Annotated in this window: 61 protein-coding genes and 2 riboswitches (1 of these 63 running past the window's edge); of the genes, 59 read left to right on the forward strand and 2 right to left on the reverse strand. The window is 41.0% G+C overall.

Annotation, left to right across the window (positions count from 1 at the left end; all coding sequences use genetic code 11):
- Positions 1 to 137: 137 nt before the first annotated feature.
- The 4 genes from GJS40_RS00820 (at position 138) to trpB (ending at position 5,260) form a co-directional block, all read left to right on the forward strand.
- The gene (locus GJS40_RS00820) at positions 138 to 1,628 is read left to right on the forward strand and encodes a flagellin N-terminal helical domain-containing protein (protein ID WP_270895378.1); all 1,491 of its coding nucleotides are present in this window, start codon (positions 138 to 140) and stop codon (positions 1,626 to 1,628) included.
- A gap of 56 nt (positions 1,629 to 1,684) precedes the next feature.
- Positions 1,685 to 2,128, forward strand: a complete 444-nt coding sequence (locus GJS40_RS00825; protein WP_270895380.1) for a YaaR family protein — start codon at positions 1,685 to 1,687, stop codon at positions 2,126 to 2,128.
- A gap of 318 nt (positions 2,129 to 2,446) precedes the next feature.
- A complete protein-coding gene (gene cimA, locus GJS40_RS00830; RefSeq protein ID WP_270895382.1) occupies positions 2,447 to 4,066 on the forward strand; it encodes a citramalate synthase in 1,620 nt (539 codons plus the stop codon).
- Positions 4,067 to 4,087: 21 nt separating this feature from the next.
- A complete protein-coding gene (trpB, locus tag GJS40_RS00835) occupies positions 4,088 to 5,260 on the forward strand; it encodes a tryptophan synthase subunit beta (RefSeq protein WP_270895384.1) in 1,173 nt (390 codons plus the stop codon).
- A 51-nt stretch (positions 5,261 to 5,311) separates the two neighbouring features.
- Here the strand turns inward: trpB and uppP are convergent, their stop codons facing one another.
- Positions 5,312 to 6,145, reverse strand: a complete 834-nt coding sequence (gene uppP / locus GJS40_RS00840) for an undecaprenyl-diphosphatase UppP (protein ID WP_333723844.1) — start codon at positions 6,143 to 6,145, stop codon at positions 5,312 to 5,314.
- A gap of 171 nt (positions 6,146 to 6,316) precedes the next feature.
- Between uppP and GJS40_RS00845 the strand changes: the two genes are divergently transcribed.
- The 34 genes from GJS40_RS00845 to acsA all read left to right on the forward strand — a co-directional run bounded on the left by GJS40_RS00845 (position 6,317) and on the right by acsA (position 37,089).
- On the forward strand, positions 6,317 to 6,850 hold the full coding sequence (locus GJS40_RS00845; protein ID WP_270895387.1) for a TlpA family protein disulfide reductase: 534 nt from the start codon (positions 6,317 to 6,319) through the stop codon (positions 6,848 to 6,850).
- A gap of 61 nt (positions 6,851 to 6,911) precedes the next feature.
- Positions 6,912 to 8,519, forward strand: a complete 1,608-nt coding sequence (locus tag GJS40_RS14475; protein WP_333723845.1) for a DUF3866 family protein — start codon at positions 6,912 to 6,914, stop codon at positions 8,517 to 8,519.
- Between the two features lie 53 nt (positions 8,520 to 8,572).
- Positions 8,573 to 9,211, forward strand: coding sequence for a stage II sporulation protein M (gene spoIIM / locus GJS40_RS00860; protein WP_270895389.1), 639 nt, complete (start codon positions 8,573 to 8,575; stop codon positions 9,209 to 9,211).
- Positions 9,212 to 9,324: 113 nt separating this feature from the next.
- Complete coding sequence (gene fur, locus GJS40_RS00865; RefSeq protein ID WP_270895391.1) at positions 9,325 to 9,801, forward strand: ferric iron uptake transcriptional regulator; 477 nt, start codon at positions 9,325 to 9,327, stop codon at positions 9,799 to 9,801.
- 119 nt (positions 9,802 to 9,920) lie between these two features.
- On the forward strand, positions 9,921 to 10,115 hold the full coding sequence (locus tag GJS40_RS00870; RefSeq protein ID WP_270895392.1) for a DUF4227 family protein: 195 nt from the start codon (positions 9,921 to 9,923) through the stop codon (positions 10,113 to 10,115).
- A 25-nt stretch (positions 10,116 to 10,140) separates the two neighbouring features.
- Positions 10,141 to 11,028 carry a site-specific tyrosine recombinase XerD gene (gene xerD / locus GJS40_RS00875; protein WP_270895393.1) on the forward strand — a complete coding sequence of 296 codons (888 nt, stop codon included), beginning with the start codon at positions 10,141 to 10,143 and terminating at the stop codon, positions 11,026 to 11,028.
- 14 nt (positions 11,029 to 11,042) lie between these two features.
- Positions 11,043 to 12,224, forward strand: coding sequence for a phosphopentomutase (locus GJS40_RS00880; RefSeq protein ID WP_270895395.1), 1,182 nt, complete (start codon positions 11,043 to 11,045; stop codon positions 12,222 to 12,224).
- Between the two features lie 22 nt (positions 12,225 to 12,246).
- The gene (locus tag GJS40_RS00885; protein ID WP_270895397.1) at positions 12,247 to 13,074 is read left to right on the forward strand and encodes a purine-nucleoside phosphorylase; all 828 of its coding nucleotides are present in this window, start codon (positions 12,247 to 12,249) and stop codon (positions 13,072 to 13,074) included.
- On the forward strand, positions 13,075 to 13,899 hold the full coding sequence (locus GJS40_RS00890; protein WP_270895399.1) for a purine-nucleoside phosphorylase: 825 nt from the start codon (positions 13,075 to 13,077) through the stop codon (positions 13,897 to 13,899).
- A gap of 17 nt (positions 13,900 to 13,916) precedes the next feature.
- Positions 13,917 to 15,227, forward strand: coding sequence for a pyrimidine-nucleoside phosphorylase (locus GJS40_RS00895; protein ID WP_270895401.1), 1,311 nt, complete (start codon positions 13,917 to 13,919; stop codon positions 15,225 to 15,227).
- A 99-nt stretch (positions 15,228 to 15,326) separates the two neighbouring features.
- On the forward strand, positions 15,327 to 16,496 hold the full coding sequence (locus GJS40_RS00900; protein ID WP_377902094.1) for a D-alanyl-D-alanine carboxypeptidase family protein: 1,170 nt from the start codon (positions 15,327 to 15,329) through the stop codon (positions 16,494 to 16,496).
- A 118-nt stretch (positions 16,497 to 16,614) separates the two neighbouring features.
- Positions 16,615 to 16,962: an anti-sigma F factor antagonist gene (gene spoIIAA, locus GJS40_RS00905; protein WP_270895405.1), complete on the forward strand. Its 348-nt coding sequence runs from the start codon at positions 16,615 to 16,617 to the stop codon at positions 16,960 to 16,962.
- Position 16,963: 1 nt separating this feature from the next.
- On the forward strand, positions 16,964 to 17,404 hold the full coding sequence (gene spoIIAB, locus GJS40_RS00910; protein WP_270895407.1) for an anti-sigma F factor: 441 nt from the start codon (positions 16,964 to 16,966) through the stop codon (positions 17,402 to 17,404).
- An 11-nt stretch (positions 17,405 to 17,415) separates the two neighbouring features.
- The gene (gene sigF / locus GJS40_RS00915) at positions 17,416 to 18,165 is read left to right on the forward strand and encodes an RNA polymerase sporulation sigma factor SigF (protein ID WP_270895409.1); all 750 of its coding nucleotides are present in this window, start codon (positions 17,416 to 17,418) and stop codon (positions 18,163 to 18,165) included.
- A 97-nt stretch (positions 18,166 to 18,262) separates the two neighbouring features.
- Complete coding sequence (locus GJS40_RS00920; RefSeq protein ID WP_270895411.1) at positions 18,263 to 18,895, forward strand: stage V sporulation protein AA; 633 nt, start codon at positions 18,263 to 18,265, stop codon at positions 18,893 to 18,895.
- Complete coding sequence (locus GJS40_RS00925; RefSeq protein ID WP_270895413.1) at positions 18,868 to 19,290, forward strand: stage V sporulation protein AB; 423 nt, start codon at positions 18,868 to 18,870, stop codon at positions 19,288 to 19,290. The genes GJS40_RS00920 and GJS40_RS00925 overlap by 28 nt, the downstream gene beginning before the upstream one ends.
- A gap of 18 nt (positions 19,291 to 19,308) precedes the next feature.
- Entirely contained in the window at positions 19,309 to 20,841 is a 1,533-nt protein-coding gene (locus tag GJS40_RS00930; protein WP_377902092.1) for a spore germination protein, read from the forward strand.
- Positions 20,842 to 21,123: 282 nt separating this feature from the next.
- Positions 21,124 to 22,443, forward strand: a complete 1,320-nt coding sequence (gene lysA / locus GJS40_RS00935) for a diaminopimelate decarboxylase (RefSeq protein ID WP_270895415.1) — start codon at positions 21,124 to 21,126, stop codon at positions 22,441 to 22,443.
- 34 nt (positions 22,444 to 22,477) lie between these two features.
- Entirely contained in the window at positions 22,478 to 22,915 is a 438-nt protein-coding gene (locus GJS40_RS00940) for a peptidylprolyl isomerase (RefSeq protein ID WP_270895416.1), read from the forward strand.
- Between the two features lie 20 nt (positions 22,916 to 22,935).
- The gene (locus tag GJS40_RS00945) at positions 22,936 to 23,076 is read left to right on the forward strand and encodes a hypothetical protein (protein WP_270895418.1); all 141 of its coding nucleotides are present in this window, start codon (positions 22,936 to 22,938) and stop codon (positions 23,074 to 23,076) included.
- An 81-nt stretch (positions 23,077 to 23,157) separates the two neighbouring features.
- Positions 23,158 to 23,300: riboswitch (FMN riboswitch) on the forward strand.
- 147 nt (positions 23,301 to 23,447) lie between these two features.
- Positions 23,448 to 24,545: a bifunctional diaminohydroxyphosphoribosylaminopyrimidine deaminase/5-amino-6-(5-phosphoribosylamino)uracil reductase RibD gene (gene ribD, locus GJS40_RS00950; protein ID WP_270895420.1), complete on the forward strand. Its 1,098-nt coding sequence runs from the start codon at positions 23,448 to 23,450 to the stop codon at positions 24,543 to 24,545.
- 1 nt (position 24,546) lies between these two features.
- Positions 24,547 to 25,170, forward strand: coding sequence for a riboflavin synthase (locus tag GJS40_RS00955; RefSeq protein WP_270895422.1), 624 nt, complete (start codon positions 24,547 to 24,549; stop codon positions 25,168 to 25,170).
- Between the two features lie 19 nt (positions 25,171 to 25,189).
- On the forward strand, positions 25,190 to 26,398 hold the full coding sequence (locus GJS40_RS00960; protein WP_270895424.1) for a bifunctional 3,4-dihydroxy-2-butanone-4-phosphate synthase/GTP cyclohydrolase II: 1,209 nt from the start codon (positions 25,190 to 25,192) through the stop codon (positions 26,396 to 26,398).
- A 20-nt stretch (positions 26,399 to 26,418) separates the two neighbouring features.
- Positions 26,419 to 26,892 carry a 6,7-dimethyl-8-ribityllumazine synthase gene (gene ribH, locus GJS40_RS00965; protein ID WP_270895426.1) on the forward strand — a complete coding sequence of 158 codons (474 nt, stop codon included), beginning with the start codon at positions 26,419 to 26,421 and terminating at the stop codon, positions 26,890 to 26,892.
- 200 nt (positions 26,893 to 27,092) lie between these two features.
- Entirely contained in the window at positions 27,093 to 27,476 is a 384-nt protein-coding gene (locus tag GJS40_RS00970) for a GNAT family N-acetyltransferase (protein ID WP_270895427.1), read from the forward strand.
- An 87-nt stretch (positions 27,477 to 27,563) separates the two neighbouring features.
- Positions 27,564 to 28,292 carry a segregation/condensation protein A gene (locus GJS40_RS00975; RefSeq protein ID WP_270895429.1) on the forward strand — a complete coding sequence of 243 codons (729 nt, stop codon included), beginning with the start codon at positions 27,564 to 27,566 and terminating at the stop codon, positions 28,290 to 28,292.
- Between the two features lie 4 nt (positions 28,293 to 28,296).
- Positions 28,297 to 28,908 carry an SMC-Scp complex subunit ScpB gene (gene scpB, locus GJS40_RS00980; RefSeq protein WP_270895431.1) on the forward strand — a complete coding sequence of 204 codons (612 nt, stop codon included), beginning with the start codon at positions 28,297 to 28,299 and terminating at the stop codon, positions 28,906 to 28,908.
- A gap of 100 nt (positions 28,909 to 29,008) precedes the next feature.
- Positions 29,009 to 29,284 (forward strand): DUF485 domain-containing protein, encoded by a 276-nt coding sequence (locus GJS40_RS00985; protein ID WP_270895432.1) that lies wholly within the window; start codon positions 29,009 to 29,011, stop codon positions 29,282 to 29,284.
- Positions 29,281 to 30,816, forward strand: coding sequence for a solute symporter family protein (locus GJS40_RS00990; RefSeq protein WP_270895434.1), 1,536 nt, complete (start codon positions 29,281 to 29,283; stop codon positions 30,814 to 30,816). The genes GJS40_RS00985 and GJS40_RS00990 overlap by 4 nt, the downstream gene beginning before the upstream one ends.
- The gene (locus tag GJS40_RS00995; protein ID WP_270895435.1) at positions 30,816 to 32,570 is read left to right on the forward strand and encodes a LytS/YhcK type 5TM receptor domain-containing protein; all 1,755 of its coding nucleotides are present in this window, start codon (positions 30,816 to 30,818) and stop codon (positions 32,568 to 32,570) included. The genes GJS40_RS00990 and GJS40_RS00995 overlap by 1 nt, the downstream gene beginning before the upstream one ends.
- 1 nt (position 32,571) lies before the next feature.
- Complete coding sequence (locus GJS40_RS01000; RefSeq protein WP_270895437.1) at positions 32,572 to 33,315, forward strand: LytR/AlgR family response regulator transcription factor; 744 nt, start codon at positions 32,572 to 32,574, stop codon at positions 33,313 to 33,315.
- Positions 33,316 to 33,448: 133 nt separating this feature from the next.
- A complete protein-coding gene (locus GJS40_RS01005; protein ID WP_270895439.1) occupies positions 33,449 to 33,757 on the forward strand; it encodes a DUF485 domain-containing protein in 309 nt (102 codons plus the stop codon).
- Positions 33,758 to 35,290: a solute symporter family protein gene (locus GJS40_RS01010; RefSeq protein ID WP_270895441.1), complete on the forward strand. Its 1,533-nt coding sequence runs from the start codon at positions 33,758 to 33,760 to the stop codon at positions 35,288 to 35,290.
- 71 nt (positions 35,291 to 35,361) lie between these two features.
- Positions 35,362 to 37,089 carry an acetate--CoA ligase gene (acsA, locus tag GJS40_RS01015; RefSeq protein WP_270895443.1) on the forward strand — a complete coding sequence of 576 codons (1,728 nt, stop codon included), beginning with the start codon at positions 35,362 to 35,364 and terminating at the stop codon, positions 37,087 to 37,089.
- Between the two features lie 35 nt (positions 37,090 to 37,124).
- Here acsA and GJS40_RS01020 read toward each other — a convergent pair whose 3' ends face one another.
- A complete protein-coding gene (locus tag GJS40_RS01020) occupies positions 37,125 to 37,817 on the reverse strand; it encodes a DUF421 domain-containing protein (RefSeq protein WP_270895445.1) in 693 nt (230 codons plus the stop codon).
- Between the two features lie 168 nt (positions 37,818 to 37,985).
- Between GJS40_RS01020 and GJS40_RS01025 the strand changes: the two genes are divergently transcribed.
- From GJS40_RS01025 to GJS40_RS01125, 21 genes are all read left to right on the forward strand, one after another.
- Positions 37,986 to 38,405, forward strand: a complete 420-nt coding sequence (locus tag GJS40_RS01025; protein WP_270895447.1) for a YhcN/YlaJ family sporulation lipoprotein — start codon at positions 37,986 to 37,988, stop codon at positions 38,403 to 38,405.
- Between the two features lie 6 nt (positions 38,406 to 38,411).
- The gene (gene spoVAC / locus GJS40_RS01030; RefSeq protein ID WP_270895449.1) at positions 38,412 to 38,882 is read left to right on the forward strand and encodes a stage V sporulation protein AC; all 471 of its coding nucleotides are present in this window, start codon (positions 38,412 to 38,414) and stop codon (positions 38,880 to 38,882) included.
- A 2-nt stretch (positions 38,883 to 38,884) separates the two neighbouring features.
- Entirely contained in the window at positions 38,885 to 39,898 is a 1,014-nt protein-coding gene (spoVAD, locus tag GJS40_RS01035) for a stage V sporulation protein AD (RefSeq protein ID WP_270895451.1), read from the forward strand.
- Between the two features lie 2 nt (positions 39,899 to 39,900).
- The gene (spoVAE, locus tag GJS40_RS01040; RefSeq protein ID WP_270895453.1) at positions 39,901 to 40,254 is read left to right on the forward strand and encodes a stage V sporulation protein AE; all 354 of its coding nucleotides are present in this window, start codon (positions 39,901 to 39,903) and stop codon (positions 40,252 to 40,254) included.
- A 375-nt stretch (positions 40,255 to 40,629) separates the two neighbouring features.
- The gene (locus tag GJS40_RS01045; RefSeq protein ID WP_270895455.1) at positions 40,630 to 41,763 is read left to right on the forward strand and encodes a D-alanyl-D-alanine carboxypeptidase family protein; all 1,134 of its coding nucleotides are present in this window, start codon (positions 40,630 to 40,632) and stop codon (positions 41,761 to 41,763) included.
- Between the two features lie 3 nt (positions 41,764 to 41,766).
- Positions 41,767 to 42,363: a nucleoside recognition domain-containing protein gene (locus GJS40_RS01050; RefSeq protein WP_270895456.1), complete on the forward strand. Its 597-nt coding sequence runs from the start codon at positions 41,767 to 41,769 to the stop codon at positions 42,361 to 42,363.
- Positions 42,360 to 42,893, forward strand: a complete 534-nt coding sequence (locus GJS40_RS01055) for a spore maturation protein (RefSeq protein ID WP_270895457.1) — start codon at positions 42,360 to 42,362, stop codon at positions 42,891 to 42,893. Before GJS40_RS01050 ends, GJS40_RS01055 begins: the two co-directional genes overlap by 4 nt.
- Positions 42,894 to 42,994: 101 nt before the next feature.
- Positions 42,995 to 43,714, forward strand: coding sequence for a pseudouridine synthase (locus tag GJS40_RS01060; RefSeq protein ID WP_270895459.1), 720 nt, complete (start codon positions 42,995 to 42,997; stop codon positions 43,712 to 43,714).
- A gap of 83 nt (positions 43,715 to 43,797) precedes the next feature.
- A complete protein-coding gene (resB, locus tag GJS40_RS01065) occupies positions 43,798 to 45,438 on the forward strand; it encodes a cytochrome c biogenesis protein ResB (protein ID WP_270895461.1) in 1,641 nt (546 codons plus the stop codon).
- A 20-nt stretch (positions 45,439 to 45,458) separates the two neighbouring features.
- Positions 45,459 to 46,646, forward strand: a complete 1,188-nt coding sequence (gene ccsB / locus GJS40_RS01070) for a c-type cytochrome biogenesis protein CcsB (RefSeq protein WP_270895462.1) — start codon at positions 45,459 to 45,461, stop codon at positions 46,644 to 46,646.
- Between the two features lie 76 nt (positions 46,647 to 46,722).
- Positions 46,723 to 47,439 carry a response regulator transcription factor gene (locus tag GJS40_RS01075; protein WP_270895463.1) on the forward strand — a complete coding sequence of 239 codons (717 nt, stop codon included), beginning with the start codon at positions 46,723 to 46,725 and terminating at the stop codon, positions 47,437 to 47,439.
- The gene (locus GJS40_RS01080; RefSeq protein WP_270895465.1) at positions 47,439 to 49,217 is read left to right on the forward strand and encodes an ATP-binding protein; all 1,779 of its coding nucleotides are present in this window, start codon (positions 47,439 to 47,441) and stop codon (positions 49,215 to 49,217) included. Before GJS40_RS01075 ends, GJS40_RS01080 begins: the two co-directional genes overlap by 1 nt.
- Positions 49,218 to 49,235: 18 nt before the next feature.
- Positions 49,236 to 49,979, forward strand: a complete 744-nt coding sequence (locus GJS40_RS01085) for a class I SAM-dependent methyltransferase (protein WP_270895466.1) — start codon at positions 49,236 to 49,238, stop codon at positions 49,977 to 49,979.
- A 38-nt stretch (positions 49,980 to 50,017) separates the two neighbouring features.
- Positions 50,018 to 50,196, forward strand: a riboswitch (cobalamin riboswitch).
- 121 nt (positions 50,197 to 50,317) lie between these two features.
- Positions 50,318 to 51,304, forward strand: coding sequence for an ABC transporter substrate-binding protein (locus GJS40_RS01090; protein ID WP_270895468.1), 987 nt, complete (start codon positions 50,318 to 50,320; stop codon positions 51,302 to 51,304).
- Entirely contained in the window at positions 51,285 to 52,322 is a 1,038-nt protein-coding gene (locus GJS40_RS01095) for a FecCD family ABC transporter permease (protein WP_270895470.1), read from the forward strand. The genes GJS40_RS01090 and GJS40_RS01095 overlap by 20 nt, the downstream gene beginning before the upstream one ends.
- Before the next feature lie 24 nt (positions 52,323 to 52,346).
- Positions 52,347 to 53,822 (forward strand): adenosylcobinamide amidohydrolase, encoded by a 1,476-nt coding sequence (locus GJS40_RS01100; RefSeq protein WP_270895472.1) that lies wholly within the window; start codon positions 52,347 to 52,349, stop codon positions 53,820 to 53,822.
- Positions 53,822 to 54,790, forward strand: a complete 969-nt coding sequence (cbiB, locus tag GJS40_RS01105; protein ID WP_270895474.1) for an adenosylcobinamide-phosphate synthase CbiB — start codon at positions 53,822 to 53,824, stop codon at positions 54,788 to 54,790. The genes GJS40_RS01100 and cbiB overlap by 1 nt, the downstream gene beginning before the upstream one ends.
- The gene (gene cobD, locus GJS40_RS01110; protein ID WP_270895476.1) at positions 54,777 to 55,847 is read left to right on the forward strand and encodes a threonine-phosphate decarboxylase CobD; all 1,071 of its coding nucleotides are present in this window, start codon (positions 54,777 to 54,779) and stop codon (positions 55,845 to 55,847) included. The genes cbiB and cobD overlap by 14 nt, the downstream gene beginning before the upstream one ends.
- A 2-nt stretch (positions 55,848 to 55,849) precedes the next feature.
- Positions 55,850 to 56,392 carry a bifunctional adenosylcobinamide kinase/adenosylcobinamide-phosphate guanylyltransferase gene (locus GJS40_RS01115; protein ID WP_270895478.1) on the forward strand — a complete coding sequence of 181 codons (543 nt, stop codon included), beginning with the start codon at positions 55,850 to 55,852 and terminating at the stop codon, positions 56,390 to 56,392.
- A gap of 2 nt (positions 56,393 to 56,394) precedes the next feature.
- Positions 56,395 to 57,237, forward strand: coding sequence for a cobyric acid synthase (locus GJS40_RS01120; RefSeq protein ID WP_270895480.1), 843 nt, complete (start codon positions 56,395 to 56,397; stop codon positions 57,235 to 57,237).
- On the forward strand, positions 57,227 to 57,671 hold the 5' portion of the coding sequence (locus GJS40_RS01125) for an adenosylcobinamide-GDP ribazoletransferase (RefSeq protein ID WP_270895482.1). 362 nt of this gene lie beyond the right edge of the window; only the first 445 of its 807 coding nucleotides appear in the window; its start codon is at positions 57,227 to 57,229; its stop codon lies beyond the right edge, outside the window. Before GJS40_RS01120 ends, GJS40_RS01125 begins: the two co-directional genes overlap by 11 nt.

Raw genomic sequence — 57,671 nt, forward strand, 5'->3', positions numbered from 1 at the left:
ACCCTGTTAGAATATTCTGTGATTATCCTTTTATAAGGTGGAAGTGCTGTTAGGTGTAAAACAGTGTCTATGAAATTTTGAGAATAAGCGAGCATTTGGAAGATATTCTTACTTTATTGAGGGAGGAGAAGAGAGAAATGAAAATCAATAACAACATTCAAGCGTTAAACGCTTACCGTAACTTAAATCAAAACCAACTACAAGTCTCAAAAAACTTAGAAAAACTATCTTCCGGACTTCGGATTAACCGCGCAGCCGACGACGCAGCGGGACTTGCTATCTCTGAAAAAATGCGCTCCCAAATTCGCGGTTTAAAACAAGCGGAACGAAACGCGATGGACGGTATCTCGCTCATTCAAACAGCAGAAGGAGCCATGCAAGAAATCCATTCGATGCTCCAGCGTATGAGAGAACTCGCCGTCCAAGCAGCAAACGACACGAACACCGATGACGACCGAAAACAAATTCAAAAAGAAATTAACGCGCTACTAGATGAGGTCGACAGTATCTCTGAGAAAACAGAATTTAATACGAAGAAGTTACTGGATGGCTCGAGTGCACATTTTTCTCGTTTTGTAACAGATGCGAATGGAGAGGAAATGAATGGGGGTAATCTACCTGCCGTGCCAACACCTGCTATTTCAAGCGCTAAATCAGGAATATATGAATTGAAAGTAACATCGGATCCAGTAAGTGTGAAAGCCAGTTTTACCGACGATAATGAAGTAGGACTGAAAAATGTAAGTGTTACTGGTGAAGGGGTCCTAGGTGAGTATATCATTAAAGTGTCAGAGTATGAGGCTAATGATGACGATGATTCAGCAACAGCTGAAGGTGCTAACAATAATCCAGCAACAGCTGAAGGTGCTAACAATAATCCAGCAACAGCAAATATTACAATCACCTCTCCAGATGGACAGTCCGAATTTTATGGAGGTAAAGAGCTAACTGAAGACTTATCATTAGATTTTAATGGTATTACTTTTGAGATTAATGGAACAAAGATAGAGCGTGATGGTGATGCAACGGTGACACTTTCTGGTACGGTGACATTTAAATTAACCCTTGACGGGGAAGAGTTAGACGAAGTGAACGATATCACAGAAGGTACTTTTTCTGTTAATGGTGATAATGTAATGGTTCAAACTGTTGTTCAAGGGTTAGAGATTCAACTGAACAATGAAGTACAAGCAGGTGAAACTTCTACTTTCCAAATCGCAAATGATGCGCTTGCTTTTCAAATTGGACCGAATAGTGAACAGCAAGTGCTAGTTGATATTCCAATAATGAATGCGAAAGAACTTGGTTTAAAAGATGGAGAAGAGTATATTTCCGTTATGACTCACGAAGATGCAGATGCTGCTATTGCTGCTTTTGATGCTGCGATAAATAAAGTTTCTGATGCGAGAGCACAATTAGGTGCGGTGCAAAACCGGTTAGAACATACGATCAACAACTTACAAGTGACTCATGAAAACTTAACGGCGGCGGAATCTCGCATTCGCGATGCCGATATGGCCCTTGAAATGACCGAGTTTACTCGGAACAACATTATTAACCAGTCAGCAACGGCGATGCTTGCCCAAGCGAACCAACTACCACAAGGAGTATTACAACTACTTCAATAATTTTTTGAAACGTGCTACGATACGAGTAGCACGTTTCTCTTAAAGGTTGTGAAGCGATGGATATTCAACGAGTGATGCAAACGGGGGTTGCTCCGCCTACGAGTAAAACGAAGCAAGAACAAGTGACATCATCCGTCACTTTTACCGAAATTATTAATCAGCGCAGAGAAGAAAAAGCGTATGAACGGTTTACGAAGATGATTGAAGAGATTGATCATCAAGGGAAGCTGTTGGCGGAATCCCGCACGGTGGAGACGTTAAGAAAATATAAACAGCTCGTGAAAGATTTTCTTGAAGAAGCGGTGGAGCACGGTTTGAAAGTGGAAGAACGGCGCGGTTTTAACCGCCGGGGTCGCACGAAGTTGTACAAAATAGTAGAAGAAGTGGACAAAAAGCTTATTGAGTTGACGGACGCCGTGCTTGCGCAAGAAAAGAAAAGAATCGACATTCTTGATAAGGTCGGTGAAATTCAAGGCTTGCTCGTAAACGTATATGCATAAACGGGAAAGAACTATTCAAATGAGTAGTTCTTTCCTTTTTTAAAATGACCGACTTTTCACTCAAGAAAAGAAGTAGTAAACATTTTAGTATAGTGAACAAATATTCATTTTATTATAAAAATAAAATCATAATTAAATAAAACCACTGATACCGCCGCTATTTTTTTTGGACTAAAACATAAAAAGGTTGTACATCGCAAAAAGCTCTTCACTTTTTCAAATAGTCAAATATCCATTCATATGGTATACTAAAAGGCATTAAATCAACGAAATTACCGTAATTTTTTGCACATATTGACAGAAAAGTGAGGGAGAAAGTTGGAGGAGCAAGTAAAGTTATATGACACAACACTCCGGGATGGAACGCAAGGAGAGGGAATTAGTTTATCAGTGGAAGATAAACTAAAAATCGCAAAAAAATTAGATCAACTTGGAATCCATTACATTGAAGGAGGATGGCCTGGAAGTAACCCGAAAGATATGAACTTTTTTGAGAGGGCGAAAGAGTTACAGTTGGAACAAGCTGTGATTACCGCGTTTGGTAGTACTCGCCGTCCGAATATAGAAACGGAAAGAGATCCGAACTTACAGCGCATTTTAGACAGTGGTGTGAAAGCGGCGGCGATCTTTGGGAAAACGTGGGACTTTCACGTGACAGAAGCGCTTCAGACAACGTTGGAAGAAAATATTGCCATGATTTATGATTCCGTACGGTATTTAAAAGAAAACGGATTAGAAGTAATTTTTGATGCGGAACATTTCTTTGATGGCTATAAACATCATCGTGATTATGCGCTGGAAGCGATTAAAGCAGCAGAGAAAGCAGGAGCCGATTGTTTAGCTCTTTGCGATACGAACGGAGGGACCCTTCCGTCTGAAATTGCGGAAATTGTGAAGCACGTTACTGAGGAAGTATCGATTACAGTAGGTATTCATTGCCACAATGACTGTGAATTGGCAGTGGCGAACTCATTAGAAGCAGTGAAAGCGGGAGCTCGGCATATTCAAGGGACATTTAACGGGTATGGAGAGCGATCCGGCAATGCCAATCTCGTCTCCATTATTCCGAATTTACAGCTGAAGATGAATGTCCCGGTCGTCTCCGACGAACAATTACAACAACTGACCAATGCTTCTAAATATATTCATGAGCTAGCCAATCAAACGCCGCCAAACAATCAACCATTTACAGGAAAGAGTGCTTTTGCCCATAAAGGTGGCATGCATGTGAGTGCCGTATTAAAACATCCGGAAACGTATGAACACATTCAACCGGAAAAAATAGGAAATGAACGTCGCGTCCTTGTTTCTGAATTATCCGGGCAAAGCAATTTACTTTTTAAAGCGAAGGAGCTTGGCATTTCTCTTGATAAAAACGATCCGGTTGTGAAAGAATTGATTCAAAAAGTAAAAGAAATGGAACACCGTGGCTACCAATACGAAGCGGCGGAAGCTTCCTTTGAACTATTGTTGCGAGAAGGAATAGGAGAATCTTACAAATATTTCACCCTCGACCACTTTAATATTCTTACGCAAAAAGATGGTGATTTTACTACGGAAGTACTTGTTAAGTTAAACGTGCAAGGCGATTCCGTGGTGACGGCTGCAGAAGGAAACGGACCGGTAAACGCTTTGGACCACGCCCTTCGAAAAGCGATTGGAGAGTATTATCCTCTCGTAAATGAGATGTACTTATCCGACTATAAAGTCCGCGTTCTAGATGGAGGAGATGGAACGGCATCCACGGTACGCGTACTAATTGAATCGACGAACGGTAAAACGACATGGAGTACCATTGGTGTATCCACCAATGTGATTGAGGCAAGTTGGTATGCATTGGAAGATAGTATTCGCTACTACTTTATGAAGGAAGAGCATCGCTTGGAAAAAAATAACGTCGTGGCGTTTATTCCAGAAGCTGGAGTAAAAAATCATTAATGGCAATAGAAGGTGGAAAACATGGCGAAAGAATTAACGCAAAACGAAGCAAAGGGGTATTTTGGTGAGTTTGGAGGCAGTTTTGTTCCACCGGAATTACAAACCGTGCTGGAACGCTTAGACGAGGCGTTTCAAACGTATCAAAAAGACCCTGCCTTTATGGAAGAATACAATTACTATTTGAAAGAGTACGTCGGTCGTGAAAATCCGCTCACTTTCGCGGAGAGATGGACAAAAGCGTTAGGTGGCGCAAAAATTTACTTAAAAAGAGAAGATTTAAATCATACCGGTGCCCATAAAATAAACAATGTCATTGGCCAAATTTTACTTGCAAAGAAAATGGGGGCACATCGCATTATTGCTGAAACGGGGGCGGGACAACACGGAGTTGCCACCGCTACCGCTTGTGCGATGATGGATATGGAATGTGTCATTTACATGGGAACAGAAGACATTCGTCGCCAGGAGTTAAATGTGTTTCGGATGGAGTTGTTAGGGGCGAAAGTTGTTTCCGTGGATAAAGGAAATGGTCGCTTAAAAGATGCAGTCGATGAAGCATTAAATGACTTAGTGGAAAATTATGAGACGACTTTTTATTTGCTAGGTTCAGCAGTCGGTCCTCATCCATATCCAAAGATGGTACACTATTTCCAATCTGTCATCAGTGAAGAGTCTAAACGACAAATTCTTGAAAAAGAAGGGAAACTGCCGGATGCGGTCGTTGCTTGTGTTGGTGGCGGCAGCAATGCAATTGGTGCCTTTTCTGCGTATTTAAAGGACGAAGATGTGCGTTTAATTGGCGCAGAACCGGCAGAAGCAGCAACGCTCACTGAAGGGGTTCCGGCAGTGTTGCACGGATTTAAATGTCTTTGTTTACAAGATGAAGACGGAAATCCTGCTCCAACCAATTCTATCGCAGCGGGGCTTGATTATCCTGGCGTCGGACCAGAACATAGCGCGTTGAAATTATCGGGGAGAGCAGAGTACGAAACGGTGACGAAAGCGGAAGTCCTTGACGCATTTCAAGAGCTATCTCGTACGGAAGGAATCATTCCTGCGTTGGAAAGTGCCCATGCGTTAGCGCTTGTGAAAAAGCTTGCCCCAACGATGACGGAAGATCAAATCATCCTTGTTAACTTGTCCGGTCGCGGAGACAAAGACGTAGCGGAAGTGAAGCGATTATTGGAAGAATAAAATGCTATATGAAACTGGTCTTCACCGATGATGGGGAAGACCAGTTTTTAATTATAGCACGGTTGCTTCATCTAAAAAGGCAAGGACGATGGCGGCAAGAAGAAAACAATAAAGAGCAAAATAAATAAGACGCCCTTTTTTCAAAAAATCAATCAACCAGATGATTCCAATGAGAGAAGTGACAAAGGACGTAATAAAAGCAGCAATTAACGGTCCCGTTCCAATCGTACGAAAAGATCCCGCTGAAATATCAGTAATGGCTAAAACAGAGGAACCTAAAATAACCGGGATGGATAGCAAAAAGGAAAAACGAACCGCTGTATCCCTATTCAGTCCTGTATATAAACCTGCAATCAGAGTACTTCCTGAACGGGAAATTCCAGGAATAACGGCGAGAGTTTGAACAAAACCAATGATGATTGCGTCAAACCAAGACATTTCTGATTCTGATTTGTTTCCAACTTGATGAAAACGTTCAATCGCAATTAAGAAAATCCCCGTAAGTGCCAATGCAATAGCAATCATTATTGGCGTTTTCAATGCGTTTCCCACAACATCTTCTAACATGACACCGAGAAGTCCAGTAATCATCGTAGCTACAATTAAATATAATCCAAAATAAAATTCCGAACGATCTTCTTTCTCTCTTTTTGCAAGATATCGAAAAAATGCTGAAACGATGTGCGTAATATCTCTCCAAAAAAATAAAATGACCGCAATAATAGAGCCGAGATGCAAGAAAATTTCAAAAGAAAGACCTGGGATCGAATATCCGAGTAGTAGTTGCGCAATGATGATGTGGGCGGTACTGGATATTGGTAAAAACTCGGCAATTCCTTGTACTGCACCAAGTATAATTGCTTCCACAATGCTCAATGTGATCACTCCTTATGTATCCTTAGATAGTGTAGCAAAAGTGCCTCCAACTTGGAAGCGTCTTTTGGTCGATCGGAAATATTCTACGTGAACGTTTTCCACACTTGTCTATACTTATTCAATTAATGAGTAAACATTTCATGATAAAATGAAAACATAAAGTTGACCAGGAGGGAGACGATGAACAAATCCGTTTTTTCAAGAATTGTGCTCGTAATGGCGGTGATTGCGGGCGTTTATGTCATTTTGACGAATCTTACGTTAAATAAAGTAGGGATAGAAATAGGGGATCAGGCACCAGATTACACATTACCGACGTTTGAGGGTGAATCTCGTTCTTTGTCAGATTATGAAGGGAATATTATAGTGATGAATATGTGGGCGTCTTGGTGTGAGCCTTGTACGAGGGAAATACCTGATTTAATGAAACTGCACGATACATATGATGAGGTGACGCTAGTCACAGTGAATATGAATTCTTATGAAAGAAACCGTGAAGATGCCGAGGCGTTTGTTCGAGACTTTCAAATGGACCGTATCCCATCTTTGATTGATGAAGAAGGAGAAGTCGCTTCTCTTTATCAATTACAACATTTACCTACCACCTATGTGATGGATGAAAATCGTGTCATCGTCGATCGCATTGATGGAGAAACGACTTTTGAACAATTAGAAGCGCGTCTTGCGAACCATTTTTCCCATTTGGAAGAATAATGACATAGGGAATGAGGGATAATTGTTTTTTTACTACATACATTGGATTGAGGTGGTCCCTATGTATGTAGAAAAAAACGTTCGTGTTGTTCGTATTTTAGAAGAAAATGAAGACGTGCAAAAAATTGCAACGGATGGGGGAGCAGGACGAGCGATTCTTTATCGGAAATTATTACCGAAAGTAGTACCGGGAGATATTGTCCGTGTGAATGTAACTGCAACGACATTGAAGCTCGGTACGGGAGGATGGGATATTGTCATCTCCACTTCCCAACCATTTTTTACGTCGACTGAAAAAGGACATATTATGAAAGCTCGTTATACTTCGAGTCAACATAGCGTCAATGCGGTAGATGCGCCAGAACATGAAGACCACGATTTTTTTCAACACAATTTTGATTTACGAGGAAAAAAAATACTTCTCGCGGAATTACATAGTATGTTACCTGTACTTTTAGGTGTGATTTTGACAAGATATCAAGCAAAGACGGTCGGTGTCATTTTATCCGACGAAGCAGCGATACCTGCCGGATATAGTGATCATATGCAATATTGGAAACAACATGAACGAGTGACGGTCGTGACCACGGGGCAAGCTTTTGGCGGAGAGATCGAGACCACAACCATCCCCAATGCAATACAATGGCTTGTGATGAAACGAAAGGCAGATGTTCTTATCATTTCGATGGGACACGGAACCATTGGTACGAACACACCTTATGGTTTTAGCGGGATGGCGCTTGCGCATTGGGCTAACCTCGTCGGTGCTTTAGGCGGTATTCCTATTTGGATTCCTCGTTTATCTTTTCAAGAAAAACGTAAACGCCATTACGGTTTGAGTCATCATACCCTCACACCGTTAAAACATTTCACCTACGTACCGTCTCTTCTGCCGTTGCCGTTATTACCAAAAGAACAACACCATTTTTTGAAAAATCAACTTAAATTATTACGGGACGCACCGGTAACCGTGATTTACGTCCAAGTGGAGAAGTGGTACGCTCATTTTAAACGTTGGTACCCAACATACCCATTACCTCTTCGAACGATGGGGCGTCCTGTGACAAATATTCCAGAATTTATTCAAGGCATTTTAGCAGCAGTTGCATTAAGCGGGAAGGAGATTGCTATGGATTTTCGTGAAAAAACGATTCGAACAAAGTCTATTTATAAAGGGAAAATTATTGACGTGAATGTCTATGATGTATCTTTACCGAACGGAGGAGAAAGCAAACGAGAAGTAGCCCATCATCCCGGTGCTGTGGCAGTCATTGCGATGACCGAGTCGGGAAAAATTGTTCTCGTTCGTCAATTTCGCAAAGCGTTGGAAAAAGAGATTTATGAAATACCGGCTGGAAAACTGGAACAAGGGGAAGCACCAATTGAAACGGCTTATCGAGAATTAGAAGAAGAAACCGGATACCGCGCAAAGGAATTAACGGAAATTACTTCCTTTTACACGTCTCCAGGTTTTTCCGATGAAATTATCTATCTGTTTGAAGCAAAACAGTTATCCAAAGGAGTGGCACAAGGGGACGAAGATGAATTTGTAGAAATGGTGGAAGTCACTTTAGAAGAAGCTCAACAAATGATAAAAACAAAAGCGATTCATGATGCGAAAACGGTGTTTGCGATTTATTACCTATTACAACAAAAGGAGCAGGAATAGATTTCGTTTCTTTTTCATAGATTGGAATATGTCCTGAAAAGGGGGGCAATTCCATGAAAGAAAACATCATCCATATACTTCGGCAGCATTGGTATGAATGCCGATCCTTTTACTGGTTTTCGCTCGTATTGTTGTTTATGGGTGTTTTGTTTGGTGCCGTATTAGTAAACAGTTTATCGTTACCGTTAAAAAATGATTTATATGGCTTTTTACAATCGTTTTTAGTCACCTTTGAAAACAGTGCCGATGTCACCAATCGAGAGATTTTTTTGCGCAGCTTTACCCACCATGGAGGATATATCGGGTTGATGTGGGTATTGGGGCTGTCGGTAGCCGGCGTTCCGTTTATATTAATTTTATTATTTTTAAAAGGGGTCGTGTCCGGATTTACGATTGGATTTTTAGTGCAACAAATGGGCGCAAGTGGATTTTTTCTCTCTTTTGCGTCAATTTTTCCTCAAAATTTGGTCATTATCCCCGTGTATATGGTGATGGCAGTCGTTTCCATTGTCATGTCTCTTCAAATTATTAAACATTTATTTAAACAGAATCGGACAACCTTAGTACCTTCTGCGATCGGAAAATCGGTGGTTGTCTTTGCGCTGATGCTTATTTGTCTCGGAATTGGTGCGTTTATCGAAGGATATTTTACGCCTATCTTCATGCGGGGGGTTATTCAATGGTTCATGTGATATTTAAATTATAATAATTCTAAATTTCTTTTTATAATAATTATTATTTGACACCTTCCCTTCCTATTACTATAATAAATACGTAAGCCGTTAAAAGTAAGGGGAGAGTGGATGTGGAGCAACGGATTGATCGAATAAAAAAGCAACTTCATTCTCAAAGTTACAAGTTAACTCCTCAACGGGAAGCGACCGTACGTGTATTGCTTGAGCATGAAAAAGATCATTTAAGCGCAGAAGATGTATACTTACTCGTAAAAGAAAAAGCACCTGAAATCGGTCTTGCAACGGTTTATCGTACGCTTGAATTACTAAATGAATTAGAAGTTGTTGATAAAATAAACTTCGGTGATGGCGTATCTAGATATGACCTTCGGAAAGAAGGAGCCGAACATTTTCATCATCATCTCGTCTGCATGGAATGCGGAGCCGTCGATGAGATTCAAGAAGATTTACTAGGTGATGTGGAAAAAATCGTGGAAAAAGAATGGAATTTTAAAATAAAAGACCATCGCTTAACTTTTCATGGTATTTGTCATCGTTGTCAAGAAAAACCGGCGAAAAAAAAGGAAAAAGTGAATCCTACGCAATAACGAAACACCTTTTCATCCCGAGATGAAGAGGTGTTTTCCGTGTTTTTATGTATATAATTTTTTACCCATGTCATAGATAGTACTAGTTTTAAATCTTTTTTAAGAAAGGAAGGATAGACATGACAAAATGGGTGATGCTCGGAATCGACATGATCAAAACAGCATTGATTCTCATCGGATGTCTCCTTTTTTTCTATTATGGTATTATATGGTTAAGTGAAAATTATAAAGGAGATGAACGATTAAAAACCCCAACGACAAATGTCGAACAAGTTCAAGAAGCAGAAAATGATCATTTCTTTTACGTGAGGTAACAGAAATGATGAAGGGGGAGGAAACATGAAATGGGAATTAATTGACTTTATTCATTACTGCCAAGTGGAGAGAGGGTTATCAAACAACACCCTTTCTTCTTATGAAAGGGACCTTAAAAATTATTTTTCTTCCCTTGAGAAACAGGGGGTGAGCGATATGAGACATATTCAACGAACACACATCGTTCAATTTTTATATGATTTAAAAGAAAAAGGGAGATCGACTGCTACGATTTCACGTCATATTTCTTCCATTCGGGCTTTTCACCAATTTTTGTTAAGAGAAGGAAAGATGTCTCATGACCCGTCGGAATTAATAGAGATACCAAAAGGAGAGAAAAAGCTACCGGATGTGTTGTCTATTTCCGAAGTAGAACGGTTGCTGGAAGTAAGTGATGGAACGACTCCATTAGATAAACGAAATAAAGCGATGCTCGAACTGATGTATGCTACTGGTCTTCGTGTGAGTGAACTGTGTGAATTAAAAATAACCGATATTCATTTACATATGGGATTTGTGCAATGTATGGGAAAAGGAAACAAAGAGAGAATTATTCCTCTTGGGGAAGAAGCACAAGTAGCGATTGAACGCTATTTAGAAAAAGGACGCCCTTTTTTAATCAAAAAGAAGCGTCATGATTTTTTATTTGTCAATCATCATGGTAATCCTCTTTCTAGACAAGGGTTTTGGAAAATATTGAAGGAAAAAACGAAACAAGCAAGAATTGAAAAAAAGATTACTCCCCACATCTTACGTCATTCTTTCGCAACGCATTTACTGGAAAACGGCGCCGACTTACGTTCCGTTCAGGAAATGTTGGGTCATGCCGATATTTCCACGACCCAAATATATACCCATGTGTCCAATTATAAATTAAAAGATGTCTATCAAACGTTTCATCCTCGAGCATAAGAAAGGAGTTTGACATGTCGTATCCATTTCAAAGAGTCTTTTTAATCGTGCTGGATTCCGTTGGTATTGGGGAAGCACCGGATGCTCATCTTTTTGGCGATAAAGGAGCAGATACGCTCGGGTCGATTGCCGAAACAGTCGGACTTCATCTGCCGACGATGGAAAAGCTTGGTCTCAGTCATATTAAAGCGTTACCCGGAATGGAAAAAGTAGCTTCTCCCCTTGCTCATGTCGGAATCATGGAAGAAGCTTCTAAAAGTAAAGATACATTAACGGGTCATTGGGAACTGATGGGTTTATATATCGATGAACCTTTTCAAACATTCCCGGGCGGATTTCCAAAAGAATTAATAGATCGCATCGAAAAGAGGACCGGACGGAAAGTGTTAGGGAATAAAGTGGCTTCCGGTACGAGAATTATTGAAGAACTTGGTCCAACGCATCTGGAAACAGGGGGATTGATTGTATATACGTCGGCCGATTCTGTATTACAAATTGCAGCCCATGAAGAAGTGATTCCCCTTTCGGAATTATATGATATTTGTCATATGGTGAGAAAGTGGACCACCGATCGACCGTATAAAATTGGTCGCGTCATTGCGAGACCTTTTATCGGAACTCCTGGTGCTTTTGAGCGCACTTCTCATCGACAAGATTATGCGCTAAAACCGGTGGATAAAACAGTGTTAGACGGATTGGAAGAACATGGTCTTGATACGATTGCTGTCGGGAAAATTCATGATATTTTTCATGGAGAAGGAATTACCAAATCGATTCGCACGTCATCAAACGATGATGGGATGGAGAAAATAATTCAATCTTTGAATCAATCTTTTACCGGTTTGTTGTTTGCGAATTTAGTAGATTTTGATTCAAAGTACGGTCACAGAAGAGATCCAAAAGGCTATCGGGATGCGCTCGAACGTTTTGACGCCAAACTTCCAACTATCATCGAGGGCCTCTCAAAAGACGATTTATTAATCATTACTGCCGATCACGGAAATGATCCAACGTTTAAAGGGACCGATCATACGCGAGAACTCGTGCCGTTGATTGTATACCATTCTCGCATTGAAACGAGCAAACATTTAGGAAGACGGAAAACGTTTGCGGATGTCGGGGCAACCATTGCCGAGAATTTTCACGTGCAAGCCCCTTCTTATGGAGAGAGTTTTTTATCTTTCGTTTTGGACTAAAAGAATGAAAGGAGGGATCACAATGCCTGTTACCGAAGAGATGTTACACATGGTTCGCCGCTACATTCATGAAAAACCGACAATTGGTCTGATTCTTGGATCAGGACTTGGGGAATTTGCTGAGCAGATGGAAAATAAAAGGACGGTACCGTATGAAGAGATCCCTCATTTTCCCGTGTCGACCGTTTCCGGCCATTCCGGTCAATTGATATGCGGTGAAGTAGAAGGAGCAACCATTCTCGCCATGCAAGGTCGTTTTCATTATTACGAAGGTTACTCCATGGAAGAAGTTATTTTACCTGTCCGACTGATGAAAAAATTAGGGGTGCGTACGCTCATTGTCACCAATGCGGCAGGCATCGTGGCAAAATCCTTTTCACCTGGCGACCTTATGTTAATGACAGACCATTTAAATTTCATGGGAAATAATCCCCTCATTGGACCGAATGATGATCGAATAGGACCACGGTTTCCCGATCTGTCCTCCGCTTATTCTCCTATCCTCCAACAACTTGCAAGAGAAGCGGCCAAAGATGTAGCCATTCCGTTAAAAGAAGGAGTATATGCCGGAGTGACCGGTCCAAGTTATGAAACACCAGCAGAAATACGAATGCTTCGCTCATTAGGTGCTCATGCAGTCGGAATGTCTACAGTGCCCGAAGTCATTGCTGCCGTCCATCAAGGGATGGATGTATTAGGAATTTCTTGCTTAACGAATATGGCAGCAGGACTTACAGATGAACCGTTAGATCACGAACAAGTCATCACTACTGCAGAGCGAGTGAAAATAGATTTTATGAAACTAATGAAAAAAATCGTATTTTTAATGAATCAGAAGGGAGAAGTGTAAATGACAAGCGAATGGGAAAAAGTAGAAACAGCCGTTTCTTATATCAAGAAAAAAACAGAGATCAAACCAACCATTGGCATCGTCCTTGGCTCTGGTCTTGGGGATTTAGCGTACGAGTTAAGCGATCATACGCGTATTCCGTATGAAGACATTCCTCATTTTCCCCTTTCTACGGTGGAAGGACATGTTGGACAGTTAGTCTTTGGTCAATTGGAAGGGAAAAATGTTGTGTTAATGCAAGGTCGTTTTCATTATTATGAAGGATATTCAATGAAAGAAGTTACTTTTCCCGTTCGGGTGATGCAGCAGCTTGGTATAGAGACATTTGTTGTGACCAATGCTTGTGGCGCGTTGCACTCAACCCTTTCTCCAGGGGATTTACTTGTCATTCAAGACCATTTAAATTTAACGGGAACAAATCCATTGATTGGAAAAAATGATGAACGTTTCGGCCCGCGTTTTCCGGATATGAGTGATGCCTATGACAAACAATTACAACATCTTGCCCATCGTGCAGCCGAAACGCTTGGTTTTTCTTTAAAACAAGGGATATATGCTGGAATTTCCGGTCCAAACTACATGACGCGAAGTGAATTAATCATGGTGAGACAGTTAGGAGCGGATGTAGTTGGAATGTCGACGGTGCCTGAAGTTATCGTTGCTCGGCACGGTGGCTTACCAGTACTGGGCATTTCTTGTATTACTGACATGGCAATTGGAGAAACAATGGAAGGAATTTCTCATGAAGAAGTGATGGAAGTGGCCCGTCAAACAAAACCGCGTTTTATGTCACTCATGAAAGAAATTATTAAACAGCACCCGTAAAGAAATGAGGGAGAGAGATGCGAGCGGTAGATATTATTCAAAAAAAACGAGATGGTCACGCATTGTCCAAAGAGGAGATTGAGAACTTTATTTCTTCTTATACAAAAGGGACAATTCCCGATTATCAAGCAGCGGCTTTATTAATGGCGATTTATTTTCAAGGGATGTATGAAAGCGAAGTGTCGGAATTGACAAAAGCGATGGTTCATTCGGGAGAGACGGTAGACTTATCTATGATTCAAGGAGTGAAGGTTGATAAACATTCCACTGGGGGAGTGGGAGATAAGCTGACATTGACCGTCTTACCAATCGTTGCTTCACTCGGTATTCCTGTTCCGAAAATGTCTGGAAGAGGTCTTGGGCATACCGGTGGAACGATTGATAAGTTAGAAGCGATTCCGGGGTATCAAACGGAATTAGCGACCGAGCAATTTATCGACCTTGTGAATAAAAATTATATGGCTGTCATTGGTCAAAGCGGCAATTTAACACCAGCAGATAAAAAGCTATATGCCTTGCGGGATGTAACAGCGACAGTCCATTCGATCCCGTTGATTGCAAGTTCGGTCATGAGCAAAAAAATCGCTGCCGGGGCGGATCGAATCGTGCTCGATGTCAAATGCGGAGCGGGTGCCTTTATGGAAAACAGAGAAGAAGCAATGACGCTTGCCAAAACGATGGTCAATATTGGTCACGCGCTTGGTCGAAAAACAGTCGCACTTATCACGAATATGGATGAACCGCTAGGCTACTATATTGGCAATGGCTTAGAAATCAAAGAAGCAGTAGACGTATTAACAGGGAAAGGTCCGGAAGATTTGTATGAACTTACAAAGACGCTAGCGACGTATATGGTGATGTTAGGTAAAGAAATGTCACAGAAGGAAGCGGAAACGCTTGTCACCGACGCCCTTCTAAGTGGTCAAGCACGAAACAAACTAAAAGAAAATGTAAAAAGCCAAGGTGGAGATGTCCGCTATATTGAAAACACAGAACTTTTCTTACAAGCAAAAGAACAAACGACCATTACTGCACCAACGGACGGTTATATTCGTCATATTGATCCGAAGATGATCGGTCAAGGAGCGATGATGGTTGGTGCAGGTCGTGAAAAACTCGGAGATACCATTGATCACGAAGCAGGGGTTCAATTACATAAAAAAAGAGGAGACTGGGTTGAAAAAGGCGATAAGATTGCGACGATTTATCATCAGAAACAATTAAAAAAGGACGTTCTGACGCTCGTTTCCCAAGCATTTCATTGGTCTAACCATCCTGTCTCTAAAAAACCATATATTTACCAAGTCATTACGGCACCGACTGAATAGTTACACAGGTAGCTATTCAGTTTTTTTATGTATAAGGGAAGAAAATATTGGAAAAAATAGATGTAAACTTACGGGAGGTGTGTCAATTTGAAGAAATGGATGAAGCAATACATCATGGCACTTGTTGCTGTTTTTCTGATTGGAAATGGATGGATGACAATTGCATCTGCGGAGGAAAAGATTCCGGGATTACAAGAGGGAACACTTTCCGCCATCATGATTGAACAAAAAACAGGAAAAGTTCTTTATGAATATGAGCCAAATAAACAACTACCACCGGCAAGCATGACAAAAATTATGACGATGCTACTTGTCATGGAAGCGCTGGAAGAAGGGAAAATCACCCTTGAAGATAAAGTGATTGCCAGTGAACGAGCAGCTTCCATGGGTGGTTCACAAATCTTTTTAGAAGAAGGAGAAGAAATGACCGTCGATGAGTTGTTAAAAGGAGTCGCTATCGCTTCCGGAAATGACGCTTCTGTCGCTCTTGCGGAATATATAGAAGGTTCAGTCGAAGAATTTGTAGAGAAGATGAACGAACGAGCCGAAGCACTCGGTTTGAAACATACGACGTTTAAAAATCCAACCGGTTTACCGGAAGAGGGTCACGTGACCACTGCTCATGATCTTGCCGTCATGAGTCAAGCGTTACTTGAGTACGAAGACATATTAAATTATACGAAAATATATGATGATTATTTACGTAAAGGGAAAGAAAATGAATTTTGGCTTGTAAATACGAATCGGCTCGTGAAGTTTTACGACGGGGTGGATGGTTTAAAAACGGGATATACAAAAGAAGCAAAATATAATTTAACCGCCACCGCAAAACGAGGAAATATGCGGGTCATTACCGTTTTGATGGGGGCAGATACGCCAAAAGAACGGAATAAGAAAACAACAGACATGTTAGATTTTGCCTTTCAACGTTATGAATATCAAATGATTCATGAAGAAAACGAAGTGATGGGCGAAGTAGCGATTGAAAAAGGAAGGAAGACAAAAGTACCTGCTGTGTTAAAAGATACAGTTGGGATTGTGATTCCAAAAGGGAAGAATGTAGAAAATGTATCCAGTGAAATCACTTGGAAAAAAGATTTAATTGCCCCGTTAAAGAAAGGAACCGTTGTTGGAACTGTTACCTTTATGGACGGAGAAAACAAATTAGTGGAAGAAGAGTTGGTATTACAAGAGGATGCCGCACCTGCCAATTGGTTCGTTTTATTTAAACGAACATTGTCGTCTTTCATGGGGGACTTACGCGTGTAAATAGACTTCTTTTAACGAAATCACACTAGTTTTGTCGTTTGGAAAGGAGTTTCTTTATAACAAAAAGAAGAAGAGCATCACTGCTTTTGTAAAAGAAAATCACAGGGGGAGAAGAAAAATGCTTACCGTAAACTTTGCCCAAAAGCAAGATGTCTTGTTAATTCGATTAAAAGGAGAACTTGATCACCATTCGGCCAAACAATTGCGGGAAAAAACAGACCATTATTTACAGGAGAAAGATGTCAAGCATATCGTCCTTAACTTAGAAGAGCTTACTTTCATGGACAGTTCGGGAATCGGAGTTATTCTCGGAAGATATAAAGAAGTGCAACGTGCGGGCGGAGAAATGGTCGTATGTTCTATTTCAACACCGATTAAGCGCTTATTTGAAATGTCCGGTTTGTTTAAAATTTTACGTTTAGAGCATCGTGAAAGCGATGCACTACGACAGTTAGGGGTGGCGTAAAATGACAAACGAAATGAAATTGGAATTTTCCGCGGTGAGTGAAAATGAAGCCTTTGCACGAGTAAGTGTTGGTGCTTTTGTCGCGCAAATGGACCCAACGATGGATGAATTAACGGAAATTAAAACGGTTGTGTCAGAAGCGGTGACGAATGCGATTATCCATGGATATGAAGAGAACCCGAACGGCAAAATTACCATTTTGGCAAAATTGGAAGAGGAATCGATTGAATTGACGATCGTTGATACCGGACGAGGCATTGAAGATATTGAACAGGCAAAAGAACCGTTATTTACAACAAAACCTGAATTAGAGCGATCCGGGATGGGATTTACGATTATGGAAAACTTTATGGATGAAGTGGAAATAACTTCCAAAGTAGGGGCTGGCACGACCGTTTACTTGAAAAAACGGCTTGCGACGAAGAAGTCAATTTGTTATTAAGGAGAATCCAAATGGATGTTCCACTAAAAAAACAACCACCTCTTCAAGATGCTCGGGTGAGAGATTTAATTTTGCAAAGTCACAAAGGAAATCGAGAAGCCCGGGATGAAATTGTAAAGCGAAATACACGTCTTGTCTGGTCTGTCGTGCAACGGTTTATGAATCGCGGTTATGAAGCGGATGATCTCTTTCAAATTGGGGTCATTGGGTTAATCAAATCGATTGATAAATTTGACCTCTCTTATGATGTGAAGTTTTCTACTTACGCAGTTCCAATGATTATCGGAGAGATCCAGCGGTTTATTCGAGATGATGGCACGGTAAAAGTGAGTCGTTCCCTCAAAGAATTAAATAACAAAATTCGTAAACGGAAAGAAGAAAAAATGAAAGAATTGGGACGATCACCGACGATTGAAGAAATCGCAAAGGATATGGGGCTTCCGGTAGAAGAAATTGTTTTCGCGGAAGAAGCGGCTAAAAGTCTTTCCTCCCTTCATGAAACTGTCTATGAAAATGATGGGGATCCGATTACTTTAATGGACCAAATTGCCGATAAAAACGAATCGGAATGGTTTGAAGGCATTGCAATGAAAGAAATCATTAATCAATTGGAAGAACGAGAGAAATTGATCGTCTATTTGCGATATTATAAAGACCAGACACAGTCGGAAGTGGCAAAACGATTAGATATTTCCCAAGTACAAGTGTCGAGATTAGAAAAGAAAATTCTTCATAAACTGAAAAGTCAGCTGTCCGATTAAACGACAGCTGACTTATTTTTTAGTGTGGTCGTTCATTTTTCCTTCCCATGTATGTTTCCTTTCATCTCGCTCATACTACCACGTAGGAGGGATGGCTATGGAAAGACGGGTATATTTGGAGTTGTTCAACGATAAAAAAGCAATGGACAAAGAAACATTATTTGTAAAAGATGTGGCAAGGTTGGAAGGAAAAAGAGAGATCGTCTCCCAAATAGAACAACTTCCGGTGTATACGCCGACAAAAAAAGATGAAAACTACGTGGTTATCGACGTGTTAACCATCTTACAGCACATCCATTCCGCGCTTCCGGATATCCATGTCATTCCCATCGGACCGAAACAAACGGTCATTGAAATTGCTCGTGAAAAACAGCCATTAAGTCCACTATTCGTATTGTTTTTCTGGCTCTTACTTTATATTGGTTCAGCACTTGCCATTATGAATTTTCATGAAGATGTCAGCATGCTACTTGTCCATCAAAAACTATACTTATTCATTACCGGGAAAGAATTGGCACAACCGCTCCTTTTACAAATTCCATACTCCATCGGATTAGGTTTAGGGATGATTATTTTTTTTAATCACATATTTAAAAAACGCATTAACGAAGAACCGAGTCCTCTCGATATCGAAATATTTCAATATAAAAAAGGAATTGAAGACTATCTTTCCGCTACCGAAACTGATAGGAGTTCGAAACCGTGGCCTTCGAAGCATTCGCCGCAGTAATTGTCGGGTTAAGTGGGGGGCTTGCGGTCGGCGGAGGATTTGTTGCCTTCATTGCGGTACTCGGAATCATCCCAAGACTAATCCAACTGTCAAAGAGAACAACGGCATTACGATCATTCGAATGGGCGATTATTTTAGGTGCCTTAACCGGCTCGGTCGCCACATTACATGGTATTACATTAAAAGTTTCACCTTTTTTTACTCTTCCTGTTGGACTTCTTGCCGGCATGTTCATTGGGATGTTAGCAGCCGCCCTTGCTGAAGTGTTAAATGTGTTTCCGATCTTTACAAGAAGATTGAAGTTAGAAAAATATCTTATCTTTCTCATGATGGCAATTGTACTTGGGAAAATAACAGGGTCTTTGTTTCAATGGTTATTTTTCGTCAAATACTAACAGTAAAGGGATGAGAACATGGGAAAAGAAAGAAAGTGGCGATGGAAAAAGACAAAGCCCCCCCGAGAAACGAAACAAGAAAAAGAAAAAATGCCAATTTCCACCGATTTAAAAGAAAATGAAGCAATTTTAAAGGAACGACTTGGCATCGGAATTAATTTTGATGTTGGAGTACGAACCCTTCGTTTACTCGATCGCGATCTCCACTTGTACTTTGTCACCGGGTTATGTGATATGGAGTACGTGATCGAATTGTTAAAAGAGTTAATGCGTCTTGAATCGAACAATCGTGAAGACAGACCCGATGATGTGATGGAGACCATTGAAAACCATTTAACCCACGTTCAAGTGGAGTATAAAGATACCCTCGATGATTGTATCGTCGAAGTGTTATCCGGGTTAGTCTTTATCCTCGTGGATGGTGAATCCCGGGGAATCGTCATTGACGTACGCAATTATCCGGGACGAGGACCCGAAGAACCAGATAATGAAAAAGTCATTCGAGGAGCTAGAGACGGGTATACGGAAAATATTATTGAAAGTACTGCCCTTACGAGACGAAGAATTAGAGATGAACGACTGCGAACGGAAATTATGCGCATTGGGGATCGTTCCCAAACGGATGTATGTTTGTCATACATTGACGGAATCGTAGACCCGGAAATGGTCGACATCGTTCGGAAAGAATTGGAATCCATTCGTATTGACGGATTGCCAATGGCAGAAAAAGTAGTAGAAGAATACATTGTCGATCAAGGTTACACTCCTTTTCCGCTTGTGCGGTATACAGAAAGACCTGACGTTGCCGCAGCTCACTTATTAGAAGGGCACATTCTCATTATCGTCGATGCGTCACCAAGTGTAATCATTACACCGACGACTCTTTTTCATCACGTGCAACATGCAGAAGAATATCGTCAAGCACCATTTATTGGAACGTTTATTCGTTGGATTCGTTTTTTCGGGATATTTGCATCTATTTTTATTTTGCCGTTATGGTTGCTCGTTGTATTAGAACCACAATTTCTCCCGGATCCGTTTCAATATATTGGTCCAAGTGAAGACTCTAACGTCTCTGAATTTATGCAAATTTTTCTTGCAGAAATCGGGATTGAACTGCTTCGTCTTGCTGCGATTCATACGCCAACCCCGCTGGCGACCGCCCTTGGATTAGTGGCTGCTTTACTGATCGGTGAAATTGCAGTAGAAGTGGGGTTATTTACATCAGAAGTCATTTTGTACGTGGCGCTAGGTGCAATTGGAGTGTTTGCCACCCCTAGTTATGAATTAGGAATTGCCATTAAAGTAATGAGACTTGCTTTATTGATTGCTGTCGTTTCTTTTGGCAGTGCTGGTTTTGTCATTGCAACTCTTATCATGTTTTTACTGCTTGTTCGTCTCCGTGTCTTTAACAAACCATATTTATGGCCATTTTTACCTTTTGATGCACAATCTTTATGGCAAATTATGGTGCGAACCACCGTACCGAGCCTCCGATATCGTCCTCGCATTGTTCACCCGAAAGATCCAATTCGTCAAACTTCTGACTGAATGTCCGAAATCCATCTGCAACAATGGGTCTCCTATTGTTGCAGATTTTCTTTCATGTTGCTGTCATGCTTATTGTCCTTCAAAGTGGAGATGAAGAACCTTGAAATGATCTTTCATGAAATAAAGGCTCCTTATTCTGGCATCAGGAAAAAGAACGATGATTTCATGAATCGCTTCATGATCAAATTTTTCCGATTTGGAAAAAGGGATTTCACTTTTTATCGACAAAAAAGCATGCTAAAATAAATACATTCATTTCGTTCGACAAGGGGAGAAAGATAGATGCATTTATATGGTACGATGACTATCAACGAGCGCAACCACCTCGAGATCGGTGGAGTTGATACAACGGAAATTGTTCGAGAATTTGGTACCCCGGTTTATGTCTATGACGTTGCACTCATTCGTGAGCAAGCAGCGGGATTCAAACGGGCATTTGAATCTGCTGACATACCTTATCAAGTAGCTTATGCTAGCAAAGCATTTAGTACGATAGCAATGGTGCAATTAGCCGATGAATTAGGATTAAGTTTAGATGTCGTTTCAAGCGGGGAAATGATGACAGCAAAAAAAGCAGATTTTCCAATGGAAAAAGTTCATTTTCACGGGAACAATAAAAGTAAAGAAGAAATTCGTCTCGCCTTTGATTTAAACATCGGCTGTATCGTATTGGATAATTTTCACGATATCGCTCTCGTCTCTAAAGAAGCGGCAAAACGTGAACAAAAAATGGACGTGCTTCTTCGCATCACTCCGGGAATTGAAGCTCACACTCATGAATATATCGCCACTGGACAAGAAGATTCAAAGTTCGGTTTTGATTTAACGAGCGGTCAAGTGGAGGAAGCGATTCGACAATTACAGCATGATTCCTATGTCAATATTCTCGGCATTCATAGTCATATCGGTTCTCAAATTTTTGAAACGGACGGTTTTGTCCTCGTAATTGAAAAGATTTTTCAAGAGCTTCCTCAATGGAAAGAGAAGTTTCAATTTGTACCTGCTGTTTTGAATGTTGGCGGTGGGTTTGGCATTCGCTATACAAAAGAAGACGAACCGCTCCGTCCAGAAGAATATGTGACACCGATCATTAGAGCGATCAAGAAAGAAGCAATAAAAGCGGAAATGGACATTCCTGAAATTTGGATCGAACCAGGTCGTTCTATTGTAGGAGAAGCGGGAACGACTTTGTATACTGTTGGTGCCCAAAAAGAAGTGCCGAATGTCCGTCGCTACGTTTCCGTAGACGGAGGAATGACAGACAATATCCGTCCCGCCTTGTATGAGGCAAAGTACGAAGCCCTTCTTGCCAATCGCGCCAAAGATCCAGTGGAAAATACGTTCTCCATTGCTGGAAAATGTTGTGAAAGCGGCGACATGCTCATCTGGGACATTTCTTTACCAGAACCGGAAGATGAAGATATTTTAGCGGTTTTTGCCACCGGTGCTTATGGGTATTCGATGGCGAATAACTACAATCGTTTCACGAAGCCACCGGTCGTATTCGTTGAAAACGGACAATGTCATTTAGTCGTGAAACGAGAGACGATTGAAGATTTGTTAAAGAATGACCTACCACTTTACTCACCTGAACGTGTATAATAAAAATAAGATAAAATAAAGGAGAGAATAGCCAATGAAAAAAGGATCCATTACATTTGAAAACGGAGAAGAAATTCAACTAGAATTTTTCCCGGAAGACGCACCAGGAACGGTAGAAAACTTTGAATCTCTCGCAAATAAAGGCTTTTATGATGGTTTAACGTTTCACCGGGTCATTCCTGGTTTCGTTGCGCAAGGGGGATGCCCGAATGGTGATGGAACGGGCGGACCGGGCTACACGATTAAATGCGAAACAGAAAACAATCCGCATCGCCATGAACGAGGGTATTTGTCCATGGCTCATGCTGGAAAAGATACAGGAGGAAGTCAATTTTTCATTTTATTTGAACCACAGCCACATCTAGATGGTGTTCACACCGTGTTTGGGCGTGTGACAGAAGGGATGGATGTGGTCGATCGCATCCAAATGGGAGATGTCATGCAAAAGGTGCGAGTGTGGGACGAAGAATAAAACGAAAAAGGGGGACTTACATGCAGGAGTACGTTGGAACATGTGAACAATGTCATCGTCCTATCTATTGCATGGATGGTTTTTTAGACGGGGTCGTCACAGACGAACAAACCCTTTATTGTAACTCCTGTGCAGAACAAGATCGTTATACGGATAAGTAACATTTGTTGACGAGAACGGCGTTTCACTATATGATTTGAATAACAAGTAAAATCTTCAAGATGGTTTATAAAGAAAGATGATGGCTGCTTCGGGGTCGGGTGGAATTCCTAACCGGCGGTGATGAAATGATTGCCATTTCTTAGTCCGTGACCCGTAACAAGTTACGGTGGATTCGGTGCAACTCCGAAACCGACAGTAACAGTCTGGATGGGAGAAGTACAGCTAAAATCCGTGCATCATTTTTGGCGAAAGCGTTTCCTATCTATTAGAAACACCTACCAAACCATACAGTATAAGAATGTCTATCCCCGAAGCTGTAAGGCTTTTTTGGGGATTTTTTTATTCACGATTGAAAAGCGAGGAAATGGACATGACCGATGAAGAATATATGCAACTTGCCTTAAATCTTGCCTCAGCTACGAAAGGACAAACATCACCGAACCCAGTTGTCGGTGCTATCGTTGTGAAAAACGGAAAGGTAATCGGCATGGGTGCTCATTTGAAAAGAGGAGAGGCGCATGCGGAAGTGATTGCTCTTCAGATGGCTGGAAATGAAGCAGAAAATGCCGATGTATATGTAACGTTGGAGCCGTGTAGCCATTATGGCAAAACGCCACCTTGTGCCGAACTTCTGATTGAGAAAAGAGTAAAACGTGTTGTCATTGCAACCGAAGACCCAAATGAACAAGTGAGTGGTCAAGGAATCGAGAAGTTAAAACAAGCAGGAATTCAAGTCGAAACAGGTATTTTACAAGAAAAAGCGGAATGGTTGAATCGTCATTTTTTTCATTATATTCGAACGGGACAGCCTTATGTTACTTTAAAAACAGCGGCTTCGTTAGATGGTAAAACAGCTACGCGAACAGGAGAAAGTAAGTGGATCACAGGGGAAGCTGCTCGTTTAGCCGGACACGACCTCCGCCACACCCACGACGCTATTCTCGTCGGAGTGGACACAGTCATGGCGGATGATCCATCTCTTACGGTACGAAGACCGAATGGTGGGATTCACCCAATCAGAGTGATTGTAGATCGCCATTTACGTACTCCGCTATCGTCGAAGATGATACAAGACAAAGAAGCGCCGGTATGGATTCTTTGTACGAAAGAAGCAGATGAAGAAAAAAAACGACAGCTAGAAAATCGAGGCGTACAAGTGTTTTCGTTTCCATCAATAAACATTGATGTACGAGATGTTTTAACATTTTTGGGAAAAAAAGAGATTACTTCGTTATATGTCGAAGGCGGGGCAACCGTTCATGCCAGTTTTGTCGAAAATCACTTATTTCAAGAAATCGTTTGTTTCATTGCTCCGAAGATTATTGGAGGCAGAGACGCTCCGAGCGTCATTGGAGGAGAAGGTATTGCTTCAATGGAGGAAATCACCTCTCTTGACATTGTCTCGTTAGACCGGGTAGGAGAGGATATTCAAATTGTAGCCATACCGAAAAAGAAAGGAAGAACGTGATTTGTTTACAGGAATCATTGAAGAAAAAGCAGTCATTCAAAAGATAGAATCCACGAAAGAATCGATGGTACTCACCATTACGGCGAGTCGTTTGATGGAAGATATTCATTTAGGGGATAGTATCGCTGTCAATGGTGTCTGTTTAACTGTGACATCTTTTACTGAAAATTCTTTCACGGTAGATGTCATGCCGGAAACCTTGAAGGAGACAAGCTTACGAATGATTGAAGAAGGTTCTTTCGTGAACGTGGAACGGGCCATGTCCGTTAATGACAGATTTGGTGGTCACATCGTTTCTGGTCATGTGGATGGTGTAGGGACGATTCAATCGATTCGTCCTTATGAAAATGCGCATTACGTCGTGATTCAATTACCACCTTCGTGCATGCGTTATATGATTTTAAAAGGATCGGTCACGGTGGATGGAATTAGCTTAACGATCTTTGGAGTAGATGATACGAAAAATGAAATTACTCTTTCCATCATTCCGCACACGTGGCAAGAGACGGTGTTAAGTGAGAAAAAAGTAGGCGATCCGGTTAATATCGAAGCGGATATGTTGGCAAAATATACAGAACGATTGCTGCAATTTGAAAAGAAAACGAGTGTTAACAGCGGTGAATAACGGGAAAGGTGGGGCTATGATGCCGGAAGAGAAAGTATTTGATACGATTGAAGAAGCAATTTATGACTTAATGCAAGGGAAAATGGTCATCGTATGTGATGATGAAGATAGAGAAAACGAAGGCGATTTTGTCGCATTGGCGGAAAAAGTGACCCCAGAGACGATTAACTTTATGATTACGCACGGCCGTGGTCTCGTATGTGCACCTATTTCGGAAGAACGAGCCCAGCAATTAGATCTCGTTCCCATGGTGGACCAAAATACGGATCCACATGGAACGGCCTTTACGGTGAGCATTGATCATCATTCCACGACTACCGGGATTTCTGCCAGCGAAAGGGCGACGACCATTCAAGCGCTGTTAGATCCAAACAGTAAGCCCAGCGATTTCAAAAGACCAGGTCATATTTTTCCTTTAGTTGCTAAAAATGGGGGCGTCCTTCGTCGAGCAGGACATACGGAAGCAGCGATTGATTTAGCGCGTTTGTCAGGAGCGAAGCCTGCCGGGGTCATTTGTGAAATTATTAAAGATAATGGTGAGATGGCAAGAGTTCCGGATTTACGAAAAATCGCCGATGAATTTGGACTGAAAATGATTACGATTAAAGATTTAATTGAATATCGCCATAAAAAAGATAAGCTCGTAAAACGGGAAGTAGAGATTAAACTACCGACGGAATTCGGTGAGTTTAAAGCGTATGGATATACGTCCATCGTCGATGAGAAAGAAAGTGTCGCTCTTGTCAAAGGACAATTGATTCCGGGAGAGCCGACCCTCGTCCGCGTACACTCTGAATGTCTTACAGGAGACGTGTTCGGTTCGCATCGTTGTGACTGTGGGCCACAGTTACATGCAGCTTTGCGTCAAATAGAAAAAGAAGGTCGCGGCGTGCTCCTTTATATGAGACAAGAAGGCAGAGGAATTGGGCTAATAAACAAAATGAAAGCGTACCGATTACAGGAAGAAGGATATGATACAGTGGAAGCCAATGAAAAATTAGGATTTAAACCGGATTTACGGGATTATGGTATTGGCGCTCAAATTTTACGGGATTTAGGAATTACAAAAATGCGTCTGTTAACTAATAATCCTCGAAAAATTACCGGTCTTAAAGGGTACGGCTTAGAAGTGGTGGAAAGAATTCCGCTGCAATTACCTGTAAATAAAGATAACGAAAAATATTTAAAAACAAAATATGAAAAACTAGGTCATATGCTTCATTTTTGATGATGAAAGGGGAAAAAATCATGGCAGCAGTATATGAAGGAAATGTAGTAGGAAATGGCTTGAAAATAGGAATTGTAGCAGGACGATTCAATGAATTCATTACATCGAATTTGATTGAAGGGGCACAACAAACGTTAAAAAGACATGGTGTCAAGGAAGAAGATATTGCTCTCACTTGGGTACCGGGAGCATTTGAAATACCATACGCGGCAAAATTAATGGCGGAAACGCATCAATATGACGCAATTATTACCCTTGGAGCAGTCATTAAAGGAGCTACACCTCATTTTGATTACGTTTGTAGTCATGCTGCAAATGGGGTTGGACGTGTGGCGCTGGATACAAATATTCCTGTCATATTCGGTGTTCTTACAACGAATACAATTGAAGAAGCGATTGAACGAGCAGGAACAAAGGCGGGAAATAAAGGAGCAGAAGCGGCAGTATCCGCCATTGAAATGGCCAATCTTGATAAATCTTTTAAAAAAGAGTAAACTAAAGAATGGATTGCTGAATAGCATGACGGACAGCCGTCATGTTTTCTCTTTTTATGGTGGCGATGGTGTCGAAACAGAAGGGAAGGATATTCGTTGAAAAGGGAGAAATTATCGATCAAATAACACCTTTTCAAATCTCCAGTAATAGGTATAATGAAATGAGAGGAGTAACACTCTCAAATAAGGGATGATGGAATATGTTTATGAAGTATAAGCCTTCCTACAAAAAGATTGCTATGGGGCTTCTCTCGTACATGCCGGAGAAAAAAGATATTCAAGATTTGCAAGATACGATTGAGCTGTACGAAGAAGACGATCAATGGCAACTTTACTTATGGAAGGAAAAAGAAGACATTGTTGGCGTTCTCGGTCTGTTTTTCCATGATGACGGTCCAGCCGAACTTCGTCATCTCTGTGTCAATCCTTCGTACCGAGATGAAGGAATTGGGAAAAAGATGGTCAAAACCATTCAAGAAAGATTAGATGTTGAATTAATTGGTGGTAAAGATACCGTTTCTTTTTTGGGTACCTGTATGGAAGATAAAAAAAACAATTGTACTGCTGGGAAAATGAGCGGTTAGCAGATGAAAACAGATAAAAGGAACTGATTCGGTTTCCACGGACCGAATCAGTTTTTTACATAAGAGGCCGGGTCGCGAGGTGGAAGCATGGAACATTACAACGTTAAAATTGACAACTTTGAAGGTCCATTAGATTTGCTTCTTCATTTAATCCAAAAAGCGGAAGTAGATATTTATCATATTTCCTTAAAAACAATCATCGAACAATATTTACAGTACGTTCAAACGATGCAAGAATTAGAACTTGACATTGCCAGTGAATATTTAGTGATGGCTGCAACGTTGCTACAAATAAAAAGTAATATGTTGCTTCCTCCATCGTCAAAAGAGAGTGCGGACATAGAGGATGAATATGACGCAGAAGAAAAGTTATATGAGCAACTGATCGAATATAAAAAATATAAAGAAGCAGCTTTATCCCTTCGTAAAAAAGAAAAAAGATCGGGTTTTCGTTACTCGAAACCTGCTGATACGAGTGCCAGACCTCTTCCATTTGCTAAAGAAAAACGAACAGTAAGTTTGTTTGATTTAATAGATGCTATTCAGCGCTTGAAAGATCGGCAAGTAAAAGAAAATCGCCCTGTTACGACAACGGTGGAAAAAGAAACGACAACCGTGACGAATCGAATGACAGAGATAATATTAACGATCAAAGAAAGAAAACGAATTCGCTTTGAGGAACTTTTTTCTGTGCAGGAAAAATCTCATATTGTTGTCACGTTTCTGGCAGTGTTAGAATTAATGAAAAATCAGCAAATTAGATGTGTACAATCGAATAATTTTGCTGACATTATTGTAGAAGCGAGGGAAGAATAGACGGATGAAGGAAAAAGAGATACAAGCTGCTATGATTGGGTTATTATTTGTACGGGGAGAAGAAGGACTTACGGTGCAAGAAGCAGCGGAGGTCATGGACTTGACAAAAGCCGCTTGTCGGGAGCAATTAGAAGAAGTAAAATCATTTGTCGATGAACATATTCCTGGTTTAACAGTGGAAGTGACGGAGGATACATATCGGTTCATGACGGAAGAAAAAATTGCCCCTTTTATTGAAACACTTACTGAACAAACGCCACCGAGCAAATTGTCACAAGCAGCGTTAGAAACGTTAGCGGTGATTGCATACAATCAGCCAACCAGTCGGGTGGATATCGAGCGAATTCGTGGCGTCAAGTCGGAACGAGCGTTGCAAACGTTGTTAGAAAGAAATTTGATAGAAGAAGCAGGGAGAAAAGAGACCATTGGAAGACCGATTTTGTATCAAACGACAGACTTTTTTCTGGAATACTTTCAACTAAACAGTTTGGAAGAATTACCATCATTAGAAGAACTGGATACAGTAGAAATAGAAGAAGAGAAAATAGACTTATTTTTTGACACCTTCCCTTCCGACCAAGGGAATCAAGAGCAGGAAAGTGACAGAATAAAATAGCAGTTTTCTTTACATTTTTTCCTCGATCCGCTATATTTTAAATACATTTAATATACTGAATTTAATATTGATGAACGGAAATAAGAAAGAAGGGAATACGGTGGAACGTTTGTTACAACAATATTTGAGAAAAAAGAAACAATTTCTTTACCCGGCTCTCTTCTTTTTGTTCGTGTTTTATTTTAGTTTGCCTTTGACACTCGCTTATTTTCCTGACCAAATGAATCAGTTCGTTCCATATATCGGCCTAACTTGGGGATGGTTATATACGTTTCTCCAATTTATTGTGACATTCACACTCGCTTTTTTGTACATGTGGAGGGCAAGAGAGTTAGATCGATTGGCGGATGAAATGAAGCAGGAGGAAAAACGTTGAATTTGACATATTTTTTGTTTTTCATATGTATTGTCGTTTGTACGCTCATTATAACTTATTGGGCCGCGAAAAGAAGTGGAACGACCAGTCACTTTTATGTGGCGGCAGGAAGTTTAAGCGGGTTGCAAAACGGAATGGCCATAGCGGGAGATTACATTAGTGCGGCTTCCTTTTTAGGAATTATAGGAACAATTGCCCTTAGTGGTTATGACGGATTTTTATATTCGATTGGATTTTTAGTGTCATACTTAATTGTATTGTTTTTAATTGCAGAACCTGTGCATCATCTTGGGAAGTATTCATTGGGAGATGTAATTTGCTCACGCTTTCCCAACAAAAACATTCGGATTGTGATGGGATTTGGAGCATTTATTATTTCTATTTTGTATATGATTCCTCAACTTGTGGCTGCTGGCTTACTAATTCGCTTATTACTTGATATTGATTACTCCGTTTCGGTTTTAATTATTGGCGGGTTAATGACGATGTACGTCGTATTTGGCGGCATGATAGCTACTTCGTGGGTGCAAATTATTAAAACAGTTGTGTTAATGTCCGGCACTTTTCTCTTATCGCTAAGTGTTTTTTCACGTTTTGATTGGGATGTCCATCGACTGATTACCAAAGTGACAGAAGAATCTGTCTTAGGCACTTCATTTTTCTATCCCGGACATCTCTTTACAAGCCCCTGGGAAGTAGTTTCGTTACAACTAGCGCTTATTCTTGGAACAGCAGGGCTTCCACATATACTCATTCGTTTATATACAGTCAGCAACCGCCATGAAGTTCGCCGTTCGTTAATGACTTCCATGGGAATTATCGGATTCTTTTACATAATGACTTTAGTTCTTGGATTAGGAACGGTTGCATTGGTTGGCTCCACTGTTCTATATGCGAGCGATCCGACTGGTAATCTAGCAGCTCCGTTATTGGCAAATGAAATAGGTGGTGACTTTTTACTTGCCTTCATTTCAGCAATTGCTTTCACTACCATCATGGCGGTCGTTTCAGGATTAGTGATTTCGGCAACAACTGCGATTGCCCATGATATTTATCATCACGTGTTTAAAAAAGGAAACGCATCAGAGAAGGAACAGTTACGAGTGGCACAGTTGGCGGCCCTTGGTGTCGGGTTCATTTCGACGATGTTTGCTCTCGGTTTAGAAAATATGAATGTCACGTTTCTCGTGTCACTTACGTTTATCGTATCAGCTTCCAGTAATTTTCCGGTATTATTTCTAACGATTTATTGGAAACGCTTTAATCAATCAGGTGTGATTACCGGCATGATTTGTGGTCTGATTGCTTCCTTGACGCTATTAATTCTAGGACCACAAATTATGGATCCGACTCATGGTTGGATTCGTAGAGAAGCGATACTCCCTTTAAATAATCCGGGGATTATAGCGATTCCGATTGGATTTTTAGCAGCAATTATCGGAACTTTGTTTGGACAAAAGCAATCCGAAGAACAATATGCCAAATTTTATCTCAAAGCAGAAACGAATGTAACAACGAGGAGAGAGCATTAGTGACCTATTTGACGATGACACTGTTTGAACGATTAGGACTTGTGTTAGTATTGGCGTTCGTACTAACGAGAACGCCTGGATTTCGCTCTCTGCTATATCGAGAATTGAATCTGAAAATGTCTATCGTGCATGCATGTGTCTTTGGCGCATTTGGTATTGCAAGTACCATTACTGGTATCGTGATTGAAGAAGGTTTTGTCATTCAACGGGATTTCATTTGGAGTGTAGAAAGTAATGAGTTTGTCGTTAGTTCCAGTCTTGTGGCCATCGTTATTGCCGGGCTGTTAGGAGGGCCGGTGGTTGGTTTTGGCGCGGGGCTTATTGCAGGTGGACACCTTTTTTTGTTAGGGGGAATCGGAGCCTTCGCAAACGGTATCGTGAATCCAATAACAGGTTTGTTGGCAGGTCTTACCGCTAGATTCTTTTCTGATGAGCGAGTCATTTCTCCTTTTAAAGCGTTATTCATCGGAATCTTTCCTCCCATTCTTCATATGCAATTATTGTTAATTTTCCATTCCAATGTCGAAGAAACGATTCATATCGTGGACAATATTGGCCTTCCACTCGTTCTTTCTAACAGTATTGCCATCGCAATTTTTACTGCGATGATTGGCGTGATTTTAAAGGAGCAAGAAAATGAAGCGGCGCTTGCGACGAAACAAGCGCTGTCCATTGCGGAAGAGGCTTTGCCTTTTTTAAATAAAGATGACCCAAATGAAATGGCAAATGGGATTGCCAGACTGCTTTATCACCGTCTGAAATTGGCAGCAGTCTCTGTGACGAAAGGAAAAGAAGTACTGGCACATGTTGGGTTAGGGGACGACCATCATCGTCCAGGAACAGAAATATCAACGAGAATATCCAATGAAGCGATCGAAACGAGAGAAATGAAAGTCGCGTATAGCCGTTCGGAAATACAGTGTGTCAATGAGAAATGTCCATTGGAAGCGGCCATCATTATTCCAGTTGAAGAAGGAAACGATGATGTGACGTTAATTAAGTTTTATTTTAAAAAGAAACAACATATACGCCCGGTGGAATTAATGTTAGCCCAAGGATTAGGTCAACTGCTTTCGAACCAATGGAAAGGCATTTCTGCAGAAAAATTAAAAGAACATATGAGAGAAACGGAATTAAGAAATTTACAAGCACAAATTAACCCACATTTTTTATTTAATACGCTTCATTTAATTGCTTCCCTTTCACGGAAAGAGCCAGCGGAAACGAGACACATTACGATTCAATTAGCTAATTATATGCGGTTTAATTTACGACTTGTGTCAAAGTCGCTCATTCCGTTAGAAAAAGAAATAGAACATGTCAGAGCTTACATTGATATTATCCAGGCCCGGTTTAAGAGTCGTCTAGAGATCGAATTGACATGTCAAGGAGAAGTCGGAGATGTATTTATCCCTCCGGCAACGCTACAACCACTTGTGGAAAATTCAGTTCAACACGGGTTGGGACAAGTAACAAAAAATGGGCGCATTGAAGTTTCCATTGAAGAACAGGAGACAGAAATTAAAATTTCAGTAAAAGATAATGGAATCGGTATCTCTGAAGAAATACAAGCAAGACTCGGCACGGAACCATTAAAAGATAGAGATAATGGAGGCGTCGGTTTATTCAATGTGAATCAACGCTTGGTTCAATTGCTCGGAGATTCGGCACGTTTGCACATAAAGAAAGAGTTAAAAACAGGGAGCGAAATATATTTTTACATTCCAAAAAATGCAAAGGAAAGGCGGGAGTGACATGAAGATTCATGCATTAATTGCAGAAGACGAAGAACTGGCTAGAGAAGAGTTAGTTTATTTATTGAAAAAAGAAAGCGACATTGTCATTGATGGCAGTGTGGCGACGGGAGAAGAAGTGATATCTTTATATCAAGAGCATGAATCCGACCTGGTTTTTTTAGATGTTCAAATGCCGGGAATGTCAGGGGTCGAAGCGGCCAAACAAATCAGTCACATGGCGAAACGTCCTCCTTCATTTATCTTTACTACGGCGTACGAAGAGTATGCCGTGGATGCGTTTGATATGAATGCCCTTGATTATTTATTGAAACCATACGATGAAAAACGATTGGAAAAAGCGTTGGAACGTGCGCGCGAACAAATGGAGTTTAAAAAACAAGCGAATCAACAGGAAGAGCGGCAAACGCCACCGTCGAAACTGCTCATTGATGACGGGGATAAAACGGTCGTTATATCTCCGCAATCAATTTATTATGCAGAACCGACGAATCGAGTGTTAACGATTCACACGAAAGACAAAGTGATTCAAAGCAGAATGACACTTCAAGAATTAGAAAAGAAATTAGAAGGACTTCCCTTCTTTCGTCCTCATCGCAGCTATTTAGTCAATTTAGATTATATCGAAGAGATCACGCCTTGGTTTAATGGGACGAGTAATATTAAGCTAAGTGATAAAAACAACACGGTGATTCCGGTGAGCCGTGCTGTTAGAAAAGAATTATTTAAAAAATTAGAAAATTAACCATTCGCAAACAATATCAAACATTTCAGACAAGAAATAAAACGTTTGACACAAAAATGGTTCCAAATAACTAATCGTTTAGTATACTTAAGCTACAGTAAGCGCTTTCAAAATAGAAAAAGGAGGCATCGCGATGAATAAGTTCGATCAAATTGCAGAGTCGGAGGAGTTTAAAGAATTAAAACGATCGAAAAATCGTTTTATTTGGCCGATTGCTATTTTGTTCTTTATTTACTATTTAGCATTTCCGCTTATGGCCGGTTATGCGAAGCCGCTTATGAGTCATTTTCTCTTTGGTAACATTACCTTTGGTTACTTGTATGGTTTAACCTTTTATTTTGTTGCTTGGGCGCTTGCTGGTATTTACGTCGTGAAAGCGAAATCATTTGATAAGAAAGTAGAAGAGATAACGGAGAAATATTTTGAGAAAGGAGCGTCGTAGATGAATGCAGCAGACATATTTGGGATTGTCATCTTCGTTTTAATCGTCAGTTTGACGATGTATGTCACCTATTGGGCGTCTAAAAGAAATCGGGATGCTTCAGATTTCTATGCAGCAGGGCGTTCCCTTACCGGGATGCAAAACGGATTTGCCATTGCCGGAGACTATTTAAGTGCGGCGTCCTTTTTAGGGATTGCCGGTCTCGTTGCTTTGCACGGTTACGATGGCTTCATGTATGCAGTTGGTTGGCTCATGGGATATGTCATCGTCCTTTACATCGTCGCGGAACCTTTTCGAAACTCCGGGAAGTTTACTTTGGCCGACGTGCTCTCATTTCGACTCAGCCAACGTCCCGTACGTAGCGCTTCTGCAGTTGTAACGCTGGCAGTAACGTTATTTTATATGGTTGCGCAACTCGTTGGAGCTGGAGCGATTATTCAACTGTTAGTAGGTATCCCGTATGAGTTTGCGATTATCTTTATCGGTATTTTGATGATCATTTACGTTTCTGTCGGTGGAATGTTGGCAACAAGTTGGGTGCAAATCATTAAAGCAGTCCTTCTCATGTCGGCAATGATTATTATGATTCTCTTTATCGGAGTCATTTTCAACTTTAACATTAACAGCTTATTCGGTACAGTGATTGACACAAACGGAGTGCAGTTTCTGGAACCAGGGCAATTATATACGAATCCAATTGATTTATTCTCCTTAGGAATGGCACTTATTTTAGGAACAGCAGGACTTCCGCACTTGCTCGTGCGTTTCTACACTGTGCCAAGTGCCCAAGCTGCGCGTAAATCTGTTATTTGGGCGATGGGGATCATCGGGATATTCTATATCCTCATTACGTTTATCGGATTTGCAGCGTCCTCTCTTGTTGGACGGGATAGAATCATGGAAGTGGACGCCGGAGGAAACATGGCTGCTCCTCTCTTAGGTGCGTATCTTGGAGGAGGAGAAGGAACCTTTGGTGGCGAATTGTTTATGTCAGCGATTGCTGCAGTAGCATTTGCAACGATTATCGCGGTAGTTGCAGGACTCGTGATTACCGGAGCCGGTGCTTTTGCTCACGATATTTATACAAATGTCATTAAACGTGGTGAAGTAGATAGTGACAAACAATTTAAAGTAGCAAGAAGAGCGTCTCTTGTAATCGGGATCGTATCCATTTTAATTGGTATTCTTGCGAAAGATATGAACGTTGCTTATCTCGTTGTTCTTGCCTTTTGTGTAGGGGCAAGTGCAAACTTACCAGTGTTTATTTTCTCGATTTATTGGAAGCGCTTCAATACAACCGGAGCAGTTGCAAGTATGTTAATTGGTACGATTGCTGCAGTTGGTCTTGTGATGATTGGACCAAGCGTCATGGGAGATAATGCTATCTTCCCGCTAGCAAATCCAGGTGTCGTAAGTATTCCGCTCGGTTTCTTATCTGCCATTGTGTTCACTTTCTTAGGTAAGCGAGACGAAGAAGAAGCGAAATATTCAGAAATGACTGTTAGAGCGAATACTGGTATTGAAGCAGAATAAAATTAAAGAAAAAGCATCTTTTCCATGAAAGATGCTTTTTCGATAGAAGATGGAAAAATAAAAAGGGGGAAATGAACGTGAGTGATATTTTACAACCAGTCATTGAAAATCCGAACATGCCACCGTACGAAGAGGCTCGAGCAAACTTTGACTGGAAGGACGTTGAAAAAGCCTTTACTTGGCATGAAACTGGAAAAGTCAATATGGCCTATGAAGCGATTGATCGACATGCAGATACTTGGCGAAAAAATAAAGTTGCCCTCTATTATAGTGACCAAAAGCGGGATGAAAAATATACATTCCAAGAAATGAAATATTTATCCAACCGTTTTGGAAACGTTTTGCGCAACATTGGAATTGAAAAAGGAGATCGCGTCTTTCTTTTCATGCCTCGTTCACCGGAAGTGTATGTAAGTGTGATGGGGATTTTAAAAGTCGGAGCGGTTGTAGGACCACTATTTGAAGCGTTTATGGAACAAGCGGTACGGGATCGTCTTGAAAATAGTGAAGCGGTCGCGATTGTGACAACTCCAGCGTTACTCCCACGCGTTCCGTACAAAGATTTGCCACATTTGAAACATATCATCCTCGTAGGAGATGAAGTTCCTGAAAATGATGAGCATGCAAATTTTTATAACTTTGAAGAGGAAATGGCAAATGCTTCAGAACAATTAGAGATCGAATGGGTAGAGCGAGAAGATCCTATGATTCTCCACTACACTTCTGGATCTACCGGAAAACCAAAAGGTGTCCTACACGTTCATAATGCCATGATTCAACATTATCAAACAGCAAAATGGATTCTCGATTTAAAAGATGAGGACATTTTCTGGTGTACTGCGGATCCAGGTTGGGTTACCGGAACTTCTTACGGCATATTTGGTCCTTGGTTAAACGGAGCAACGAGCGTGATTCGTGGAGGTCGCTTTAGTCCGGAAGATTGGTATTCTACCATTGAAAAATATAAAGTAACCATTTGGTATAGTGCCCCAACTGCTTTCCGTCGTCTCATGGCAGCAGGCGATGACATTATTAACAACTATGATCTTAGCTCTTTACGTCATATTTTAAGTGTTGGGGAACCTTTAAATGCGGAAGTTGTTCATTGGGGTAAAAAAGTATACGGATTAAATATTCACGATAATTGGTGGATGACGGAAACAGGTGGAATTCTCATCGCGAACTATCCGTCTATGCCACTGAAACCAGGTTCGATGGGGCGTCCGTTCCCAGGAATTGAAGTCGCCATTTTAGATGAAAATGGAAATGAATTACCACGTGGTCAAATGGGTTCTCTTTGCATAAAAACAGATTGGCCATCCATGATGCGGAAAATTTGGAAAAACGAAGAGAAATTTAAAGAGTACTTCGCTATTCCTGGTTGGTATATTTCCGGAGATTTGGCATCGATGGATGAAGATGGCTATGTATGGTTCGGTGGGCGTGATGATGACGTCATTATGACATCCGGAGAAAGAGTTGGTCCATTTGAAATTGAAAGTAAATTAGTGGAACATCCAGCAGTGGCGGAAGCGGCGGTAATCGGAAAACCGGATGAAGTACGCGGGGAAATTATTAAAGCTTTTGTGGCTCTCAAAGACGGATATACGGAATCCGATGAATTAAATGAAGATTTGCGTAGACACGTAAAAGAAGGACTGGCCGCCCATGCGGTACCAAGAGAAATTGAAGTAAAAGATTCCTTGCCAAAAACACGTAGTGGTAAAATTATGCGTCGCGTCTTGAAAGCTTGGGAATTGGGTCTTCCAACCGGAGATTTATCCACCATGGAAGATTAATGCACACAGCATGTTCCTTTCTTGGGAACATGCTGTTATTTATCTTCATAAGTGAGTACATATAACGGAAAAGCTCCTTTCCATTCCGCATACAGTACTTGTTCCACTGATGAAATTTTCTTTTCATGAATATCCTCTAAAATTTCCCCTTTCGTAATACCTGCTTCGATAATATTATCTTCTACCCATTCTCCGTCTAAAATTACTGCCATCGGTAACGTTGGAGGAGGAGGGGGGGTGTGCATCCAATCTTTATTTGTTGGAATCGCTGCTTCAGGTGTTTTTATGGCGTTAATCAATCCATTCGGTTCCAGAATGGCATAATGCACCTCTTCCAATGAAAAAATATCTTTGTTTCGTAACAAGTGTTGCAATTGATTTAAATCTAAATTGTTTGCTTTTAATGCCTCATAATCTAATTTTCCTTCTCGAATGACGACAGCTGGTCTTCCTTCAAGAAATGCCCTTGCTCCTTGCTTTTTTTGTGTGATTTTCTCCACGATGATAATGAGTAGTGCCCATAACACAATGGCATATATGACGTAATGAATTCCAATATTTTCATCATATATCGCATTTCCAACCAGTTCTCCTAGAATGAGTGCGGATATAAAATCAAAAGGGGTAATCTGACTAATTTGAGTTTTGCCGAGCAATTTTGTAATGATAAGCAAAGAGAAAAAACCAACGATTAACTCAATGGTTAAATGAAAAAAATTGATGTCCAATCTATCCCACCCCTCTATATCGACGAATCCATCATGCTCTTTTTAGTATGGACTTTTTATAAAAATTTATCCAAACAAATCGTTACATAAAATTAAAGCTGCTTTTTCATACTAACTATAGGTGTTGATTGCACAACCGTTGTGACAGAAAGGTGGGGGAAAAAACCATTGAATAACGTATACAAAAAACAATCTTTCATTTACGCACTATGCGTCCTTTTTCTCGTTGGGTGTCATCAGTACCCTTCTTTGGATGAAACGTATGTACTTAGCGAAGATTCGGTAAAAGCAGAACAAATGATTGAGGAGATGGAGCCAGTGACCCATGCAGTGGCGGTAGATCATGAAGATAGCATCTATGTCGCTGCAGAAGTAAAGCATATGGCGCGGTTTCGGATGAAAAAAATTCGCCAGGAAGCACATAAAAAATTATCTGAAGCATGGCCAAATAAAACTGTCTTTTTTTCCACAGATAAAAAAGCAATGCTGGAATTGCTTCAATTAAATAAGGAAATGGAAGAAAAAAAGATGGGCAAAAAGGAATTAACTCAACAATTAACAAAGATTGAAGAACATATGAAAGGATGATGGGATATGAAGAAAGCAACCCAGCAAACAGATCAACAAAGAATTTATCAAGAATTTGCGAAAAAGCGAGAACCATCTCCTTCCATCTGGAAAAATTGTTTGAAAGCCTTTATTTTTGGCGGTCTCATTTGTGTCATCGGGCAAGGGTTACAAAACTTTTTCATTTATTACTTCGACTTTAATGAAAAAACTGCCGGAGATCCGACGGTGGCGGTACTTATATTTATCGCGGTATTGCTTACCGGTTTTGGAGTATATGATAAAATTGCTCAATTTGCAGGAGCAGGGACGGCGGTTCCTGTCACCGGTTTTGCCAATGCGATGGCCAGTGCTGCCATTGATCACCGTACAGAAGGATATGTGCTCGGCGTAGGTGGCAATATGTTCAAACTAGCAGGTCCTGTGATTGTTTTCGGAACTACTGCGGCTTTTATTATTGCACTCATCAAAACCATTTGGATCCAGTGGGGGGGATAATTATGTTGCAAGGAAGCCAGTCATGGAAATTTTTGAACGAACCAGTCATTTTGTCTACAGGAGTCGTAGGAGGTCCTTTTGAAGCAAAAGGAAATCTTGCCGATGACTTTGACCACCTTTTTTCTGATATTTGGTTAAATGAATCAAGCTTTGAAAAAGCACAAACGAGACTAATGGAAGAAGCATCATATACAGCCCTTGCCAAAGTAAATAAAAAGCCGGAAGATATGCAATTCATTTTCACGGGAGATTTAATTAACCAAATAACGACGACGAGTTTTGCTTGTCGAACGTTATCAATACCATACTTTGGTTTATTTGGAGCTTGTTCTACTTCGATGGAAGGGCTAGCACTCGCCAGTTTTGTCATTAATTATGGCGGGGCAGAGTACGTTTTAACAGGGACAGCTAGTCACAATGCTGCGACGGAAAGACAGTTTCGCTATCCGGTGGAATATGGGTTTCAAAATCCACCGACGGCGCAATGGACAGTGACCGGAGCAGGGGTCGCTGTCGTTGGAAAAACAGGTACGGGTCCGGTCGTGACATCCGCAACGATAGGAAAAGTGGTTGATATGGGAGCAACGGATCCTTATAACATGGGAGCGGCGATGGCACCTGCAGCAGCAGATACAATTGAAGCGCATTTCACTGATTTTGATGTAGATCCTTCTTATTATGACTACATCGTCACTGGAGATTTAGGAAAAGTTGGTTTGCCTCTAATGAAAGAATTACTTCGGCAACGGGGATTGATGGTTACGGATGAACAATGTATGGATTGTGGCTTGCTCATTTACAGCAATGATCAAAAAGAAGTGCAAGCGGGAGCAAGTGGTACAGGCAGTTCTGCCGTTGTTGTTTATGGACATCTGCTCGAACGAATGAAAAGACAGGAAATAAAAAAAATGTTAGTGGTCGCCACTGGTTCGCTCCACAGTCCATTATCTTACCAACAAGATGAAACAATTCCATGCATCGCCCATGCGGTTTCGGTGGAGATGAAAGGAGTATAAAGATGGCAATGTATTTATCTGCCTTTATTGTAGGCGGTCTTATTTGTGTCATTGGACAGTTACTGATGGATAAAGCAAAATTAACTCCCGGTCATACATTGACAGCACTCGTTGTCATTGGAGCCATTTTAGATGGGGTCGGTTTATACGAACCGTTAATTGATTTTGCCGGGGCAGGGGCAACCGTTCCGATTACGAGTTTCGGTAATTCCCTTGTTCATGGAGCGATGGCTGAAGGAGAGCAAAATGGTATCGTTGGGGTCATTACTGGGATTTTTGAAGTAACGAGTGCAGGTATTTCATCAGCGATTATTTTTTCATTTCTTGCGGCACTGATTTTTAAACCGAAAGGGTAGCAAAGAAGAAACTAAGACAAAAGTATATGAATCATAAAGAAATCCGAACTATCCATTAGCTCGGATTTTCTTTTTTAGAACGGTTAACCTATATTAGCGTAGGCAGAATGCGCAGGCTCCTGCGTAGGGTAAATGGAGGTGGACTAAAATCGCGACGTCCTGTCGCAACGTTCGCTACTCACACTTCCTGGAAACCTAATAGCGGTCGTTCCCGCGAGGAGGTTGAGGCCGTGCCCGCACATAGCGAAGTATCTGCCAAAGCGGTAATCATTGTTCGTATTTTTGATTGGAAGGTTATGTCCCAACCACTTTTTTGTCATGAATTGGACGGACAAACATACAATATAGTAAAACGAAGGAAAGATGGGGTAATGAATGAAAAGCCTATCACTCTCTTTTTTTATAGCGATACTCATATTCGTATGCTCTACTCCTTCTTTACAAGCCGAAGAAAAAGAAATCAATGTTTCCGGAAGGTCTGCGGTTTTAATCGAACAAGAAAGTGGCCGTGTCCTTTTTGGAAAAGAGGAACATGTGAAACGGAAAATAGCAAGCATTACGAAAGTGATGACCGCAATCCTTGCGATTGAGTCTGGTAAGCTGGATGAATATACGACTGTATCCTACGAGGCAAGTGGCGTAGAAGGATCTTCTCTCTATTTGAAACCAGGAGAAAAAATACTCCTTCGTGATTTAGTGTACGGTTTAATGTTGCGCTCAGGAAATGACGCAGCGGTGGCAATTGCGGAAGCGGTGGGAGGAAGCGTAGACGGATTTGTCTACTTAATGAATGAAAAAGCAAAAGAAATTGGCATGAAAAATACGCAATTTACAAATCCCCATGGATTAGATGATGGGGACAAGCATTATTCCACCGCTTATGACATGGCGCTCCTTACACAATATGCGATGAGAGACGATACTTTTCGAGAAATTAGTGGAACGACTTATTATGAATCGCCACAAGAAGGGGAGTCTTGGAATCGGCAATGGCGAAATAAAAACAAATTACTAACTTCCTTGTATGAATATTGCACCGGGGGAAAAACAGGCTACACGAAATCCGCCGGTAGAACGCTTATTACGACCGCTGAAAAAGAGGGGATGTCCTTGATCGCCGTGACATTGGATGCCCCGTCTGATTGGAATGATCATATCCGTCTGTTTGAGTGGGGCTTTTCGACTTTTGAAATATACGAATTGACGAAAAAAAACGAAAAATTAACGAATAAGCAATTGCATCATCGCTTGGATGGAACACTTTTTTTGCAAGAAGCATTTCATTATCCATTAAAGGAAAATGAAACAGAACGGTTACGCCGGAAAATTATCATGAAAGAAAGGATGGAACAAAAGAAACAAATCGCCCCTGTCGGAGAAATGAAGTGGTATATCGGAGATGAATGGATTGGTACGCAAACAATTTATTTAGAACGAGACACAACAAAAAAACAAAGTTTGGTTCATACATGGTTTGAATGGTTTCAACGATTGTTAGGAAGGGGTTGACCGATGGTACATGCGATTTGGATCGCTTTATTTGCAATTGGATTAATCACAGCGATGGTAAACGGTCGATTAGAGGAAGTTTCCGAAGCGATATTTAAGGGGGCCGAAGAAGCGGTCGTTTTATGTTTCGGCCTGATTAGCGTGATGGTTTTTTGGTTAGGAATGATGAATATCGCTCGGAAAAGTGGACTCTTAGACATGTTTGTCAAACTGTTTCGCCCGATTGTTTTAAAATTATTTCCGGATATTCCAGCGAGTCATCCTGCGCTCGGATACATTTTATCCAACATTACTGCCAACATGATGGGATTAGGGAATGCGGCGACACCAATGGGGATTAAAGCGATGAAAGAATTAAAAAAGTTACATGGAGGAAAAGACGAAGCAAGCCGGTCGATGGTAACGTTAATGGCGTTGAATACCGCAGGGCTGACGTTGATTCCGACGACCGTCATCGCAATCCGTATGAATTATGATTCCGCACAACCTACCGAAATCGTTGGCACTACCCTTTTCGCTACCGCCTGTTCTACTCTTGCTGCGATCTTGATTGATCGTTATTTTTATTATCGGAAAATAAAAAGGAATGGAAGTCGATGAATTGGCTGACAGTCGTCTCCTTATGGTTGATTCCGATGATACTGCTTATGATATTACTACACGCTGTCATCAAAAAAGTTCCCGCTTATGATGTATTTGTCGAAGGAGGAAAAGACGGTTTTCAATTGGCCATTTCCCTCATTCCTTATTTGGTCGGTATGATGGTGGCAATTTCTGTCTTTCGGGCTTCCGGAGCCATGGATGTTCTCGTGCAAGCGCTGACACCGCTATTTGCTTTCTTTGGAGTTCCGGCAGATATTGTTCCGCTCGCATTCATTCGACCAATTTCAGGTGCAGGGGCTCTCGGGATGATGAGTGATTTAATCGCTACGCATGGCCCGGATTCATTCATTGGCAGACTTGCTTCCACGATGCAAGGAAGCACCGATACAACATTATATGTCCTTACTGTATATTTTGGTGCTGCAGGAATAAAATATATTGGTGACGCTTTAAAAGTCGGGCTTTTGGCTGATCTTGTCGGAATGGTTGCTGCGATCGTCATCGTGACGCTTATATTTGGAAGTTAAAAGAAATCCATCCCAAAACTTGTTCGATTTTTGGTATGGATTTCTTTGTTTTTCTTGTTAAATTTTTTTGAGATGGGTATGATGAACGTGAGGTGAAAAGAATGGAACGACTACAAAAAGTCATTGCCAATGCAGGTATTACATCGCGACGAAAAGCCGAAGATTTCATTTTGCAAGGAAGAGTGAAAGTAAACGGACAAGTCGTTCGCAAGTTAGGAACGAAAGTAAAAGAAAAAGATGTCGTTGAAGTGGATGACGTTCCAATTGAAAAAGAAGAACCGGTATATTATTTATTTTATAAACCGAGAGGAGTTATTTCTGCTGTGGCGGATGATCGTGGTCGAGAAGTCGTGACAGACTACTTTAAAGAAGTAGAAGCCCGCATTTTCCCAGTTGGAAGGCTCGATTATGATACGTCTGGCATTTTATTGGTCACAAATGATGGCGAATTTGCCCATTTGATGATGCATCCAAAAAGTAAAATTAAAAAAACATATATCGCCAAAGTGGTCGGCAAACCAAGTAAAGAAGCGTTGGAAGCTCTGCGACGTGGGATTGTGATTGATGGAAGAAAAACAGCCCCTGCTAAAGTAAAGTTGAAATCAGTTCGGCGCAAAACGAATCGTTCTATTGTAGAGCTAACGATTCATGAAGGCAGGTATCATCAAGTACGAAAAATGTTTGAAACGATTGGTCATCCGGTGGAAAAATTAAAAAGAGAAAAATATGGATTTCTTACATTAGACGGCTTAGCACCAGGGGAAAAACGTCCATTAAAGCCGGTGGAAGTGAAAAAACTGAAAGATCTTGTTGTCACATAAGTTTCATAAAAAAAAGATGTTAATGGTTAAGTATAAACGTTATAATGAATGTAGTTATGGTGGAAAGTATAGAGGTGTTCTCCATGGAAAAGATCAAGTGTGAATGCGGTCATGAAAATCCATACGGGACGAAATTATGTGAAGCGTGTGGAAAACCGCTCGAAGACGAGGAGAAGTCATCCACTCTTTTAGATATGAGGTACGATGGAGTGGCTAGACGGTCACAGACGTATAACAAAACGATTGTAGATAAGATATGGAATTTCTTTTCATCTGTAAAAGTAGGCGTATGGCTTATTATTCTTACATTGGTCGCCTCCTCCATCGGGACCATTTTCCCGCAAGAATTGTACATACCGAACACGGTGGACCCGGCTGAATATTATCGTGAAGAATACGGGATTTTCGGTCAATTGTATTACACGCTCGGATTCCATAATTTATATGGTTCTTGGTGGTATATGTTACTCGTTGCTTCCCTCGGTGTGTCCATCATTGTAGCAAGTATTGACCGAGGCGTACCGCTTTATCGTGTTTTAAAGAATCAAAGAGTTACACGAAATGAAAACTTTTTAAAAAGGCAGCGTTTATTTGGACAAACGAAGACCGAAAACATCGATGAAACGATGGAAAAAGCGCGTTCACTTTTAAAACGTCGTAAGTATAAAATTAGAGAAGAAAACGGTCATATATTAGCAGAAAAAGGTCGTTTTTCCCGCTGGGGTCCTTACGTGAATCATACTGGACTTATTATCTTTCTTTTTGGTGCCATGCTTCGTTTCTTCCCCGGCATGTATGTCGACGATCTCGTGTGGGTGAGAGAAGGAGAAATTGAAGCGATCCCGGGCACGGGTGGGGAGTATTACTTAGAAAATGAACAATTTATTGTCGATATCTATGATAAAGAAAATACAGATGAAGTTTTTTTAGATGCTTTGGAACGTACGGAAGGACCGGTTATCAAAAATTTTCAAACGAATGCGGTTCTTTATAAAAGAGTGGATGGCGGAACGATTGGAGAAGAGCCTGAGTTGGAAAAAGTAAAAACACATGAAATACGAGTGAATCAACCGCTCACTTTTGACAACTTTTCTCTCTATCAGCTGAATTATAAATTGAACGAATTAAATAAAATGACGTTTACTTTAGATCATCGTGAAACGGGAGAAAGCGTAGGAGAAATTGAAATTGATTTATTTCAGCCAGAAGAAGAGTACGACTTAGGAAATGGATATAGAGTAGTGATTGATTCCTACTTCCCAAACTTTACGTTTAATGAAGAAGGGGAACCAACGACGATTTCTAGCATTCCAGATAATCCGGCTTTTATTTTCCGAATGTATTCTCCTGAACATCCGGAAGAAGGAGAATACAGCTTTGTTGGAATTCAACGAAATGAAGATATCTTCAAGGAAAACGACTATCAAATGAGCTTTGCAGGTATCGAGACGAAACATGTCACTGGACTTACGGTAAGAAAAGATTTAACGCTTCCTTTCATCATACTCGGTGGTGTGATATTTATGATTGGACTCATTCAAGGTTCCTATTGGTCACATCGTCGTATCTGGCTCCAACGAATACATGGAGAAATATGGGCAGCAGGATATACAAATAAACAATGGGAGTCATTAAAAAGAGACTTCCAAGCATTAGAAGAAGCAGGGATTCAAATGCCGGAAGACAGATTGGAAGAAAAAGAGAAACAAAAGGAGAAGGAATAAGATGAAAGGGATGGAAAAAGATGGTTGAAATCAGTCGAACATTGTTATACATAGCGTTTATCTTATATCTCCTCGGGACAATCTTTTTCGCTGTATCGGTTACAGGAAAAAAATGGCGAGATAAAGATGGCGCTATGACTGGAAACCGGTGGGGCTTTTTCGGTTTTATCGTCACGACCATTGGGTTCATATCGGCATTAGGTTACTTTATTACACGATGGATTGCAGCAGGGCATCCGCCGGTAAGTAATATGTTTGAATATTTAACGGCACTTGCAATCACACTGAGCTTAGCCTTCATTATTTTGTATCTTATCTATAAAACAAACGTGCTCGGAATGTTTACGTTGCCGGTAGTCATGTTGTTAATTGCCTACGCATCGTTATTCCCAACAGAAGTAGAACCGTTAATTCCGGCGCTTCAAAGTGACTGGCTCGCTATTCATGTGTCCACTACGGTTTTAGGACAAGGAATTTTATCGGTTGGTGCCGCGGCAGGTTTCATTTATTTAGCGCGGACGCTTGACTTTACTCAACGAGGGAAAAAAGTTTTTTGGTTTGAATTCATTATTTACACGCTGACAAGTTTATTAGGTTATATCCTCATTCGTTACATTTTCCAATGGATGAATTATACTGCTCAGTTTCAATATATCGACGAAAACGGACAATCTGATGAGATGACGTATCATTTACCAGCACTGATTGGACCTAATGAAGGTGAACTTTTAACAAGTGGGGTCATGCGTCCGTTCATCAACGCGCCGGCTTGGATTCGGAGCGATGATTTAAACACTGTGATCTGGTCTCTCATTACAGGACTTATTATATACTTTCTATTGCGGCTCCTTTTAAGAAAGCCGATCGGAGCAAGATTACAGCCATTTTTAAAAGGAATTCAACCGACTGTCATTGATGAAGTGAGCTATCGCGCCATTGCGATCGGATTTCCTATTTTCACCCTTGGCGGGCTTATTTTTGCAATGATTTGGGCCCAAATAGCGTGGACAAGGTTTTGGGGATGGGACCCGAAAGAAGTATGGGCTTTAATTACATTTCTCTTTTATGCCGCTTACCTTCATTTACGTCTATCGCGAGGTTGGCACGGAGAACGTTCTGCTTGGTTATGTGTCATTGGATTTGCGATTATTATGTTTAACCTTATTTTTGTAAACTTAGTCATTGCAGGCTTGCATTCATATGCTTAAGCGAAAGCTGTTCCTATTTGCGGGACAGCTTCTTTACTAAACTAAAGCAAAGAAGAAAAATGGAGGGTGTTGTTGTATGTCTCAAGATACAAAAATACTTGTTGTGGATGATGAAGAAAGAATCCGTCGTTTGTTAAAAATGTATTTGGAAAGAGAAGAGTATATAGTGGAAGAGGCTGAAAATGGGGAAGACGCTTTGAAGCTTGCATTAGAAAAGGATTATGATGTCATTTTGTTGGATTTAATGATGCCGGGGATGGACGGAATCGAAGTATGTAAGGAATTACGGAAAACAAAGGCAACACCGGTCATTATGCTGACTGCGAAAGGAGAAGAATCCAATCGGGTACAAGGGTTTGAAGTGGGAACAGACGACTATATCGTGAAACCATTTAGTCCACGGGAAGTTGTATTACGTGTGAAAGCATTACTACGTCGCTCTTCAACGACGAAGTTTTTACAAACAGAAACCCAAGCAAAAGATGTGCTTGTCTTTCCGCACTTAACGATCGATAACGACGCCCATCGAGTGACAGTGAATGATCAAGTGATTAATTTAACCCCAAAAGAGTATGAGTTATTGTTATACTTAGCGAAATCACCGGATAAAGTTTTCTCAAGAGAAGAGCTCTTAAAAGATGTGTGGAACTATGACTTTTTTGGTGATTTACGGACTGTTGATACACATATTAAACGTTTGCGGGAAAAACTTAGTCGCGCATCGGAAAAAGCTTCTGAGATGATTACAACGGTGTGGGGTGTCGGTTATAAATTTGAGGTCGTGAATGACTAATGTTATGGCGAAGTGTTGTTGGGAAGCTTTGGGGAACAATTATTTTACTCGTTGCTGTCGTGCTGATTTTTCTGACTTTTTTACTGCTGCAGTTTTTTGAACAATTTCATAAATCAGAAGCAGAACAGCAGCTGATGAGCCATGCAAATGTGGTTGTTTCCGTATTGGAAGAGTATGACGATCCATCGGTGGCGTTACAGACGATCGAAAAAATTGCCAATACTTACAACACAAAAGTGGTGATTATTCGCAATGACGAAGAATGGCAATCTTCGAATGAGTTAGATGCCGGGACTTCATTGCCATTGGAAATTTTTCGGGAACATGAGGAGTTGTCTTCCGTTCAAGAAAATGGCGATCGGGTCGTTACCCAGTTAGATTATAACGGAGAGGAACTTCAAGCTGAAATTTTTATTGTCGGGCTTCCCTATCAATTAGTCAATGGAGATAATGGTTCGATTTATTTGTATCAATCGTTATCTGTTATTGAAAATACAACAGGAAAAACAAAGCAAATCATTTTATTATCTGCTGGAATAGCCATCATATTAACGACTGTATTTGCTTTTTTCTTATCTTCTCGTGTCACTGCTCCGTTAAGAAAAATGCGACAATTAGCCTTAAACGTGGCCAAAGGGGACTTTAATACGAAAGTACCGATTTTAACCAATGATGAAATCGGTCAATTGGGCATTGCGTTTAACAAAATGAGACGGGAATTAAATCAAAACATTGCAGCATTGAACCAAGAAAAAGAACAGTTGAGCCGTATTTTAAGCAGTATGGCCGATGGTGTCATTACCATTGATCGAAAAGGTACAATTATTGTCACGAACCCACCGGCACACCGTTTTCTTGAAATGTACCGATATGAACACCAAGATTATGACGAGCTTTCCCTTCCAAAAGAGTTAAAAAAATTATTTCAACACGTCGTCGCTCAAGAAAAAGAACAGTTGGCTGAAATGGATATTCAAGGTCGTAGTTATGCCATTTTGATGACACCACTGTATGATCAAAATTTCGTTCGCGGCGTCGTTGCAGTGATTCGCGATATGACGGAAGAACGTCAGCATGATAAACTGCGGAAAGACTTTATCGCAAATGTTTCCCATGAGTTGCGAACCCCGATTTCGATGCTTCAAGGATATAGTGAAGCAATCATTGATGACATGGCGACAAGTGAAGAAGAGATGAAAGAAATCGTCAAAATTATTTATGATGAGTCAAAGCGCATGAATCGCCTCGTAAACGAGCTCTTGGATATTGCTCGCATGGAGGCAGGTCATATTCAATTAGATAAACAAAAAACAGATATACATGCGTTAGCGAACAAAGTATATAAAAAGTTTCAAGGATTGGCGAAAGAAGCCGAAGTAGAACTATCCATCACGACCACTGGAACAGAACCTATCCAGTTTCTAGACCCAGACCGTATTGAACAAGTAATGACTAATTTAATTCATAATGCCATTCGTCACACGGATAAAGACGGTACCGTTCGCATTACCGTTGAAGCGAAAAAAGAAGGGACAAAAGTGAGTGTCAAAGATGACGGTACAGGCATTCCAGAAGAAGACTTACCTTACGTGTTTGAACGTTTTTACAAAGCAGACAAAGCACGAACGCGCTCAAACGGAGGAACGGGGCTTGGGCTTGCAATTGCAAAAAATATCGTAGAAGCACACGGAGGAGAAATTTCTGTCCATAGTAAATTAGGAGAAGGAGCATTGTTTCGTTTCTTTCTTCCTGCTACAAAAGAAGAACAGAAATCATAAAAACAAGGTGGCGATGGGATGAACTCTTGGTTTGAAGAACATTTTCAAGAAGATTACTTGCGTGTATACGATCACCGTGATGAAGGAAAAGCAGCGAATGAATTAAGGGAAATCATGGAATACGTACCGTTAGAAAAAGGGATGAAAGTGATAGATCTTTGTTGTGGGAATGGCAGACACGCTCGTTGGCTGGCACGGAAAGGATTTTATGTCACTGGCATTGATTTATCTTCTGCCTTATTAAAAAAAGCAATTGAACTCACGGAAGGCATTCCTGTCCAATATCAACGAGGAGACATTCGCAACATTCCTCTTCTCCAAGAATACGATGGGGCTTTTAATTTGTTTACAAGTTTTGGATACTTTACAGATGACGCAGAAAATGAACTCGTTTTTACAAAAGCTTGTGAGGCATTAAAAGAAAATGGTTGGTTCGTATTTGATTATTTGAATCCAACTTATGTCAAAAATACCCTCGTTCCTGAAGATAACATTGAAAAGGATGGTCTTTTGATTAAACAACAGCGAGAAGTGAATAGTGGATACGTATTTAAAAAAATTACTATTCGTGAAGGAGATTCACAACGAGAATATATGGAACGGGTGAAATTGTATGACCAACAGCAACTGATTGAGATGTTGGAACGAAATCATTTTACGTTAAAATTTGTTTTCGGTGATTACGATTGTTCTTCTTACGATACAAACCGTTCTCCTCGGCAAATTTTTATATGTCAAAAGAAAGAGAATGGCAAGTCTTGAATAATTCGTGTATAATAGACAACGACTGACAAACAAATACCATTAAAAAAGCGAAAGGTCATGCGATTGTGCATGTGAAAAGGGAAGTCCGGTGCAAATCCGGCGCGGTCCCGCCACTGTGAACGTTTTAACCTTATTCATTGGCCACTGTGTAAAACGGGAAGGCGAATAAGGGAATGACGTGAGCCAGGAGACCTGCCTTTCGTCGGTCAACCCTTCGAGGAAAAGGAGAAGCCGATTTGTCTACCATAGAGACACATGTTTTGTTTTGCTTGGACAAGTCTGCTCTCCTTTATAGAAGGAGAGCATTTTTTATTGGAGTAGAGAGGAGTTTTTGAATGAAAAAATGGTTGTTTTCGTATCTCTCTTTTACGGTCATCCTTCTATGTACTGCTTGTCATACTGCAGAAGACACGAACTCAGATCAAGAATTGGCCGAAGAGACAACGACGGAATCATCGGAAGAAGATAGCTATTATCCGGTGGATGTTACCGATTCGTTTGGTAACGTCATCACCTTTGAAGAAAAACCAGAAAGAATTGTCAGTCTCATGCCGAGCAATACGGAAATTGCTTATGCCCTTGGTTTAGGCGATCGCATTGTCGGGGTGACTGATTTTTGTACGTATCCGGAAGAAGCACAAGAAAAGCCATCGGTCGGAGGGCTAGATTTCGATTTAGAAAAAGTCATTGCCTTTAACCCGGACCTTGTCCTTGCTCATGCGTCATCTGCCGAAACATATGAAGATGCTTTCCAACAAATTGAAAACAATGGCGCGAATGTGCTGATTGTGAACGAAGCGAATTCTTTTGAAGACGCTTATGAATCTATGAAAATGATCGGTCAAGCGACAAATAAGGAAGAAGAAGCAAACGCCATCATTCAAGAAATAGAAGAGAATGTTCAAGCGATCGCAGATAAAGCAGCGCAAATAGAGGAAGAGGATAAAAAGACCGTTTGGATTGAAATTGAACCAGCTCCTTCCATATGGACGACCGGAAAAGGGACCTTTATGCACGAAATGATTGAAACAATCAATGCTTACAATGCAGCCGGGGATCAGGAAGGTTGGCTGGAATTTAGTGAAGAAAAAGCGGTCTCTTTACAACCGGATGTTATCTTAACGATGGCTTACGGAATGACGGAAGACGAAGCCATTGCAGAAATTAATAGTAGGCCGGGATGGGAAACAGTACCAGCGGTTCAAAATCAAGAGATTTATCAAATTTCTGAAGATATTGTCAGTCGTCCGGGACCGCGATTAATTCAAGGTATTACAGAATTAGCAGATTCGGTGTATCCAGATGTTTTCCGTGAAGAATAGTATTGCTTACTTGGTTGCCATTCTATTTTTCCTTTTTAGCATCGTGCTTGGTGTCTCTATTGGAAGTGTATCTATCCCGTTATCAACGAGTGCCCATGTGATTTGGAATTCGATGTGGCAATTCCCTATATCCAATGAGGTGGAAGACACAACAGTGGCGATTGTTTTAAACATTCGTCTTCCTCGGGTTGTTCTTGCTGCCATGGTCGGATCAGCCCTTGCAATGGCAGGAGCCGCTTTTCAAGGGCTACTACAAAACCCGCTAGCTGATCCCTACACGTTAGGCGTTTCTTCAGGCGCATCGCTCGGTGCTGTTTTCGTTATTTTTCTCGGTGTTTCGCTTCCGTTTCTTGGATCGTTTACTCTTCCGATTGTCAGTATTATTGCCGGTTTTCTCACGTTGCTGTTTATTTTAACTTTTGTTCGCTTCATTGAAAGAACATTATCGACTGAAACGATTATTTTAGCAGGAATTATTATTAGTTCTTTTTTAGGGTCGCTTATTTCGTTACTGATTGCGTTAACCGGTGAACAATTACGTCAAATTTTGTCATGGTTAATGGGAAGTGTCGCAATGCGAGGTTGGGAATATGTCTTTCTATTTATTCCATTTTTCATTCTTGGCCTCTTTCTTTTGTTTTTGAATCGGAGAGAGTTAAATGCACTTGCTTTTGGGGAGGAAACGGCAAGGACTCTCGGAGTAGACCCAAATAAAAGAAGATTGATGATTCTTTCCGGTGCTTCATTACTTACCGGTGCTGCAGTCGCTGTATCCGGTTCGATTGGATTTGTCGGACTCGTTATTCCTCATCTCGTTCGACTTGTTGCTGGTCCAGACCATCGTACTTTATTACCTTTATCTCTTTTTATCGGTGGAGGTTTTCTCGTGCTGACGGATGTAGTTGCTCGAACGATTGTCGCACCAACGGAATTGCCGATCGGAGTCATTACGGCCATTGTTGGAGCGCCTGTCTTCGGAGTCCTCTTATACCGACAAAGAAGAAAAAAATTCTCTTAAACTACGAAGAGAGGAAGAACATAGATGTTACAGTTAAAAGATGTTAGCGGTGGCTATGGAGAAACATGGGTTGTGAAAAATATCAGTTTTCATATTCGTCAAGGAGAAATTTTTAGTATTGTTGGTCCGAACGGTAGCGGGAAGTCGACTTTGCTCAAGTTTATTTATGGGGCATTACCTTATGATCAAGGGGAGATTTACGTAGACGGGCGTCCTCTTCATGAATATAGCCAAAAAGAACTAGCTAAAAAAGTCGCTGTCTTGCCGCAACATTCCACGTCTGCTTTTTCTTATACCGTTCGACAAATCGTCTCGTTAGGTCGCTATCCCCACCAAAAAGGATGGTTTCATCAAGAAACAGTCGAAGATGAAAAAATTATCGAAGAGGCGATGAAAGATACAGGTGTGTATGAATTTCAAGATCAAACAATGGATGCGTTAAGCGGTGGGGAAAAGCAACGCGTCCTTCTAGCCCGAGCACTCGCTCAAGAACCGCTCATCTTGTTGTTAGATGAACCAACGAACCATTTAGATATTTCATATCAAATCAGTTTATTAAATACGTTAAAAAAATGGACAAAGACAAAAAAATTAACGGTGCTCGCTGTATTACACGATTTGAATATGGCGGCAATGTACAGTGATCGGGTCTTACTTTTAAAAGACGGGGAGAAAAAAGCCCTTGATAAACCAGCGTATGTCATGAATAAACCGTTATTGGAAGAAGTGTATCGGACCGAATTGTTTCGGAAAGAACATCCGATTGTTCCGACGCCGTTAATTACTCTCGTTCCTTCCATGTCTTCTTCTCATTCTTCATCACCTATCGATGCCTTACAGGTGACGACTGGTGAAGACTATGTCCACATCCGGTCCCCTTTTTATTGGAAGACTCTTTCTTCCGCGGTCATTGGCGCCGGTTTCGGTTGGCATCGCCATTTTATCAATCGCCATGTGGACAAACATTACAATGCAGATGATCCAGCGTCAGAATATCGTACGTATTTAAAAAAGCTGCAGATAGATATTGCTGATACTGCCGGGATGATGACGGCAGCACAATTAGATGGCGGGAAGATGAAACGGCGCGTTGATGAAGACGGAGCAGTTTTAGTCTATGCGACGGCAGGTACGGGAAATGCGGTAGATGCGTCTTTGGCTTACGAAAAAACTTCACTTCCAGTAACCATTGGCACGATTAACATTTGGATATTTATTCAAGGTTCGTTAACGGAAGCGGCCTTTGCCCAAGTGTTAATGACCGCAACAGAAGCAAAAGCAAAAGCAATGATGGATAAAGGCGTTGTTGATCCGGATACAAAAACGATAGCTACAGGAACGTCAACAGATAGTGTCTTAGTCGCCGCTTCTGGTGACGATCCAACTCACGAATACGGAGGAACGATTTCTCCATTAGGAAAAAAAGTGGCCAAAGCAGTTTACGATGCAGTAAGTGAAACGTTAACAAACGATGAGATTAGACAGAAAGAGACGACATAATGGAACTTATTTTTTACCATTTATACAGTATAACCATTGCATATTTGTTAGATAAATGGCTAGGAGATCCGCGGGTTCGTTTTCATCCGGTTGTTTTTATTGGTAAAACGATTGCTTTTTTTGCGCGACACTTAAATAAAGGAAAGCTTCGAACGTTGAAAGGCGTGGTTGCGACGCTTGTTCCTGCGCTTTTACTCACTGGAATGGTGTACGCTTTGACGTTCGTAACATATGACCTTCATCATTTGTTAGGAATTGCTTTTGAAGCTATCATGATTTGGGGCATGATTGGAAGTAAAAGCATGATCGCTAGTGCGGAGTCGATTTATGAAGCACTAGCAAGAGAAGACATCGCTCGTGCAAGAAAGCAAACAGCGATGATCGTCTCCCGGGATACGAAGGAAATGAGCGAAGAGGAGATTGTGAGGGCCACGGTGGAAAGTACTGGAGAAAATATTACCGATAGTGTGACAGCACCGCTTTTTTATGCATTGTTTGGTGGAGGGGTAGCAGCTTTCTTTTACCGCTATATCAATACGTCGGATGCGATGATTGGTTACAAAACGAGAGAGTGGCATCAATACGGAAAGTTTGCAGCGCGACTGGACGATGTGTTGAATTATGTGCCAGCTCGTTTGACAGCCCTTTTTATGATGGTTGTTTCCTTGAAAGTGAGGCATGCTTCACTGAAAGAAATGTGGCAAGTGGTCAAGCAAGATGCGAAAAAACATGCGAGTCCAAATAGCGGGTATGGGGAAGCAACGATGGCAGCTATTTTACATATCCGCTTAGGAGGACCGACCGTGTATCACGGCAAATTAGTACAGCGACCTTATTTAGGAAAGGGGAATCGACCGTTAACGAAGGAACGAATTAAAGAAGGATTAACCGTTTGGAAAGACACGATACGTTTCTTTATCATTTTTACATGGCTCATCGTAGGAGGATTCACATATGTCTTGGCCTGAACATGGGGCGATGAATGAAGCACTGCAAGAAAAATTACAAACGAATAGAAGAGATGTCATCGATTTTAGTGTCAACACAAATCCATATGGAGCGCCACCTTATTTGTTAGACAAAATGAAAGAGTGGCTTTCGTCTATTTTTACTTATCCAGACCCGAAACAAACAAAGTTAAAAAAGGAAATTGCGAAACATCTCGGTGTCACGGAAGAGGAAGTGCTACCTGGTAACGGTGGAGCGGAACTTATTTATGCGACGGCACGACTATTTACGAATCAAACCGTTCTTCTGATTGAGCCTACTTTTACCGAATACCGCCTTGCTTTAACTGCGAACCACGCGCGGGTGAAAAGCTATGTTACAACGGAAGAAACGATGTGGCAATGGACGGTGGAAGATTTGGAAAAAGTAGCGAAGGATGTGGATGCAATTTGGTTTTGTCACCCAAACAATCCGACTGGCACGACCATTTCGCCGAACACTTTAGATTCTTTTCTCACTTTTTGTTATGAAAAAAATATGACGGTCGTTGTGGATGAAGCATTTTTTGATTTTCAAGTGACACCTTTTTCTTTTCTTCCATATGTAAAAAAAGATTATCCGTTACTTGTCTTACGTTCTATGACGAAAATGTTTGCCATTCCCGGACTTCGCATCGGGTACATGTTTGGACAACGCTCTCTCATTCAACAAATTCAATCATTTTTACCTGCTTGGAATGTAAATAGCCTCGGGGAAAAAGCGATCGTTACCTTGCTTCAAGAACAAAATTTCGTCAATGACACAGCCAAACGCATTCATGTGGAGAGAGAAAGAGTACATAGTGAAATTGAAAAGTTAGGAACATTTCACGTTTTCCCATCAGCTGTCAATTTTTATTTACTTCGACACGTGGACAATCGAGACGTAGAACCGCTCCTCCGCTTTTTAGCACAGGAAGGAATTCACGCTCGTCACACGTATCATTTTCCTCGTTTAGAAGGACGTTATCTTCGTTTCGCAGTAAAAACGAGAAAAGAAAATGAGCAATTGTTAGACGTGCTTTCGAGGTGGAATTAGCGATGCTTACGTTTCTTTGTGGCGGAGTACGAAGTGGGAAAAGCAGTTACGGGGAATCGTTAGCTGTAAAAAAGAAACGAGACGAGGGAAGGTTAATATACATTGCGACCGCTGTAAAAACGGATGAAGAAATGGAAGAAAGAATTGCTCATCATCAACACAAACGGGCGTTAGAAGCAGATTGGCACACATTAGAACGGCCGTATCATTTGCTGTCGCTCATACACGAAATTGCTCCAACAGATGTTGTTTTTTTAGATTGTTTAACGACATGGCTAAGCAATGAAATGTTTTTTCAATCGTCTGAGAAAGTGCAAACAGCCGCTGTGAAAGAAAGAATGATGAAAACGATTGACCAACTCAATCGTCATTGTAGCGAACTGTTTATCATTAGTAATGATCTTTTTCACGAGCCAGTAGCAGAAGAGGAATCGGTACGACAATACGTTCAGTTACTTGGAGAAATACATCAGTACATTGTGAAGAAAGCTCATGTTGCCATTCAAATGGAACATGGCGTGCCGATTTATTGGAAAGGGAGATGAACTTGAAAGGACTGATTGTGTGGGGTACGTCTTCGAATGCTGGAAAAAGTTATGTCGCCACAGGCTTAGGCCGGGCACTGGCACATCGGGGGTGGAACGTTGCCCCTTTTAAAGGACAAAATATGTCTTCAAACACATATTACACAGCGGATGGAGGAGAAATAGGTATTTCTCAAGCAATCCAAGCGGAAGCGTGTCACGTTTCGCCGACAGTTCATATGAATCCTGTTTTGCTAAAACCTCTTGGGGAAAGGCGATCAGAAGTTTTTATTCAAGGAGAGTCGAAAGGAGTTTTCACCGCAGAAGATTATCACACTGATTATTATGAAAGAGCTAAAAAAGCGGTGCGTGAATCGTTAACAGTATTAGCGAAAAAACACGACTTGTTAGTGATGGAAGGAGCTGGCAGTCCAACGGAGATGAATTTAATGGACAAAGATATTGCCAATTTAGCGAGTGCGGAATTAGCGGAAGCGGATGCAATACTTGTTGCCGATATTGAACGGGGAGGGATATTTGCCAGCATCGTTGGAACGCTATCTCTATTACCACCGATGCATCGAAAACGTGTAAAAGGAATCGTTGTCAATCGTTTTCGGGGGGAGCCTCGATTATTTGAAAGCGGCGTCACTTGGTTAGAACGATATACAAATGTACCGGTTTTAGGGGTGTTACCGTATTTTCATATCCCTCTCGAACAAGAAGACTCTTTCACAGATGGTTCTTTGCCGGCTTCCAGTGAAGACCGCGAACATCGATTGAACCAACTTGGCAATGCGATGTTAAACTATCTCGACATCGATCTCCTCCTGCAAAGTTTGGAGAAGGAAAAACATGCAAAGTAGAGGAAAATATGTGTTACAAGGTTTTTTTGTCGCACTTGCTTTTTTAACGATCTATCCGTCCAAACAAGCCCAATGGACAGAACAAACGTCTCGTTATGCGATTTTTTTCTTTCCTGTATGTGGCTTATTGATTGGAGTCATTGTGTCATTATTAGCAGGTGGATTGTTGACGTTTTTTTCTTTCCCGAGTTATCTGACCGCTTTTTTCATCATGGCATGTTTGTTATTATCCCACGGAGGACTCCATCTCGATGGTTGGATGGATGTTAGTGATGCTCTCGGTTCTTGGCGCACGAAAGAAGAGCGCCTTGAAATTATGAAAGATAGTCGCGCGGGAAGCGTTGCGGTTTGGTCGACGATATTACTTTTACTCGGACGATTTGTAGCAATTTTATATGTGGTTGAGTCGTCTCGTTATTTTTTATTTTTCGCTC

It is taken from the genome of Aliibacillus thermotolerans (assembly GCF_027853235.1).
GTDB lineage: Bacteria > Bacillota > Bacilli > Bacillales > Marinococcaceae > Aliibacillus > Aliibacillus thermotolerans.

Bases quoted from the DNA above. Each gene is read 5' to 3' on its own strand.
- xerD (WP_270895393.1), top strand. From the start codon at position 10,141: ATGAAATGGGAATTAATTGACTTTATTCATTACTGCCAAGTGGAGAGA.
- GJS40_RS00825 (WP_270895380.1), top strand. From the start codon at position 1,685: ATGGATATTCAACGAGTGATGCAAACGGGGGTTGCTCCGCCTACGAGT.
- ribH (WP_270895426.1), top strand. From the start codon at position 26,419: ATGGCAGCAGTATATGAAGGAAATGTAGTAGGAAATGGCTTGAAAATA.
- GJS40_RS01055 (WP_270895457.1), top strand. From the start codon at position 42,360: ATGAATTGGCTGACAGTCGTCTCCTTATGGTTGATTCCGATGATACTG.
- acsA (WP_270895443.1), top strand. From the start codon at position 35,362: ATGAACGTGAGTGATATTTTACAACCAGTCATTGAAAATCCGAACATG.
- GJS40_RS01090 (WP_270895468.1), top strand. From the start codon at position 50,318: ATGAAAAAATGGTTGTTTTCGTATCTCTCTTTTACGGTCATCCTTCTA.
- spoVAD (WP_270895451.1), top strand. From the start codon at position 38,885: ATGTTGCAAGGAAGCCAGTCATGGAAATTTTTGAACGAACCAGTCATT.
- GJS40_RS01115 (WP_270895478.1), top strand. From the start codon at position 55,850: ATGCTTACGTTTCTTTGTGGCGGAGTACGAAGTGGGAAAAGCAGTTAC.
- GJS40_RS00945 (WP_270895418.1), top strand. From the start codon at position 22,936: ATGCAGGAGTACGTTGGAACATGTGAACAATGTCATCGTCCTATCTAT.
- spoIIAA (WP_270895405.1), top strand. From the start codon at position 16,615: ATGCTTACCGTAAACTTTGCCCAAAAGCAAGATGTCTTGTTAATTCGA.
- GJS40_RS00890 (WP_270895399.1), top strand. From the start codon at position 13,075: ATGACAAGCGAATGGGAAAAAGTAGAAACAGCCGTTTCTTATATCAAG.
- GJS40_RS01085 (WP_270895466.1), top strand. From the start codon at position 49,236: ATGAACTCTTGGTTTGAAGAACATTTTCAAGAAGATTACTTGCGTGTA.
- spoIIM (WP_270895389.1), top strand. From the start codon at position 8,573: ATGAAAGAAAACATCATCCATATACTTCGGCAGCATTGGTATGAATGC.
- sigF (WP_270895409.1), top strand. From the start codon at position 17,416: ATGGATGTTCCACTAAAAAAACAACCACCTCTTCAAGATGCTCGGGTG.
- spoIIAB (WP_270895407.1), top strand. From the start codon at position 16,964: ATGACAAACGAAATGAAATTGGAATTTTCCGCGGTGAGTGAAAATGAA.
- GJS40_RS01010 (WP_270895441.1), top strand. From the start codon at position 33,758: ATGAATGCAGCAGACATATTTGGGATTGTCATCTTCGTTTTAATCGTC.
- GJS40_RS00960 (WP_270895424.1), top strand. From the start codon at position 25,190: ATGCCGGAAGAGAAAGTATTTGATACGATTGAAGAAGCAATTTATGAC.
- spoVAE (WP_270895453.1), top strand. From the start codon at position 39,901: ATGGCAATGTATTTATCTGCCTTTATTGTAGGCGGTCTTATTTGTGTC.
- GJS40_RS00900 (WP_377902094.1), top strand. From the start codon at position 15,327: ATGAAGCAATACATCATGGCACTTGTTGCTGTTTTTCTGATTGGAAAT.
- GJS40_RS01100 (WP_270895472.1), top strand. From the start codon at position 52,347: ATGTTACAGTTAAAAGATGTTAGCGGTGGCTATGGAGAAACATGGGTT.
- GJS40_RS00895 (WP_270895401.1), top strand. From the start codon at position 13,917: ATGCGAGCGGTAGATATTATTCAAAAAAAACGAGATGGTCACGCATTG.
- GJS40_RS00870 (WP_270895392.1), top strand. From the start codon at position 9,921: ATGACAAAATGGGTGATGCTCGGAATCGACATGATCAAAACAGCATTG.
- GJS40_RS00885 (WP_270895397.1), top strand. From the start codon at position 12,247: ATGCCTGTTACCGAAGAGATGTTACACATGGTTCGCCGCTACATTCAT.
- GJS40_RS14475 (WP_333723845.1), top strand. From the start codon at position 6,912: ATGTATGTAGAAAAAAACGTTCGTGTTGTTCGTATTTTAGAAGAAAAT.
- GJS40_RS00920 (WP_270895411.1), top strand. From the start codon at position 18,263: ATGGAAAGACGGGTATATTTGGAGTTGTTCAACGATAAAAAAGCAATG.
- GJS40_RS01060 (WP_270895459.1), top strand. From the start codon at position 42,995: ATGGAACGACTACAAAAAGTCATTGCCAATGCAGGTATTACATCGCGA.
- GJS40_RS01075 (WP_270895463.1), top strand. From the start codon at position 46,723: ATGTCTCAAGATACAAAAATACTTGTTGTGGATGATGAAGAAAGAATC.
- trpB (WP_270895384.1), top strand. From the start codon at position 4,088: ATGGCGAAAGAATTAACGCAAAACGAAGCAAAGGGGTATTTTGGTGAG.
- ribD (WP_270895420.1), top strand. From the start codon at position 23,448: ATGACCGATGAAGAATATATGCAACTTGCCTTAAATCTTGCCTCAGCT.
- GJS40_RS00975 (WP_270895429.1), top strand. From the start codon at position 27,564: ATGGAACATTACAACGTTAAAATTGACAACTTTGAAGGTCCATTAGAT.
- GJS40_RS00845 (WP_270895387.1), top strand. From the start codon at position 6,317: ATGAACAAATCCGTTTTTTCAAGAATTGTGCTCGTAATGGCGGTGATT.
- resB (WP_270895461.1), top strand. From the start codon at position 43,798: ATGGAAAAGATCAAGTGTGAATGCGGTCATGAAAATCCATACGGGACG.
- ccsB (WP_270895462.1), top strand. From the start codon at position 45,459: ATGGTTGAAATCAGTCGAACATTGTTATACATAGCGTTTATCTTATAT.
- GJS40_RS01095 (WP_270895470.1), top strand. From the start codon at position 51,285: ATGTTTTCCGTGAAGAATAGTATTGCTTACTTGGTTGCCATTCTATTT.
- GJS40_RS01080 (WP_270895465.1), top strand. From the start codon at position 47,439: ATGTTATGGCGAAGTGTTGTTGGGAAGCTTTGGGGAACAATTATTTTA.
- GJS40_RS01000 (WP_270895437.1), top strand. From the start codon at position 32,572: ATGAAGATTCATGCATTAATTGCAGAAGACGAAGAACTGGCTAGAGAA.
- GJS40_RS00940 (WP_270895416.1), top strand. From the start codon at position 22,478: ATGAAAAAAGGATCCATTACATTTGAAAACGGAGAAGAAATTCAACTA.
- cobD (WP_270895476.1), top strand. From the start codon at position 54,777: ATGTCTTGGCCTGAACATGGGGCGATGAATGAAGCACTGCAAGAAAAA.
- GJS40_RS01045 (WP_270895455.1), top strand. From the start codon at position 40,630: ATGAAAAGCCTATCACTCTCTTTTTTTATAGCGATACTCATATTCGTA.
- scpB (WP_270895431.1), top strand. From the start codon at position 28,297: ATGAAGGAAAAAGAGATACAAGCTGCTATGATTGGGTTATTATTTGTA.
- lysA (WP_270895415.1), top strand. From the start codon at position 21,124: ATGCATTTATATGGTACGATGACTATCAACGAGCGCAACCACCTCGAG.
- GJS40_RS00970 (WP_270895427.1), top strand. From the start codon at position 27,093: ATGTTTATGAAGTATAAGCCTTCCTACAAAAAGATTGCTATGGGGCTT.
- cbiB (WP_270895474.1), top strand. From the start codon at position 53,822: ATGGAACTTATTTTTTACCATTTATACAGTATAACCATTGCATATTTG.
- GJS40_RS00820 (WP_270895378.1), top strand. From the start codon at position 138: ATGAAAATCAATAACAACATTCAAGCGTTAAACGCTTACCGTAACTTA.
- GJS40_RS00930 (WP_377902092.1), top strand. From the start codon at position 19,309: ATGGGAAAAGAAAGAAAGTGGCGATGGAAAAAGACAAAGCCCCCCCGA.
- GJS40_RS00880 (WP_270895395.1), top strand. From the start codon at position 11,043: ATGTCGTATCCATTTCAAAGAGTCTTTTTAATCGTGCTGGATTCCGTT.
- GJS40_RS01050 (WP_270895456.1), top strand. From the start codon at position 41,767: ATGGTACATGCGATTTGGATCGCTTTATTTGCAATTGGATTAATCACA.
- spoVAC (WP_270895449.1), top strand. From the start codon at position 38,412: ATGAAGAAAGCAACCCAGCAAACAGATCAACAAAGAATTTATCAAGAA.
- GJS40_RS01005 (WP_270895439.1), top strand. From the start codon at position 33,449: ATGAATAAGTTCGATCAAATTGCAGAGTCGGAGGAGTTTAAAGAATTA.